Below are 57,671 nucleotides of genomic sequence, written 5' to 3' on the forward strand. Positions count from 1 at the left end.
TCTTCTTTTAATCGTTTGAATCGACCAGAAGCGCCACCGTGGCCTGCTTCCATATCGGTTTTGAACAGCAAGACATTATCATCAGTCTTCATTTCACGAAGTTTGGCTACCCACTTCATTGGCTCAAAGTATTGAACTTGTGAGTCATGCAAACCCGTAGTCACTAGCATGTTCGGATAATTCTGAGCTTTCACGTTGTCGTACGGTGAGTAACTCAGCATGTAGTCATAGTAGGTTTTGTCGTTTGGATTGCCCCACTCATCGTATTCGTTGGTGGTTAGAGGAATTGATTCATCCAACATGGTCGTTACGACATCAACAAACGGAACGTGCGCGCCAATACCACGGTAGAGCTCTGGTGCTTGGTTGATAATTGCGCCCATCAGTAGGCCGCCTGCAGAGCCACCAACAGCAAACACTTTATCTTTGGCACCGTAGCCTTCTTCAACAAGTCCTTTGGTTACGTCGATGAAGTCATTGAAGGTGTTTTGTTTAGTCAGCTTTTTGCCATCTTCATACCAAGGACGCCCAAGCATTTCTGAACCACGAATATGCGCGATTGCGTACACGAATCCGCGATCAAGTAAGCTCAAACGAGTTGAACGGAATGTTGGCTCGATAGTGGAGCCGTATGAGCCGTAACCGTACTGGTAGATTGGATTGGTGCCGTCTTTCTTGAAGAGGTCTTTACGGTAAACCAATGAAACTGGCACTTGTTTACCATCACGAGCAGTCACCATGATTCGCTCTGACTGGTAGTTATCGGCATCAAAATCACCCAGCACTGGTGTTTGTTTCATGATTTCAGATTCACCTGTATTTAGGTCGAAATCATAGTAAGTCCCCGGTGTCGTCAGGCTGCTGTAGTAGATGCGAACTTTTGAATTGTCTAGCTCAAGGTTGCCCGTTAGGTAAGCAGCAAAAGCCGTATCATTAAACTCGAGTGGAAACTCTTTTCCTGTTGATAATTGACGAACCTTCACGGTCGACAAGCCATTCGTACGCTGCTCATAAACAAGGTGATCGTCAAACAAGTCGAAATCAACTAGCTGAGAATTGTCGTTAGCAGGAATGACATCGACCCATTTAGAGCGATCATGCATCTCTTCAGCTTTCACTTTCATCAAACGGAAGTTTACGGCTTGATAGTTGGTGTAGATGTAGTACCAATCACCCAATTTAGCGATGCTGTACTCAATACCAGTCTCTCTAGGGTAGAAAGCTTCGGCTTTGGCGTTCGGGTTGTTAGCATCAATCACAGACACGCCACTTGTTTCTGTACTTGAGTGCCAAATGTAAACTTGCTCACCGTCTTTACTCTTACTCAAGAAGGTGTAGTAAGCGCTGTCGGTTTCTTCGTATATTAGCTCATCGCTTGTTTGAGGCGTGCCCAATACATGGCGGTAAACCTGATAACCTAAAAGTGTTTGCGGGTCTTTCTTGATGTAGTAGAAAGCTTGGTTGTCGTTTTGCCACGCAATCGCACTTGATGCACCTTTAATTTCATCTTTTAGATATTTGCCCGTCGTGAGGTCTTTGATCTTGATGGTGTAAATGCGGCGACTCAGCGTATCTTCGCCATAAGCCAACAAGTTTTCATTTGGGCTGATCGTTAAGCCGCCAATACTGAAAAACTCATGTTCTTTTGCTAGCTCGTTAACATCTAAGATGACTTGCTTATCTTTACCTGCAAAGTCTTTTGCACGCAGGTGAACTTCGTACTCGTTGTCGCCTGTCACTTCATTTGAGTAGTAGTAACTGCCTTTTCGAACCGGAACTGAATTGTCATCTTTTGCAATACGCCCTTTGATCTCTTCAAAAAGCTGTTCTTGTAGTGCTTCGGTGTGTTTTAAAACGGTTTCTGCGTACTGATTCTCTTGCTCAAGGTGTTGCAAGATTTCTGGATCTTGGCGTTCATCATCACGCATCCAGTAGTAATTATCGATTCGTGTATCACCATGAATATTCATTGCATGAGGGACTTTTTTAGCAACGGGTGCTTGGGTTTGTTGAGCAACGAGTTGCGATTGGGAGTAATGGTTCATGGTTGGTAATCCTTGATTGCTGCATCCGGCGACTAGCGCGACCGATACGGCCAACGTGGTTAAAGTGAAACGCATCTGTGTATCCTTATTGTGTACTCTTCTCGTGTTTTTTCGCCATTCATTTATCTTGCGAGTAAAAGTACGTTTGTGTTCTTCCAGTGAATATCTTTATATCGAATGGCAAACGAATAATTTCTGTATAAGCAACTGTTCTTTTTAGCAAAGATTGGATGGGATGTTAAATGCAATTGCTGGTGGATGAGAGCTAAAGGGTAAGATGTGTGCAACAAAAAAGGGACACACTTTTCAGCATGTCCCTTTTGGGTGATGAGAGTCAGATTTTAGATCGCCAATGGCATTTCGTTTGAGTGATCGTGCTTGCGATTAACCCAACGCAAACCAAACATAGCAATGATCGACATTGCCATCATCAAACAACCTAGCGGCATTTGGTCTTGTGCCGGGAAGAACGAAGCCAACAGCGTCGCGATACCCGCACCTAGGTTTTGCATGCCACCCAAAATAGCACCGCCAGTGCCCGCGTGGTATGGGAACGGTGACAGTGCACCTGTTGTTGCCGCTGGGAACAAAATACCTGCACCCAAGAAGTAAATGGTTGCACCGCCAATCAGAGTCAACGCCGTTGTTAGACCAAACAGACCCGGAATCAATACGACTGCTGAGCCAACTAAGATAGCGACTAGACCAACATTCAAAGCACGGCGCTCAGAGCGACGTTGCGCGATGTAGCTAGATAAGCCTGCGCCGACTAAGTAACCTGGAATCGGTAAAACAAACAGTAAGCTTACTGTGGTTGCTGGTAAGCCAAGCACGCCGCCTAGTAGTACGCCAGCTGCAGCTTCAAATACTGCAACGCCTGCGAACGTAGCAACCAATACCAGTAAGAAACCTTGGAAGCGTTTGTCTGAAAGCACGAACTTGTAGCTCTTTGCCACAGACTCATGTTTGCGACGCTCTTTCGGCAAGGTTTCCATCATGCTTGTCATCATGGTGATGACCACCGCGATACCAAATAGTGCTAGGAACAAATAGCTAGAACGCCAACCGAAAGCTTCTGTTAGGTAGCCGCCCAATACTGGCGCAATCAATGGTGAGAAAATTACACACATGCTGATCAAGCTGTTTGCGCGGTGCAGCTCTGCACCCTCAAAGCAGTCACGAGTCAGTGTACGAGACATCGCACCGCCACAACCGATACCCAAACCTTGGATAAAGCTACCTGCAAGGAACCATTCGTACTCATGAGCAAATAGAGCCACCAAAGTACCAAGAATGTAGATGATCAAACCCGCAATGATAATCGGCTTACGACCAAGACGATCAGAAAGCGTACCGTACACAAACTGCGATAGACCATAAGGGATCAGGTAACACGCCATCACAGCTTGAAGTGAAGACGCTGATACCAAGAACTCACCCGCCATATGACCGATAGAAGGCACGTACATCGTTTGAGTCATTTGACCTACGGCAGTCAGAATTGCGATTAAAAAGGTAAGTTTCGCTAATGGAAACGAGGCGGACATTTGCGTATCTCTCCAGAAATTTAAGACGTAAAAAGCCTTAGCGCTCCATATAGGAGAGCCAAATAAACAAAGTGATTAGGGAATCTAGGCGCGAGATATTAGAGCTTGAGTGCTGACTTAGCAATCAAAAAGTGTGAAGTTGAGCAAGATAAAAATCTATGATTTGGATTAGAAAATCTAATCTATTTTTGTTGCGTGTTGAAAATGCAAAAGGGAGCCGAAGCTCCCCTTAAAATACTGTGCTCATTGAGAACAACTTTCGTTATTCACGACCTGAAGCGTAGGCGTAAAGCAACTCAAGTGCGATAGTCGCGCCAGCCAAGGCCGTTACATCGCTGTGGTCGTAAGGAGGAGAGACTTCCACCACGTCCATACCGACGATGTTCATGCCAGCGAAACCACGAATGATCTTCAGAATTTTATCTGAGTTCAGACCGCCACAAACCGGCGTACCTGTACCCGGAGCAAATGCTGGATCCAGACAGTCGATGTCAAAAGTGACATACACAGGCTTATCCGCAACCGTGCGACGAATCTCTGCCAGAATCTCTTCTACCGACATGTCGTTCGCTTGCATCGCGTTGATCACATTGAAGCCGTGATCTTGTTGGTCATATTCAGTACGAATACCAATTTGAACTGAGTTCTTCGCAGAAATCAGACCTTCTTTTGGCGCATGGTAGAACATAGTACCGTGGTCGTAAGAACTGCCGTTTGCGTATGTGTCAGTGTGCGCATCGAAGTGAATCAGTGCCATTTGACCATGGTGTTTTGCATAAGCACGTAGGATTGGTAGCGTGATGAAGTGATCACCACCCAAGCCTAGCATTGTCTTTCCGCTCTTTAGAATTTCACTTGTTGCTGCTTCTAGGCGGTAAGTGAAATCTTCAGCATCACCACAATCGAACACAAGGTCACCTGCGTCGATCACTTTCAATTTATCAAATACGTTGAAGTCCCAAGGGAACTTCTTGCCTTCCCAAGCAAGGTTTACTGACGCACGACGGATCGCATCTGGACCCATACGCGCACCAGGACGACCAGAAGTCGCCATGTCCAGAGGAACCCCTAGCACTACAACGTCTGCGTCTGCCGATACTGGATTTTTGATGTACGGTCGACGTAGAAACGACATAGAATTGGAGTAAAGCGAATAATCGGTTTTAGTAAACAAATCATTCATATCAGAAGTCCTCTAAATAGGTGTAGCCTGCCAAACCTTGTTCTAGTTCAGCTAGGATTTGTTCTTGTTCACTGGCTTCAACACGTGCTGAAACCAATTGCTTGTAATTGTCACGAATCGCATCTACGTCGATGTGAACGTAGCGCATCATGTCTTCTACGCTATCACCTTCGTTGATGTAGCTGATCTCAAATTGACCTTCTTCATCAACATTGACTACTGCACTGTGGGTGTCACCAAATAGGTTGTGCATGTCACCAAGGATCTCTTGGTATGCGCCTACTAGGAAGAAGCCCATTAGGTACGGTTTGTCGTTGCTCCATGCTGGTACTGGTAGTGTGCTCTCAATGCCTTGGCCATCAACGTAATGGTCAATTGCGCCATCGGAGTCACAAGTGATGTCCAACATCACCGCACGACGCTCTTCCACATCACCAAGACCAGAAAGCGGCAGAACAGGGAATACCTGATCAATACCCCATGCATCTGGCAGGGACTGGAAAAGAGAGAAGTTCACAAAGAACTTGTCTGCAAGACGTTCGCTCAACTCATCCAAAATAGGACGGTGGAAACGGTTCTTGGTACTCATTTGACGACTTAGCTCGAAGTAAATACGCAGCGACAGTTGCTCTGCCCACGCACGTTGTTCAAGGTTCAGTACGCCTGTAGCGAATTGTGAGTGCACCTCAGCCAAATCGCTTTGGGTATCGTTGTAAATTTCAATTAATGCACGCGCATCCGTACCATCTTGCAGGTTCTCCCAGTTTCGCCACATGTTTTGTAGCAAGAATGGAGCGTCTGCAGCCGGCTCGAACACTTCTTCAGGTTGGTATGTTTCAGTACCAATAACGTTAGAAATCAACACCGCGTGGTGTGCAGTCAATGAGCGACCCGATTCAGAGATGATCACTGGCATCGGTTGCTCGTACTGCTGACACACATCACCGACGGTATTTACGATGTTGCGCGCGTATTCTGCAAGGCCGTAGTTCATCGAGTTCGAAGATTGGCTACGTGTGCCGTCGTAGTCTACTGCTAAACCGCCGCCAACATCGAAGTAATCAATGTTTGCACCCATGGCACGTAATTCACAGTAGAAACGTGCTGATTCGTTTACACCATTACGCACGTCACGGATGTTTGCCATCTGTGAGCCAAGGTGGAAGTGAACCAACTGCATGGTGTCCAGTTTGTCTTCGCGTTTTAGACGATCAATCACGCTCAATACTTGAGACGCAGATAGACCAAACTTCGATTTTTCACCGCCGCTCGCTTGCCATTTACCCGCACCTTGAGATGCAAGGCGGATACGCAAGCCAAGACGTGGTGTTACGCCCAAGCTTTTTGCTTCTTCAAGTACTAGATCAAGCTCAGATAGCTTCTCTAGTACGATAAATACTTTGTGACCTAGCTTTTCACCGATCAGTGCTAGACGCACGTATTCACGGTCTTTGTAGCCATTACACACGATCACGGAGCTGCCTTGTTGAGCTAGTGCAAGTACTGCCAATAGCTCTGGCTTACTGCCTGCTTCAAGACCCAGCTGTTTATTTTCTAGCTGTGCTTGGCTTGCTAAGATCTCATCAACCACTTCACGCTGTTGGTTTACTTTAATTGGGTACACCAGCAGGTATTTGTTTGGATATTGGTATTCTTCAATTGCTTGGTTGAAAGCTTGGCAAATGCCATGCACGCGTTGGTGTACGATTTGTGGGAAGCGCACTAACACAGGCAGATTCAACTGCTTAGCTTCTAGTTCATTTACAATCGCACTGAAAGGGATTTGGTGTGCACGGTCACTACGAGGAGATACGTATACCTCGCCTTGGTCATCAATTCCGTAGAAGCCTTGGCTCCAGTAGTGAACGTTGTAGTCCGCGCGGATGCGGTCTAATTTAGTTGCTTTTTCCAACTCGATTCTCACAAAAATGTATTTAAGCCCTCATTGGAAATAGAGGAGAAAATACAAAAAAGCAAATCATGAGGCGCTAACCTCATACCCTGACACGAACTCCGTGTGCGCGCATTAACGGATAAAACCCAATCAGAGTCTAATGATTAAAATTTGTTCTTTCGATTAACAACTGTTGTTGATGGTTGGTGTAAACATTTATTTAACAGACTGTCCATTCTGCTGTTATAGTTGGTCTGACCAGTAAGGAGTTGGTCGACAAAAAATAAGAACAAAGACTCAACAAAACAAGGACATGTTTTGCAGCTGCACAGAATTCAGGGGTACATCCAAACCATGTATCTCGCCGAGTATACAGACAAATTGATGCTGCTTGATGGCGCAAGTCGAGCGGATATTCCTCACCTCAAAGATTTTATCGAGCACCAGCTCAATCGCCCATTCACAGACCTAAAACTGGTTGTCGTTACTCACATGCACCCAGACCATGCTGGTGCGGCGCACAAACTAAGAGGTTTGACGGGCTGCAAGCTATTGGCAGCCAAACGAGATACACATTGGTATGGCGGTTTTGATGGTTGGCTAATGCATCTTACGGATTTGATTTTGGCACGTTGGATGGCGAACCGAATGCGCAAACCCAAGCGCAACTTATGGTATTCGCGAAAACTAAAGCCAGATATTGAGCTGGTGGATGGAGAGGTGATTCCCGGTTTTGCTGATTGGCAGATATTGGAAACACCGGGGCATACCGACAGGGATTTATCGGTTTATCACGCCGAACAGAGTGTGTTATACGTAGCGGATTTAATGGTGCAGGTAAAAAGCCATTTGATCGCGCCATTTCCTATCTTTCATCCCAACCAATATCGCAGTTCGTTAAAGCGCGTTTTTGAGATGAAACCAAGCTGTTTATTGGCGGCACATGGGGGAGAGGTTGAGTTTGATGAAGACGCGTATCAACACATCATCAATACCGCACCGGTTAGACCCATTACGCATTGGCGAGTAACGAAGATAAAACTTAAAGGATTAATGCGTTCTGTTCTGAAAAGGAAGAACGATAGATAGGAGAAGGGCAGCTAGAAAATCAGAGAAGAGCCAGATGAGCGACCACGGAGTTCGCTCATCTGAAGCTACGGGGATTATGGAGCCAATAAGTGAGATTGGCTCGGGTCTACCAGAACTTTGTCTGCCATACCCTGACGACCTAACAACATCATGTAAGTCATCTTTTCACGGTTAGTTAGCGTGATGTCGATTGGCCACTCTTGGTCGCCCATGCGTAGCATCGTTGTGATCACGCAGCGGTGTTCGAAAGTACCGTTTGATGATTTCACTTTGCGGTTCGCCTTCAGTGGAGCTTTACAGCGAACGACTTGCTCTAAGTGGTAAACATCTGGGTGTAGATCGAACTCTACGTATGACTGACCGTCTTGTTCAGTGCACTCTAGGTTATCTACGTGCAGAGAAGAAGTCTGTGCGCCTGTATCAATACGCGCTTCAAGGTGAGTAATCCCTAACTCAGGTAAGCAAATTGCTTCGGCGTTCCCAATGATCATTTTCTGATTCATAGTGTCATCCTAGCGATGAGTTAAAAGAGAGCCATTTATCAGACTCTCACTCAAACAATTATCAGCCTTTACCGCGAGTACGGTTAGCGTTTGGTTTTGCGTTCTTCTCGATGAAGTCGAAGATCATGCCTGCAACGTCTTTTTCAGTTGCTGATTCGATCCCTTCAAGGCCTGGAGAAGAGTTCACTTCCATTACCACAGGACCGTTCTTCGATTGAAGAATATCAACACCACATAGGTTTAGACCCATCACTTTCGCTGCGTTGATTGCTGTTGCACGCTCTTCTTTGCTTAGTTTCACTAGCTGAGCAGAACCACCACGGTGAAGGTTAGAGCGGAACTCGCCTTCTTTTGCTTGGCGTTTCATAGCTGCGATAACTTTGTTACCCACTACGAAACAACGGATGTCTGCGCCGTTTGCTTCTTCAATGAACTCTTGCACCATGATGTTTGCTTTTAGGCCCATGAATGCTTCGATCACGCTTTCTGCTGCTTTCGTTGTCTCAGCAAGAACAACACCGATACCTTGAGTACCTTCAAGTAGCTTGATAACCAATGGTGCGCCGCCAACGTTTTTGATCACGTCCTGAATGTTGTCAGGGTGGTGAGCAAAACCTGTGCGAGGTAGACCAATGCCTTTACGTGATAGCAACTGCATAGAGCGTAGCTTGTCACGAGAACGGCTGATTGCTACTGACTCGTTCACACAGAATGTACCCATCATTTCAAACTGACGTACAACCGCTGTACCGTAGAAAGTGATAGATGCACCGATGCGTGGAATAACCGCGTCGTACTTTGGCAATTCTTCACCCATGTAACGGATCTTAGGGTTGTTACTCGTAATATCCATATAACAGTGCAGAGTATCGATAACATCAACTTGATGTCCGCGCTCTTCACCCGCCTGCTTTAGGCGCATGGTTGAATATAGATTCTCATTACGAGAAAGAATAGCAATACGCATGGCAATTCCTTAGTAAGTCAGTACCAAATTAAAAATGTAAGTATAGAGTATAGTGAGTGGGTGTAATTGATGTGACAGAATCCACTCTCTTCAGCGACTTAGAATTGTGGTTGGACAACCACGTCGTCAGAGGTGCGAACCTTAGGGCGTTTTCTCAGTAGATGAAAACGAAAAAATATCGTCGATACGACAAAAATAATTTATCGAACTCTCACGCCTTGCTGCATGCGACTGTCAAGGGAATGAAAAAGAAAAATGAGTCAAAATTTCATCAATTTACTATGGCACAAATCACAAAAAAGCGGCCATTCAGCCGCTTTTTGTTATTGAACTAAGTAATGACTTAGGAAGAGTTCAGCCGTTTGGGTGGCTAAAACCCTAGATTCTTCCAAGGTTAGCGAAGCTCGCATCCCCATCAATTGTGGCCAGAATGCGCTGCCTTTAATTAAGTTGTGCAATTGAATGCTTGCCACGTCCACATCATCAACCTTTAATGTGTTTTTTTCTGATTGCTGAGTGAGCCAACGGTACAAGGCCGTTTCTTGCTTCGACATGTGTTCCGCTTGTTCTTTGAGATCTTCCGGCTTAAACAAGAAATGTCCGAAAGCCACTTTCGCCAGTTCAATATAGTCAGGTGCGGTTACCACGATAATTTCGCTGTACAACAATTCGACCAGTTGATCTTTTAGTGGGAGTGTTGGTAAACGTTCAATGTCGCTATCCATCATTGAAGAACGCCATAGTTCCGTTAGTAACTCTGTCACGATCGCTTCTTTAGAAGGGAAGTGGTTGTAGACCGTGCGCTTGGAGACTTGCGCAATAGCAGAGAGCTTATCCATGCTGGTGTTTTGCACGCCAAACTCTTGGAATGCTTGCTTTGCTGCGCACAGGATGGCTTCTCTTTTGGTCTCACTGCGACCTTTTCTTTTTACATTCATAAACTTGCCGAGTTAAGAAGATCATTTCTGGATCTATTTTACACTAAGTAGTTTACTTTTGATAATTAGAATGTAAACTGCACCGTGTAGTTTACTTTTGTTCGGGTTAACTTTTTATGAAAAAAACTTTGCTAGCCACAGTAGGAGCGTTCGCGATGGGTACATCAATGATTTCTTGTTCTAATGTTGATACTGAAAAAGCGCCAACATACCCGGACAAATTTGCAAACACAGAGTTGGAATACAAAAGCAGCTTGGGTGACATGTTCGGCATCATGAAAGCCTACTTTACGACTGAGCGCCTCAATCCAACGCCAACGATTGAAATTCCGGTTCATGCAATGACTGCGAATCAACTGTTAGAAGAGAAGGATGACGTTATCTACCGTTTAGGTCATTCAAGCGTATTAATGAAGCTCGATGGCAAACTGGTGATGACTGATCCTGTATTCAGTGATCGCGCGTCTCCTGTGCAATGGGCAGGGCCAAAACGTTTTCATCAAACACCAATCACGCTAGAAGATTTACCAAGTATCGATGTGGTGGTGATCAGCCATGACCATTACGATCACCTAGATAAAGCTTCTATTAAAGTACTAGGCGACAAAGTGGGCACTTTCTTGGTGCCGTTAAAAGTGGGGCAATTGCTAGTCAACTGGGGTGTGCCTAAGGAGAAAGTGATCGAGCTAGATTGGTGGGAGTCACATTCTGTCGACGGCATTGAATATACACTGACTCCGACTCAGCATTTCTCTGGTCGAGGTTTGACAGACCGCGATACGACACTGTGGGGCAGTTGGGTTATTAATGCACAACAACACAAAGTGTTCTTCAGTGGGGACTCTGGTTACTTCAATGGCTTTAAAGAGATTGGTGAAAAGTACGGTCCGTTTGATTTCACTATGATCGAAACCGGCGCATACAACGAACTTTGGTCAGACATTCACATGTTCCCAGAGCAAAGTGTTCAGGCACACATTGATGTGCAGGGCAAAGTGATGATGCCGATTCACAACAGTACGTTTGATTTATCGATGCATGATTGGAATGAACCGATGCAACGTGCGTTAGACATTAGTGAAGAGCGCGGTGTTACGTTAGTGAGCCCTGAGATTGGTCAACGTTTGGCAATTGCGGAGCCTCAGCCTGCTAAGGCATGGTGGCAATAATGGCTGAGCTAAACAGCCAAACGCCAGAATAGTTAAGTCACTTAAGTTAAGTCACTTAAGTTAAGTCACTTATTAGTAGTTACTTGATAGTAGTTACGTGGTCAGGGATAAGGATAAAGATGCGATGAAAGCAAAGTGGACGCTGTTACTTACATTAAGCATTCTGCCTACCTTTGCACTAGCAGGAGTAGAGCAAGACATCTCGACGTTGATAAAGCGAGTTGAGCAATCCTCTTGCACCTTTATCCGCAACGGCAAGGCGTACACTAATCAAGAAGCGGCAGAACACATGCGCAATAAATGGGATTACGCCAAAGATGACGTTGATTCTGTGGATGTGTTTATAAAAGAGGTTGCGTCAAAGAGCTGGTTATCTGGCAAACCCTATTGGGTGGATTGCCAAGACAAACGCATTACCAGCGAAGAGTGGCTAACTTCATTGATGAGCCCCACCAATCACATCCAATAATACTTCTTTAATGGTCTGGTATCGCAGCGGCAGTGTGCGGCTGCGTTTTCTCACCAAAAACAAATCTTCGTATACCGGTTGTTTTAACTCAGCCACATACAACTCTTCTCTTAGTGGAAAGCTTTCCAGCGCACTGTAGGGCAAAACGGTAAACCCCAGCCCTTTGCTGACGGGCAAAAGAATCTGACTGAGTTGGTTAACGTAGCCCGATAATGGCATGTCACTGACCTTGATCTCTTTGAGTAAAGGTTCTGCACATTGGTCGAAAAACAACGTCATATAATGTTCAGCATCCGGGTGACCAATCACGCCGCAACTTCGAAGCAGTTCAGGCGTTAACGTTTTTCCATGGTAGGACTTTGGTAAGATCAGACACAGTGCCTCTCTGCCAATTTGTTCACTTTGAAAAACACTCTTGTTGGGAGAGTAAGTCACGATGCCCATATCAATACGGCCGTCAGCAACCCCATTTAGAATCGACTGATTCGGTGCCGCTTCCAAGTGAATCGACAATCCGCGATGCTGGGTTTGCTTTTCAAGCAGTGGATCAAACAGCATCAAGGCAAGCGCTCCGGAACAAGCTAGTTTGCAATGACCTGCGAAGGGATCATCGAAGCTCAGATCTTCCAGTAAGTTTTTCTCTTTCTCTTCCAACTCTAACGCGTAGGCATACACCATTCGGCCTTGCTCTGTCAGTTCAAAGCTTTTGTTCTCGCGCTTAATCAATGGGTGCTGACAAGCTTGCTCTAGCTTTTTAATGTGCTGACTGACACCGGGCTGGGTCATATAGAGCTTTTCTGCTGTCTGAGTAAAGTGGCCGACTTCGACAAGAGTTTTGAATGTGTGTAACCAAACTGGATTAAGCATAGGACGTTGTTTGCTCAGCGTTTATTAAAGAAAGCGTTTCGAGAGAAAGTGTAGAAATAATAGCATGATGCGTGGAATAACGCAGAGGAGGATGGTAAATGACAGGCAAAATAAAACCCCGCCTGGTTTCCCAGACGGGGCTTATTCTTTTTCGCAGCAATCCGGCTACTAATAGGTGCTCCCTGCATCTATCCTTGATTGTGGCTAAGTCCTTTAACCGAGTTCCTTGTTCATCGCCTTCCTAGCGGTGTCCATTCTTGCCTATCATCCTGACGGGCGAACTCTATCCTAGAGCTTAACTACATCCTTGCTGACAACTCATCCTAAGCTATCAAATCTTCATCCTGAAGATACCCAATCCTTTAGGCTTTTTCCTGTTCCCGCCAACATCCTGTCGACACACTTAGTATTGTTGTTTTGCTGGCTACTCTCAATCAGCTGGGTAAAAAAACTTTGGCAGCGAATATTGCTTAAAAAAGGATAATTATTAATTTTCAGTTAGTTAGGTTTGTTGTTCGATTTGTTCTTAGTCAAAAATGGTCGTTTTGCTTACATCGTTTGTGAGAGATCTCGCACAAGGTTCCGAGCGAATGTACGAATCGGCGTCTTTTGCGTCTTGTTTAAGAGTTTGCTCAAGATCACAACTCGACTTATAGCCATAAGATTTGGCTATGGTATCGGATGAAATCCCCATTTCCTTTATCGCAAACGCAGCCCACTCATCACGAGTTTTTTTCATGATCTGGCGCAGCTTGGTTTTAAAGTTACTCATAAAAGCTCCTTAGTTAGCTTGTCTTTACAAGAGAAGAATAAGGAGTGTGATGAGGCTCAGTTGATAGTATGCCGCTCAATATCAATACTATTGAGGCGTGATGAAGAATATGTCGGTAATACTGATATTATTTGCGCGTGAAACAATACTATCTTGTGGGGTATCAAATGGCGCACATCGAAAAAGTACCGCAAAGGCCTGGTTTTTCTTGGCGCTACCGTCGTATTGATGAACCAGCGAAAGAATACGATTTCCATTTTCACGATGACGTTTTTGAGTTGGTCATCCACCGTCACTTTACGGGGACTTTGCACATTGGGCATCACGAGCTCGAGGTGACCCACAATCAGATGCTGTTAATTGCGCCAGGTGTGCCTCACTCTATTCACTCCACGTCGGTAGAAAGCAACTGCGAGACTCATGTGATTTGGTTTAAGCGTGAGTGGATCGCGAACCTAATGTTCTATTGTACTGAGTTACGCAAACTGGACCCGTTATTGAAAGCCGCAAATAAAGGAGTGGTGTTCTCTGAACGAACGGCACAGCAAGTCGTGGATCTTCTGCAAGAGTTGATGAAAGTGCCCGCGATGGAACAATTGTCGAGATTCATTCATATCCTATCTTTGGTTGCCCATGACGAAGCGGCAAAAACCTTGATGACGCATTCTTATCTTTCGATGAGTGAACACGAGCAACAAGAAAGAGAGCGCGTCGCAAGTGTGAACGCGTATCTTGAGCAGCATTTTGCCAGCAAGGTGACATTGGCCGATTTAGCCAATTACTTGTCGTTGAGTGAAAGTGCAGTCACACGGTTGTTTCAAAAGCACTTTAAAGAGCCGTTTAGCCAACGTTTGATGAAGCTAAGAATCAACCATGCCGCGGATTTGTTGCAATCGACAGAGTTACCAATAGGAATTGTGTTTGAACGAGTAGGTTATCGCAATCAAGCTTTGTTTAATCGTCATTTCAAGACCTACAAGGGACTGACTCCGAGAGATTACCGACAGCATTACCAGCAGCGAATCCAACCTTAGTTTGAGCATGTGCGTACTTTTGTTGTGCACTAAACTGGAATTTATGTGCAACTGGTATATTATTTGCTAGGTTATCTAAGAATCGTTATTAAGATTCGATGACAGGTTAAATAGGGAACTTGATTGCCATATTTCTGTCATAAGTGATGAGTAAGTTGACCGTATCAACAAGATAAAAGCAGGTTTACTGGTCAAAAAATGACTGCAACGCTTCTACTTTTATCATTATGTTGTGAAATTAGTCACGGTTAATTGATTCGTTCCTCGATAGATTGAAGAGGAATACAACCTTAGACAATAAGCTCAAGATGAGCGTTACCTATATAGATGAGGGAGATTGCTATGAAAAAGATGAGAAGAGCTCAGCTACATCGTGTTCGTATCCAATACTGGAAAGACACAAAGACTGAGACTGCTAAAAAAGCATAGTAAACCATACTCAATGGCACTGAGCTGGCAATGGACGGATAACCTTCCATAAAATGCCAGCTCTAAAATTATCTAGCACATCCATACTTTCCAAGACTCCTGCTTTCCTAAACTAAGCTTCCAAAACAACCAAACACTCCACTCTTTCTAGATTCAACATTTCAGCACATAACCATAAATGCAAAAAAGCCAGTCCGAAGACCAGCTTTCTCATTACTTGCTCAACTCTGTTTATTACAGAGTGATTGTGTAATTACAGGTAGTTTGCGTCAACCAATTCGCCAGCTTTTGCGCTGCTTACTTCTGGGCGAGCTTGTAGCCACGCTAGAACCTGTGCTTTTTGTTCTTCAGTTGCGCTTTCGTAACGCTCTGTTGAACATAGGAAGCCTTCAAACAGCTCTAGACCGCCGCCGCCAAAGCATAGGTTTAGGCCATCAATGTAGTCGATAAACTCATCAACGAATGCATCGTAACGGTCGAAGTCGTTGATGTCTGTTTCACAGCTGATTTCAAAGCCTAGGATCGCGAATTCACCTAGGAATAGCTTCTTACGCAGACGACGATTTTTGTTATCGATTTTATCTAGTTTCATGATTATCTCTCGTGGATGATTTGAGTACACCTTATACCCCCAAATCTGGCTTAGCCCAAGTAAAATCGGGAGTACATAGAATAGATGGGTGCTTTATAACATTTTCTAAACACAAAGTTCATAAAGATAGACTAGTTCTGTCACTTTTCTCTTCCAAACTTCCCCTCGCTCAATGATTTACAAACCTATAATTCAACCTAACACTGGGAAAGCAACACCATGAGTAAGGAAACCTTCGACGCGACGCGTTACAACCAGAGTAATAATAAGCCTTTTGAAGAAGTACTGGAAGCGAGCCTATCTCGACGCAGTATCCTGAAAGGTGGCCTAGGTATCAGTGCGATGACCGCTTTTGGCGCATTTGGTCTATCTGGGTGCAACTCTTCTAGTTCAGGCACTTCTGCTGGTGGGGGCTCTGGCGTTTCAAGTGCAGTCCTCAATTTTGATTCGATTCCAGGCTCACTGACGGATGCAGTATCGATTCCGCAAGGTTACGTCGCACAAGTATTGGTGCCATGGGGTACACCTCTAAACGCACAAGGTAACGCTTGGAAAGACGACGGCAGCAACACGAGTACCGACCAGCTTAATGCATTGGGTATGCACCACGACGGCATGCACTTTTTCTCGCTAAACGACAGCGACACTGACGGCTTGTTGTGTATCAACCACGAGTACATTGATACCGCAGCTCTGCATCCAAGCGGTCCGACGGCCGTGGGCGGTGTGCGTACTATCGTCGATGAAGTTCGTAAAGAAATTAACGCACATGGTGTGTCTGTGGTGCGCGTTCAACTTGAAAACAACATGTGGAAGTTGGTAGATACCGATCCACTAAACCGCCGTTACACTGGCGCGACAGTCATGGATCTTTCTGGCCCTGTCGCGAATACAGAATTGACCGTAACTCGCTTCTCACAAGATGGCAGCCAAGCGCGCGGTACACTGAACAACTGTGGTAATGGTTTCACGCCTTGGGGGACTTACCTAACGTGTGAAGAGAACTGGCCGGGTTACTTCGTTAACGCTGGCGTTCGTACTGAAGAACAAGATCGTATTGGTGTTGATGACACAAGCACTCGTTACCTATGGGAAACATTAGCGGGGAATGCCGAAGAGCGTTTGGACGAATTCACGCGATTCAATGTAGAACCAACAGGCGCAAGCGCATTGGACGATTACCGTAACGAGGCGAACGGCCATGGTTACATTGTTGAAATCGACCCTTACACGCAAAACTCGCGTGCGAAGAAGCGTACTGCACTAGGCCGCTTCCGCCATGAAGGCTGTACATTCGGCAAGCTTGAAGAAGGCAAACCAGTAGTATTTTACTCTGGTCACGACTCTCGCTTTGAGTACCTATACAAATTTGAATCTGCGGCACCGTGGGATCCTGCGGATGCTAACCCTGATAACCGCTTGGCGATGGGTGACAAGTACATGGATGAAGGCACACTGTATGTGGCGCGCTTCAACGAAGATAGCTCTGGTACTTGGCTACCATTGACACTAGATAGCACGACAGTTTCTGGTGGCACACTCGCAGACAGCTTCAATTCTCTAGCAGAAATCATCCTGAATACGGCGGGTGCAGCCGACCTTGTTGGTGCGACGCCAATGGATCGCCCAGAGTGGTGTACCGTTGACCCATTCACAGGCTCGGTTTACCTGACGCTAACGAATAACACTAAGCGTACAGAGGAAACTAACCCTGCAAATCCACGTTTGAACAACAAGTTTGGTCACGTAATCCGTTGGGATGAAGGCGAAGCAGCAACAGACTTCACGTGGGATATCTTTGTGTTTGGTTCTCCAGCAAACGGTGATGCGGACACTAACCGTTCGAGCTTGACCGAGCTTAACCAGTTTGCGAGCCCAGACGGCTTAGCGTTTGACCCTCGCGGCATTCTGTGGATTCAAACGGACAACGGTGCAGATGAAGTGACGTCTTACACCAATGACCAAATGCTTGCGGTTGTACCTTCTAAGCTGACGGATGAAAACGGTACACAAGAAGTGATCGGTGCAGAAAACCAAGCTGAGTTGAAACGTTTCTTCGTTGGCCCTAACGGCTGTGAAGTGACGGGCTTTACCATTAGCCCAGATTACAAGTCTCTGTTTGTGAACATTCAGCACCCAGGCAACTGGCCTTACAGCGACAATGCAGCAGAAGAAACACCTGCGGGGATGACACTGCGTCCACGTGCTGCAACGGTGGTTATTCGCCGTGAAGACGGTGGTGAAATCGGTGTTTAACCAATAGGTCATACAACTGAAAATCGGGAATAAGAAAAGCCCTGCGTTTGCAGGGCTTTGTTTTTTCTATCTAAATACTCATGCACTTTGTATCTAGGCTTGTATCTAGATAATAAGCTTAGTTTTTCAGCGAGCCGCCCGCAGTGCGAATCACATCTTGATACCAGAAGAAGCTCTTCTTACGTTTACGCTCTAACGTACCTTGGCCATCGTTGTGGCGATCAACGTAGATGTAACCGTAACGTTTGCTCATTTCAGCAGTTGAGTTCGCGACCAAATCGATTGGTCCCCAGCTGGTGAAGCCCATCAGCTCAACGCCATCCAGAATCGCTTCGTGAGCTTGTACAAGATGGTCGTTCAAGTAAGCGATGCGGTAATCATCTTGAATCTCACCGTTTTCATCGATTTCATCACGCGCGCCTAAGCCATTTTCTACGACGAATAGTGGCTTTTGGTAGCGATCGTGAAGGAAGTTCAGCAGAACACGCAGGCCTTTTGGATCGATCAGCCAGCCCCATTGGCTCTTCTCAAGATATGGGTTTGGTACGCTATCGACGATGTTACCCACTTCTTTCTGTTTCGGGTCTGCACTTGCACAGCCACTTGCGTAGTAGCTGAATGAGATGAAATCGACACTTGCCGATGCAATTTCTTCTAAGTCGCCTGTTTCCATCTGAATTTCAATGCCATTTTCACGGAAGTAACGCTTCATGTAGCCAGGGTACTGACCACGTGTTTGTACATCACCGAAGAACAACCACTTGTTGTTTTCATGCATTGCAGCAAGCACGTCATCAGGATTACAGGTGTATGGGTAGTTGATTGCGCCAAGCAACATGTTACCAATCTTGCCGTTTGGTACGATTTGCTGACACAGTTTTACCGCTTTTGCGTTTGCGACTAGTTGGTGGTGAATCGCTTGGTAAATCTCTTGTTCACTGGCGTCTTCTTGCAAACCAACACCAGTAAATGGTGCGTGCAGTGACATATTGATTTCGTTGAACGTTAACCACAGCTTCACTTTGTCTTTGTAGCGTTCCAGCACGGTGCGAGCATAACGTTCGAAGAATTCGATGACGCGACGATCGCCCCAACCGCCATAGTTCTCGACCAGTGCGTAAGGCATTTCGTAGTGAGATAAGGTCACGAAAGGTTGGATGTCGTGCTCGGCAAGTTCGTCAAAAATTTTATCGTAGAACGCCAAACCTTCTTCGTTAGGTTCTAGCTCGTCACCGTTCGGGAAGATGCGGCTCCATGCCAAAGACAGGCGCAGACAGTTAAAGCCCATCTCTTTGAATAGCGCAATGTCTTCTGGGTAGCGATTGTAGAAGTCGATCGCCACATCTTTGATACCCGGCGTGCGTTCTTCACGGGTTTGATGCGGACTCAAAATACCGTTCGGCAGCATGTCCGATGTCGATAACCCTTTACCCCCAAGGTTGTACGACCCTTCTACTTGGTTTGCAGCAATGGCACCGCCCCAAAGAAAATGTTCAGGAAACTTAATCATGTTTCTCACTCTTTATCGTTCGGAAGTTATTCGTTTTATTTGCTTGAGAATAGTGTAGGTCAAGGAGGGATTCTTGTATCGAGATCGTGTTTTTCTCAAACAGCGGGGATGCCTAGTTCTAATGATGATTTTGTAATCAATATCAACCTAGGTTGATTTGAACAATAAAGTGAAAGTCAGCCCATTTTGTTCATTCTTATGCGCGGTAATTTGTCCGTTCATATCACGCATATTGTTAGCGGTGATCGCCAAACCGAGCCCTAAGCCTTCACCAATTTTCTTTGAGGTTTGGAAGGGCTCGAACATGGATTCAAGCATCTCATCCGATACGCCGCAGCCATTATCACTGACGATCAGTTCGACCTGATTGCCGGTTGGATTGACGATTAAGTTGAGCTGCGGGTTGGTGGTCTTGTTCATTGCGTCTAGCGCATTCGAGACTAGATTACCGAGCACCTGAAGCAGTCGTTGTTCTTCACCCATGATATTAGGTAAATCATGAGGAACGCGCACACGCACATCCACCTTGTCTAATTGGGATTGATAAACGCGTAAGGTATCTTCGAGTGCGGAGGTAAGAGAAATTGCTTGTAGGCTTTCTGGTTTGTTATAGGCGAACGTCTTTAACTGGTTAGTCATGCTTGCCATGCGATCAATCAACTTCTGGACCAATACGTTGTTGGCTTTCATCATCTCGGTTTCGCCACGTTCTGCTAGCAGTTCGTTTGTTGTGAGCAGGGTACGCAAGCCCGTCAGTGGCTGATTGAGCTCATGAGTAATCGCGCTCGACATGCGACCCAAGGCGGCCATTTTGCTCGATTCAATCAACTGGCTTTGCGCTTCTTTTAGCGCTTGAGTACGCTCTTCTACTCGTTGCGCCAGTTCTTGGTTGACCTGTTGCAGCGATTGCTCGGCTTTTTTCCGCTTACTGATGTCGATGATTGTTGCAAGGAAATACTGCTCGCCATGCCAAGGGAAACTGGTCAGCGAGAACAAGACAGGGAAGACGCTTCCGTCACTGCGTCTGGCAATGGTTTCGACCGTGCTGATCTCTGCGAGCTCTTTATGTTTAGGTAAATCCTTAAGCAACTTGAGTGTGGTGGAGTTGGGATTGCCTGCGTCGAATAACTCCCAAGCAAAAGCATGTCGATTGACGCTTTCTGGTAAACAGAACAAACGCTTCGCCATTGGGTTGAGATCGAACAGTTGCCCTTGTTCATCAATCAATAGCAAACCAACGTGGGTCTTATTGATCATCTGTTTCAAGCGGCGTTGGGACTCTTCCAACAGAGCTTGAATTCGTTGTTGATTGATGTGCTTTTGGCGACGTTGTAGACCAATGATGACGAGTAATACAACTAACAAGAGCAGCGCCGCTACGCTCCAACCAATCACGTTGATGGTTTGTTGAATCGGCTTAGAAGGGGTGAGGTAGCTGACGTACCAATTCAAATCATCCAATTTAACGGTGTGCGCAAAATAGCGTTGCTGATTGAGCGTCCACACACTGATATTGGTGTTGTCGTATAAGCGCTGCGTTTCTAACTGAACGGTATTGCTCGGTTCGTTAAACCAGTCTGCGTTATAGAGCGAGCTGCTTGATAGGAAAAAGCGTTGCTGGCGATTTTGCAACGTAATGATGTCTTGGCTAGTAATGGTCTGTTCGGTTAATAGGCTAAGGTTGATTTGCACCACCACAATGCCTGCAATATCTAAACCGTCGTAGATAGGGGCTGCAAGATAATACAACGGGCTCGAACCTTTGGTTTTGTTTACTAAGGAAACACCGCCGCCTTGATTGTGAATTTGTTCCACAATCGCTTTTCGGTCAGACAGGCTAAAGCGCTCTTCGATTAAACTCGAGACCAATACTTCGCCAGAGTTAGACAGGATTAGCCAGCCTTCCGTATTGGCGGCTTTATCGAGTTGAGTCAGTTGGGTTTGCAACGGTTCGTAATAAGTCAGATTCCCTTTCACAAAAGCGATGGTTTCTGGGTTATTGGTGACGAGGTAAGGCAGATGGTAGAAGCGTTTAAGTGCACGGCGAACTTCACCAATATAGTCGAGCAGTTTTTGTTGAGCTTCGGTTTGAGTTTGTACACTCAACCACTGACGGGCAACTTCTCTACTGGCGCTATAACAAGACAACATCAGCACTGCCGCAATTGCGACCACAAGCCATGTTTTGCCATTCCTTTTGCGCTGCATACCGACTCCATTCAGCTAGTGTGTTCTCACCAACAGTCATTAAAGAGTGCGCCTAACTGGTTGGATGTTAAAGACTTGTAAGCAAGAAGTGAGATCTAGCTCCTTTTCTCCTCAGTGGTTTTTGCTACCGTTAATAAAGAGCGATTTCTTTCCCACCCCATAAAGCAGGCAGTAACTCATGGCTTTTGATGACACCCCTAAAATTGCACTTATCGAAGACGATGACATTGTTCGTCAGGCTACCAGCCAATGGCTGCAACTGGCGGGGTTTGATGTGACCGCATTCAGTTTAGGCGAAGAGGGCAAAGCGGCCATTCTTAGCCAAGAATTTGATGCGATTGTCAGTGATGTTCGCCTGCCAGACACCGATGGTTTGTCGATACTAGAAAGCCTGATTGCCAATCACATTCCAACGCCGGTTATCTTGATCACCGGACATGGTGACGTTGATATGGCGGTAGGCGCATTACAAAACGGTGCGTTCGATTTTATCGAGAAACCTTTCCAACCGGAGCGCTTATCCCAACGAGTGACCGAAGCGGTAGAAAGCTATCGCGCGCAAACGTCTACTCAAGATCGCCAAGAGTACCTATCTAGCGTTAGCGGCTTAGAAGAAGTGTTGATTGGGCGAAGCCGAGTGATGCAACAGCTTAGAGAACAAGTTGCCAAGTTAGCGCGCATTGATACCAATGTGATCATTTACGGTGAAACAGGTTGTGGTAAAGAGCTAGTAGCGACCAGTTTGCACAATGAAAGCCAACGTAGAACCCATCATTTTGTGCCAATCAACTGTGGCGCAATTCCTGAGAACCTGTTTGAAAGTGAGCTGTTTGGACACGAAGCTGGAGCATTTACTGGAGCGGGTAAAAAGCGCATTGGTAAATTGGAATACGCGGATAAAGGCACCTTATTCTTTGATGAAATCGAGAGTATGCCGCTGTCCATGCAGGTGAAAGTGTTGCGTTCATTACAGGAACATACAGTTGAGCGCGTTGGAGGCAATCAACAGATCTCAGTTGATTTGAGAGTGATCGCCGCCGCGAAAGAAGATCTCAATGATCATGATGAGTTTCGTCAGGATTTGTACTATCGCCTCAATGTCGCGCAGATCTATTTGCCACCACTACGTGAGCGAGAAGAAGACGCGTTGATCTTGTTCGAACACTTTGCCCTGAAAAGTAACCCTGAGAGTCGTCCGCTTAGTGAAGCCGATAGAAAAGCCATTCTTGCTTACGCTTGGCCCGGTAACGTGCGCGAGCTAAGGAATGTCGCGATGCGTTTTGCATTGGATGAAACCGTCTCCGTAATGGAAATTCTCTCCAGTCGACCATCTTCTACAACCGAAGAGACACAAGCAGGCGTTCCGTTGGCGATACAGTTACACAACTTTGAGCGTAAAGTGCTGCATGATTCCTTAGTTCGACACCAAGGACGAATTACGGATGTGATGGTCGAGCTAGATTTACCGCGCCGAACCCTCAACCAAAAGATGCAGAAGTTTGGTTTGAATCGCTCTGATTACACCTAACTGAATCAACTACGGGCTCTGCTTTATGCGCTCTCTTTGAAGGAAGAAAACGTCAGCTCTTTGCCTTGCTCGGAGAGAACAGTCACGCGGTCGCGACCATTCTCTTTAGAGCGATACAACGCGTGGTCGGAGCGAGAAATTACATCGTGAAGTGTTTCGTCCGGCTTCATCTGAGTGACACCAAAACTCATGGTCACTGGCGTGTTACTTGCTGCGCAGCATGGCTCTGTTCTTACCCAACTGCGAACTTTCTCAGCATACTCTGCCGCTTGTTGGGCTGTGTGTTTTGGAAGTACAACCATAAACTCGTCGCCTCCAAAGCGAATTGCTTGGGCTTGTTGAGGAAGGTAACGAGTCATAATGTTTGCCACTCTCACAATCGTCTCATCCCCAGCTAAGTGTCCACATGCGTCGTTAATGTGTTTAAAGTTATCGATGTCCGTCATGATGATGCTTAAGCTTTCGTGTTTGTCGATTACTCGCTGAACCATCTTCGGTATAACCTTTTCCATGGCTCTGCGATTAAGTAATCCAGTCAGCGCATCCTGAATCGAAAGGTTTTCAATCGAAATTAATAAACGAGCGTTGATTAGCCAAAGCATGCAAAAGCTCATCGAAACGACAAGGCAGATGCTAAATAGGAAGGTGAGCTGATGGATCAGTCCTGCAGACATAAAGCTCGATAGTTCTGAACCAAAATAAGACCAAATGACTCGCACGGCCATAAAAGCGCCATATCCAATTAGTGAAGCAGCCATGCCAATCATTGGCCATTTATCGTCTTGATTGTCGCCTTTCATCATCGCCCAACCACTTGCTAACGTTACTGCTGATAAGTAAACACTGATCACCAGAATACGGATACGGATAGAGGGCACATGGAAAGTGAAGTAGTAAGTGAGAGCGACAACAATGGGCAGCACAGCAGTGAAGCTGTAAGCGATCCTAAGTGTAAAAGTGCGGAAGATACAAACACCATAAAGTGTCAGCAGAAAGCCAATGAGCAACGTAGTATTAGAAGCGACAACGGTGAGCCAGTCGGAAGCGCTGTCCCGAAAGCTCAGGAGTAAAGGTCCACCCCCAATGAATAACAATGAGATAGCAAAGCAGGTTAACCCAGGAATTTTTCGCTGTTGGTATTGGGTAAAAAGCAGCCCGACTGAGTAGATACAAGAGAAAAGAATAATGATGAAGTTGAGAGTTCTTATATCTAAAGAGAAGTTGTCCATGTCGCCATCCTAGCCGCTCATCTTATATTTTATAAATCATACGCTTATTAAATATAAACACGACTTATACTAGAACAATTGATGCGAGATGTCTTGGATAGCTGATACTTTTGGTGATTAATGGAACAAGCCCACACTTGGTGGGCTTCGGTCTGAAATATGTCTTAATTTGTAGATTCTGCAACCGTCAATTGCGCTTTCGGTTTGGTTGCCACTACACCCACAATCACCATAGCAATGGTCGGGACAATCCAGCTTGCAAAGTAGTGGTACAGCGGCATGTTGCTGTCTAACCATTGGTTTGCCGCTTCTGGCATGTAACCTAGGATGTGCAGCGCATCAATACAACCAAACGTTAGAGCAGTGAACGCCGTCGCGACGACCATGATTTGCGACATCTTGTTGCGCACTGGTGCCATGATCATCAATGCAATCGCTACTGGGTGAAGCGCCACAACGGCTGGCAATGTGATAGCCAATAGTTGCTCTAGACCTACGTTAGCGATCAAACCTGCCAATACCATGGTCGTGATCACGCAGCCTTTGTAGTTCACTTTGCTGAAAGTGTTGTCGTAAAACTCACTGCCTGCTGTGGTTACACCGATAGCAGTAGTCAAACACGCTAATACCATCACGGCACCCAGTAATAGTGAGCCAAATGCACCGAAGTGGCTGAAGGTGAATGCCGTTAAAATGTCGCCACCATTGCTGAACTCAGAACCTAAGTATGAGCTTGTCGAGCCAATGTAAGCCAATGAGATGTAAACAAATGCCATGGCAACCGCGTACATCAAAGCTGCGATCAGCGTGTATTTTGCAGTGGCTTTCGGACAATCCACACCCATGCTGCGAATCGCGCGGAAGATTATCCAACCAAAACCGATAGAACCTAATGCATCCATGGTCATGTAGCCTTGGGTCAAGCCTTCAGCAAATGCGCCAGATACGTATGGTCCTGTTGCGGCAGTTAGCTCACCTGCAGGAGAAATCAAAGCAGTCACAGACATGATGATCAAGATACCCATTAATGCAGGCGTTAAGATCTTGCCTAGGTTGTCGACCAATTTGCCCGGGTATAGCGCAAACAAGATGGTGATAGCACAGAAGGCAATAGTGAAAGGCACCAAAGCGGCATCACCAAACATTGGCGCAAAGCTGAATTGGTAAGCCACGGTAATCGCACGTGGGATCACGAACGCAGGGCCAATCACGATAAATACCATCACCCAAAAACTGGTCGCCAAAGGTTTAGGTAGGGCAGCGGTTAATTTGTCTGAACCGTTTACGATAGCCACCATCACCAGTGCCATCGCAGGCAGACCTACGCCCGTTAAGAGGAAGCCAGACATCCCGCTCAGAAAGTTTTCACCTGCTTGGTAACCCAAAAATGGAGGGAAGATCAGGTTACCTGCGCCTAAGTACATGGCGAAAGTCATGAAGCCCAAAGCGGCGATATTGCGTGCGCTTAACATTGTTATTCCTCTTATGTTTCGCTTGGAAGAAACTGAAAGGAATGGGAGGAGTATGTGGTGTTCCCGTCAGCTTCTTCTCAAGCTGACAGAAAGTTTAGATATAGCCTGTCAGCTCTGAATCAGTTTCAGAGAGAGCAGGAGGATCGCAGCAGCAACGCCAGATGGGCGTTTTAAAGCGAATTGTAATTGCGCAGTTGCTGACATGGGTGATCCTTAATGACGAAAAAATACCAAGGAATACGTTTGCCTTGGTGTGTTGTTACCCTAACGAACATAGGGCTATTGGCACAACCCCGAAGTAGAAAATAAGTTGATACGGTCAATGTTTGTTTCTGAACTGGTGGATCGAACTGCTTTTTAAATTCAAAATTAGAATAAATGACTTTTCATTTCTGTAACATGGCTTGTTTTGCTGTATTTTTGTGCTATTTGTAGTCGTTTAGGCTATAAATCTCCGCTGATAAAGTGAGCAGTTTAGAATGATGCGCTTTTTCTTCTTATTGTTAAGACGCTCATTAGTTGCAGTTCAATCCAAAATTGCATCGGCAAAATATTGCTTATTAGTGAATCGTGCATTTATTTTGTCTTGATCACATTTTATTAACCTTTTGCGATCTAGGCGTGCAGCCTTCTTCTCTTGAATAAGCAAGATCTTGCTCATTACTTTGCTATCAAATCAGCATGATTTTGCTCATTTTTGATGTCCTTCAGCACTTAGTTCAATAAATACAAAGAGTTAAAAGTTGGCATTTCAATTGCTCTAGGGAATTTGTTGTTAATAAAGATTTAACATGATGTAAATCCCCAATCGTGAAACGACTACACGGAGAGTAATAATGAAAATGAACAAGCTGGTAAAAGCTTTGGCTGTCGCTGTGACTTCTTTTGGTATTGCTGCTAACGCTGCGGCAGAAGATCGTAGCTACATTCTTGCAACGGCATCGACAGGTGGTACCTACTACCCTGTGGGCGTAGCGCTGGCGACGTTAAGCAAAGTGAAATTGGCACCAAAGCACCACTTCTCCCTTTCTGCAATCAGCTCTGCGGGCTCTGGTGAAAACGTCAAACTGCTGAACGAAAACGAAGCACAGTTCGCGATTCTACAAGGTCTTTACGGTGCATGGGCTTGGTCTGGAGAAGGTCCTTATGAGAAGAGCGGTCGTCAAGAACAGCTGCGTTCGGTCTCTATGCTGTGGCAAAACGTTGAGCACTTTATTGTTCGCTCTGATCTAGCAAAAACTGGCACTGTGACTGACCTGAACAACCTAGATGGCAAGAAGTTCTCTATCGGTAAGAAGAATTCTGGTACTGAGAACTCTGGTCGCCAAATCATGAAAGGTCTGAAGGTCGACCCTGATAAATTCAATCTTGCTTACATGGGTTACGGCGGCAGTGCGAGCGCACTTCAAAACGGCACCATTGACGGCATGAACACGCCTGCAGGTGTACCTGTTGGTGCGGTCACTCAAGCTTTTGCTGCGTTGGGTAAAGACATTTCGATTCTTTCGTTTACTGACGAGCAAATCAAAGAGGCGAACGGTAACTACAACCTATGGACGAAGTACGAGATCCCAGCGAACACGTACCCGGGTCTAGATAAGCCGATCACTACCATTGCACAGCCAAACTTCTTGGCAGTTCGTGAAGATATCTCGGAAGAAGACGTTTACCAGCTAACCAAAGCCATCTACGAGAACCTGCCTTTCCTACAAGGCATCCACAAAGCAACAAAAGCAATGGCGATTGAGAAAGCGATTGCTGGTTTGCCAGTGCCTCTTCACCCAGGTGCGGCGCGTTACTACAAAGAAATGGGCATCGAAATCCCATCAGATCTAATGGCGAAATAACGCCAACTTCGCCCCGAGTTTTGGCTCGGGGCATTTTATCCTTACCGATTTCTAAGATGGAAAAAGCCGCCAGAGCTTGGAGTATGAGATGAGCGACTCAATAGAAAAGGAATTGCAGAAGTTTGAGCTGCCCACGCGCACTGATTTTCCGTGGGTAACCGCCACAATTACAGTGTTTGGCGTGGTGTTGTCTGCTTTGCACATTTGGTTTAATACCTTATCGACGTTACCAGAGTTATGGATTTCCGCGACCCACTTTGCTGGCTTTGCGGTGATTTGTGCGCTTTGGTATCCGGCTCATATCTCTCTCAAGCAGAGTAAGATGGCACTCGGCATCGATGTGTTAATTGCTATGGGCGCGGTCGCGTGTTTGCTCTACATTCCCTATGCAGAAGATGCGCTGTATGAACGCGGTGTGAAGTTCGTGACCAGCGATTGGGTCTTCGCCATCATGGCAATCCTGATCGTGATTGAGCTGATCCGACGCACCATGGGCTGGTTTATTCCAGTGCTGATTGTGGTGTGTCTGAGTTACGTTGTGCTTTGGGGTAAGTGGGCGACAGGTATTTTCCACTTCCCGGGTTTGAGCATGGAAACCTTGCTCTACCGCAGCTTCTATTCTTCTGAGGGCATGTTTGGTTCTATCTCGCGCATCAGCTGGACTTTCGTATTCATGTTCATTCTGTTTGGTGCGTTTCTCGTTCGCTCCGGTGTTGGTGATTACATCATCAATGTGGCACGTGCTGCGGCAGGCAAAATCATCGGCGGTCCGGGTTTTATTGCGGTGATTGGCTCCGGTTTGATGGGCTCAGTATCGGGCTCTAGTGTGGCAAATACGGTTTCAACCGGTGTTATCAGTATTCCTTTGATGCAAAAAGCAGGTTTCCCTTCGCGCTTTGCGGCGGGGGTTGAAGCTGCGGCGTCAACAGGTGGTCAGTTGATGCCACCAGTGATGGGGGCGGGTGCTTTCATCATGGCGTCTTACACGCAAATTCCTTATGTTGATATCATTGCGGTTTCTTTCATTCCTGCTCTTATCTATTTCTTGTCTGTTGCGTTCTTCGTACGTATCGAAGCCAAACGCAGCGGCGTTCAAAAAATCACGACCAGTGATGAGTCTCTACTGAAAGTGCTGATCAGTGGTTGGCACAACCTTATCCCTCTGGCGGTTTTAGTTACTTTGTTGGTTCAAGGTTTTACACCGACTTACGCTGCGGGCTTGTCGATCATTTCTGTGGTGGTGGCTTCTTGGTTCTCGAAAGATCATAAGATGGGACCAAAAGCGATCATCGAAGCACTTTCGCAAGGCGCGAAAAACATGGCGACAACTGCCGTATTGCTGGTGGGTATTGGTCTGGTGATCAATGTGATCAGCACAACGGGTATCGGCAACACCTTCTCACTGATGATCGACGGTTGGGCGAATGGCGACTTGTTCATCATGATCGTTCTGATTGCGCTCGCTTCTCTTGTTTTGGGTATGGGTTTACCTGTTACAGCGGCGTATATTGTATTGGGAACACTGTCTGCCCCTGCGCTTTACAAGTTGATTGCGGAAAACCAATTGCTTGAATTGATGGTATCGGGTCAATTGCCTGAACAAGCAAAAGCCATCTTCATGTTGGCGGCGCCAGAAAAGTTGGAACTGCTTAACGCACCAATGGCGTTGGAAACCGCAAAAGAAATGGTGGCGCTAGTGCCTGCGGACTTTATGGAAACCCTACTAGAGCAAAGTTTGGGTATGGAAGCGGTAGGCTTGGCGTTGCTGGCTGCTCACCTCATCATCTTCTGGTTATCGCAAGACAGCAACGTTACTCCTCCAGTGTGTTTGACCGCCTTTGCTGCGGCAACCATCGCGAAAACACCGCCAATGCGCACTGGTTTGATGGCGTGGAAAATTGCCAAAGGTTTGTATCTTGTACCGCTGTTGATTGCTTACACAGGCTTAGTCAGTTGGGATGTGACGTCAGTGATTACCGTGGGCTTCTTTGCCATCATCGGTACCTATGCATTGATTGGTGCGATTGAAGGCTACTTGGAAGGTCCTCTAAACATTCTGACGCGTCTCTTGTTGGTAGTGGTGGGTACATTGCTGGTTTGGCACGACATCCCAATGTTGGTTCGTGTGGCAAGCTGCGCGGTATTTGTCGCGGTGTTCATTTACAGTGGTCGCAAGTTCAAATTGCAACAATCTCAACTATCGGTTTTATAAGAGGTCGTATGAAATCAGTCTATGACTACATCATTGTTGGTGGCGGTATCGTTGGTGTGTCGACGGCATGGCAGCTGCAGCAACGTCACCCAAACAAATCCATTTTATTGGTTGAGAAAGAGTCCGGTTTTGCCAAGCATCAAACCGGACACAACAGCGGTGTGATTCATGCCGGGGTGTACTACGCACCGGGCAGCTTAAAAGCCGATTTTTGTAAGCGTGGGGTAGAGCGAACCATTTCGTTCTGTGCCGAGCACGATATTCCGGTGGAGAACTGTGGCAAGTTACTGGTTGCGACCAATGAGCAAGAAGTCGAACGCATGAATGCCCTCTATGAGCGCTGCCATGTCAACGGCATCGACGTAAAGCTACTCGATGAAGTTCAACTCAAGCTGGCTGAGCCAAACATCACGGGCTTGGGCGCGATTTATGTCAAAACCACCAGTATTGTCGATTATCGTTTGGTCACGGAGCAGATGGCGGAAGAGTTCAAAAAGCTCGGCGGTCAAATCAGTCTGAGAACCAAAGTGGTGGCTGCCGAAGAGAAAGACGAAGAAGTTCAATTGACCTGCATTTCAGACGGGCAAACCATGCAGCTCAATGCCAAATTCTTGGTCACTTGCAGCGGCTTGATGGCGGATCGCATGACGAAGATGATGTCTATTCCAACCGATTTCCAAATCATCCCTTATCGTGGTGAATACTACCGTTTAGATAGCAAACACGACCAAGTGGTGAACCATCTTATTTATCCAATTCCAGACCCTGATTTGCCATTCTTGGGTGTCCACCTAACTCGCATGATTGATGGCAGTGTGACCGTTGGTCCAAATGCGGTGCAAGGCTGGAAGCGAGAAGGGTACGACAAGGTTAATTTCAGCTTGCAAGATACCATGCAAATGCTCAGTTTCTCCGGCTTTTGGAAGGTGACACAAAAGCATCTAAAAACCGGATTGGATGAGTTTAAGAACTCGTGGTGGAAGCCGGGCTATCTCAAGTTGGTCAACAAATATTGCCCAAGCATCAAGGTCGACGATCTCAAACCATATCCCGCGGGTATTCGTGCGCAAGCAGTGTTATCCGATGGCACTTTAGTTCATGACTTCTTGTTTGCCGAGAGCGCAAGAAGCCTACACGTTTGCAACGCACCCTCACCCGCAGCGACATCTGCAATGCCGATTGGGGAATACATTTGCGATAAAGTGAATGAGAAGATAGAAGCGAAAACGGTATAAAACAAAGGCGACGTAACTGTCGCCTTTGTTGTATTTGAATCTGGGAATTAGGAGTTGCCATCTTTAGGGCAGAGTTCGCCCTTCTTGGCGTGCCTTTCTATCATGTAATCGCCGCGAGCACTGTGCAGGACAATCGCGTTCCAGACTTCTCCATCTTTGAGCTCAAACTCCATCGCATAGTGTGTACCGCCGACGATTTGAGTTCTGACATCATTGATTTGCTTTAGCTTATCCGTCGCATTCATTTGATGCAGAATCATGCTGAGTGAGCGCTCTGCATCCGGTGTCACTTTCGCCACTTGCCAACCTCCAGGGACACCGCCTTTCGAGCTACAGATGGCTTGCATTTTCTTCTTCAAACCAGGAGACATTTGCTTGTCTACGGCCAATGCGTTACCTGCAAATGAAAAAGCGGCCAACGACATCATCGCGGTCCACATCATCCTTAACTTCATAATCCACTCCATTGTTTTGTTATTGATTGAGTATAAGCACGCCTTTCACGGTTTACATAATAGCAAGGTCTTCTGCGCCAACAGATAAATACGTAATGGGGGAGTTAAACAGGCTAAAAACGATCGCTTTTGATAGCGGCTCGTAACATTCTTTAGAGGAGGAGACGTTATGAGTCTGAAGCATTTTTTTGAAAAGGTCTCACCAAAGTTTGAACCGGGAGGCCAATACCACAAGTTCTATCCACTCTTCGAAGCTGTTGAAACCCTTTTTTACACGCCGGGTAAAGTGAACCACGGCGTTACCCATGTTCGAGACAGCATCGATTTGAAGCGCATCATGATCATGGTGTGGTTGGCCGTATTCCCTGCGATGTTTTGGGGCATGTATAACATCGGTCAGCAATCCAGTGATGCTTTGCTGTACGGCCTTGACCAAGCTGCCGCTCAACAAGCCATTGATGCCTCCTGGGGACTGAGTTGGGTTTGGGGTTCAGTAGAAGCTGCCAGCCAAGCGGGTTGGGCGAGTAAAATGCTGGTCGGTGCAACCTACTTTTTGCCTGTCTACGCGACTGTGTTTGTGGTTGGTGGCTTCTGGGAAGTGCTGTTTGCTATTGTCCGCAAGCACGAGGTGAATGAAGGCTTCTTTGTTAGCTCCATTCTGTTTGCGTTAATTCTCCCGCCCACCATTCCGTTGTGGCAAGCCGCGTTAGGTATCACTTTTGGCATCGTGGTAGCGAAAGAGATCTTCGGCGGTACGGGACGTAACTTCTTAAATCCCGCATTGGCAGGGCGTGCGTTCTTGTACTTCGCCTATCCTGCGAATATGTCTGGCGGTGCTGTTTGGATCGCGGCAGATGGTTATTCTGGCGCTACACCGCTGAGCCAATGGTATGAAGGTGGTCAAAGTGCTTTGACGAATAACATGACAGGCCAGCCTATCTCTTGGGTGGACGCTTTCGTCGGTAATTTGCCGGGATCTATGGGAGAAGTCTCGACCCTGCTGATCGCGCTTACAGGTTTGGTGCTTATCTTTATGAAGATCGCGTCGTGGCGGATTGTTGCGGGTGTCTTTGTCGGCTTAGCCGTGACGTCGTTACTGCTTAATGCTATTGGTTCGAATACGAATCCTATGTTCTCTATGCCTTTCTATTGGCACTTTGTGATTGGTGGTGTCGCGTTCGGTACTTTCTTTATGGCCACCGACCCCGTATCGGCTGCCTTCACCAATGGTGGTAAATGGGCTTACGGGATCTTGATTGGTGTGATGACGATATTTATCCGAGTGCTCAACCCTGCTTACCCAGAGGGCATCATGCTTGCCATTTTGTTCGCTAACTTGTTTGCGCCGTTGTTTGATTACATGGTGAAAGAGCAGAATATAAAACGTAGAGTCAAGCGCCGTGCCACAGGGTGATTTGCAATAAGTAGCCCTAGTTATATTGAGGTTTCCACCTGCAACTGGTTGCCAATAAGTCCTTAAAAACTTGGAATTTTATAGTTTATTGGTATGAAAAATGAGGGCGGGTTCACTGAAAATTGTTTAAATCTTGCTCTATAGTAAAAAGGTCAGCGGCGCAGTGTCACTGACCTTTACTTTATTTAGATCAGGAGGACGAGAATGACGAGAATTAAGGATATTCTTGATAGCCGTTTAGTGCTGTCGTTCTGGTATAACCTCGATTACGGTTTGTCCCTTCTCAGTAAAATCTCTCTTCGTTAATTTCCTCAATGCGCCCGCATTGAACCTTTCTATTTTTATAATAAAAATCAATAAATTGAAGCAGATTGCGCTTGTTCGCGCAAAGCAATGCGTATAAGGAAATTAATAATGAAACGTATCCCAGAACCGTTCCGCATTAAAATGGTTGAGCCAATTAAAATGACGACATTGGCTGACAGAGAGATTGCCCTTAAACAAGCAGGTTTTAACCCATTTCTTCTTCGCAGTGATGATGTTTACATCGACCTGCTGACCGACTCTGGCACTGGTGCTATGAGTGACAATCAGTGGGCAGGCATCATGATGGGTGATGAGTCCTACGCGGGGAGTCGCAACTACTACAACTTGTGTGATGCAGTAGAGCATTTTTTTGGTTACAAGCTTACTGTGCCAGCACACCAAGGCCGTGGTGCCGAGCAAATCTTATTCCCAGCTCTGATTGAGCGTATGCGTCAGGTTCGTGGAGGTGAGACTCCAGTGTTCATCTCTAACTACCATTTCGATACTACAGCGGGCCACATTGAACTCAATGGCGGTAAAGCAATAAACGTAGTGACGGAAGAAGCGTTCGATACGACAACGCCATACGACTGGAAGGGTAACTTTGACCTCAATAAGCTGGTGGCAACGATTGAAGAACATGGTTCTCATAACATCTGTGCGATCATCACCACGGTTACGTGTAATAGCTCAGGCGGTCAGCCTGTGTCGATGGAAAATATGCGCAGCGTGTACGAAATCGCAACCAAGTACGACATCCCTGTGGTGATTGATTCAGCTCGCTACTGCGAGAACGCTTACTTTATCAAGCAGCGTGAAGCGGGTTACGAGAACAAGTCTATTCTGGAAATCATCCGTGAGATGTACCAATACGGCGATATGCTCACCATGTCAGCGAAGAAAGACCCAATGGTGAACATTGGTGGTATGTGTTGTATTCGCGATCACCAAGAGCTATTCCAAGCGGTACAAACACGATGCGTTCCGATGGAAGGCTTTGTGACTTACGGTGGTATGGCGGGCCGTGATATGGAAGCTTTGGCTCGTGGTCTGTATGAAGGCGCTGATGAAGATTACCTTCACTACCGCATCAGCCAAGTTCAGTACTTGGGTGAGCGTCTGCGCGAAGGTGGCATTCCAATCCAATACCCAACAGGTGGTCATGCCGTCTTTGTTGATGCGGCTAAGATTTTGCCTCATATCCCACCAGAGCAATTCCCTGCACAAGTGTTGTGTAATGCTTTGTACTTAGAGGCGGGGATTCGAGCGGTAGAGATTGGTTCGCTGTTGCTTGGTCGAGATCCGGAAACAGGTGAACAGAAAGCTTCTGAGCTGGAGTTGATGCGTTTGACCATTCCGCGTCGTGTGTATACCAACGACCATATGGACTACATCGCCGATGCAATCATTGAGTTGAAGGACCGAGCGCATGAGTTGAAGGGGTTAACCTTTGATTACGAGCCGCCAGTGCTTCGTCACTTCACTGCACGTTTTCATAATATTGAATAAAATGGGTTTCTAGAAAAGCAAAAGGCTGCGGTGTTCGCAGCCTTTTTCATCTTTGCCGTTTGCGATTACGCTAGCTCTAGCGTGATTCGCACAAATTGCTCGTCTTGATACAACACTTCGTAATTGAAGGTGTTATTCGCATAAATACTACCTAGGAACAACGAACGTTGGCTCATTGGCCCGCGGAAAAGCATCGAAATTGGTGCGATCAAGGCATTATTGTCGTCGAAATGTTGGTTTAAATTCTCTGACAACACACACAGCAAGCAGCCATGTTGGTCGTGGGAGAGATCCACATCTTCCGGACGAGAAAGTAGTACAGTTGTACCCAGCTTTTTCTCAACTTCATTGATCAACAGTAGGTAACTGTCGAGGTGAGGCTGTGGGTTTCCTGGTTTATCGGCACCTACACAACGTTCGAGTAAGGCTTCTAAATTGCCATTTTCCCCTTTTGCCTGTTGAGTCAGAGACTTTAATGGCTTTTTAATCAGTTTGTAGCGATTGCTTTTTAGTTTCGGTTTTAACCACTTCTGGAGCAGGTCGTTACGTTCTTTTAAGGGGATAATTCGCGATGACGCGTGGATTTTGAAGTGCAGGTGTAATAAAGCGTGCACCGCAAGTTCGCTAAGTAATTGATTAGCGTCCGCGGATTGTTTTGCCTGCTTAGAACTTTGCATTACACTCTAAATTTCTTTGTAAAGAAAGGAATGGTGCCGAGAGAGGGACTCGAACCCTCACACCAAAGGCACTAGCACCTCATGCTAGCGTGTCTACCAATTTCACCATCTCGGCATCATGATGCTCTGAATACACAGAGGCTTCGGAATGAAGCGTTCCAAATTGTATATCCAAAATCCATAGATTGGCGAGAGCAAAATTGCTCATTTTTGGTCTTTGGTGTTCAACTGAACATTTATTGTTCATTTTTAGCCATTTCATCCTATCTTTCCCTCCTAATACCCCTATTTTCACTACAAGTATGACCATAAAAAGGCATCTTTGCTCAAATTATGAACGCTTGAACGTTTGCGTAAATAAATGTGATGAAACTCTCGTTTTGATGGCTATACTTGCGACCCGTTTAAGCGGGAATTAGGGTTCGTTGTTCAGGACCCTTACCCATACAAGCCGTCACATGGAGCGAGATGAGTTACTAACTCTCTAGCAGTGAATGACCCCACGGACCGGACCAGCTACGTTCAATTGCTTGTATAAGGTAAAAATAAGATGTCGAACTATCCGTTCTTCCTCCAATCTGGATCTGCGAGTGCATTGTCACTCGATACGTTGTCTCTTTCTTCTGCCAATGCTTTTGGCGCTCCTTTCTTTTTCAACGTTCAGTAGGTCCGATTCATGAGTGTTCTATTTAGTCTATTTGGTATTGTTGCACTACTAGGTTGTGCGTTCCTGCTGTCAGAGAGCCGTTCTTCAATCAATTGGAAAACCGTGTCTCGAGCATTGTTGCTTCAAATGGGTTTTGCAGCTTTAGTGCTTTATTTCCCTTGGGGGCAAGCGGCACTGGCGAGTTTGAGTAGTGGTGTTGCAGGGTTATTAAGTTTTGCCGATGAAGGCATCAAATTCCTCTTTGGTGACCTTGCTTCTACTGGCTTCATCTTCGCGGTTCGCGTTCTTCCTATCATTATCTTCTTCAGCGCTCTTATCTCTGCCCTTTACTACTTGGGTATCATGCAAAAAGTGATTCAATTTATCGGTGGTGCAATCCAAAAATTCTTGGGTACCAGCAAAGCAGAATCTCTTGTTGCAACAGGTAACATCTTCCTATCTCAAGGTGAATCGCCACTTCTTATCCGTCCTTTCTTGCAAAACATGACTCGTTCAGAACTGTTCGCGGTAATGGCGGGTGGTATGGCATCAGTGGCAGGTAGTGTTCTAGGTGGTTACGCAGGCCTAGGTGTAGAGCTGAAATACCTAATTGCAGCAAGCTTCATGGCAGCTCCAGGTAGCTTGTTGATGGCAAAAATCATTGTGCCAGAGCGTCAAACACCAAGCGATTACAACAACATCGAGCTAGACAAATCAGAAGAAAGCAACGTGATCGACGCGCTAGCAAGCGGTGCGATGGGCGGTATGAAAGTCGCGGTTGCGGTAGGTACAATGCTAATCGCGTTTGTGAGTGTGATTGCGATGGTGAACACCGGTCTAGAAAACCTAGGTGAAATGTTCGGCTTTGCGGGTATCACGCTACAGGCAATCTTTGGCTACCTATTTGCTCCTCTTGCTTGGTTGATTGGTGTGCCTAGTCACGAAGTTCTAGCGGCAGGTTCTTACATCGGTCAGAAAATCGTAATGAATGAATTCGTGGCATTCATCGACTTCGTACAACACAAAGCAACACTGACTGAACACACACAAGTGATCATCACGTTTGCACTGTGTGGCTTCGCAAACATCGGTTCTATTGCCATTCAACTTGGTTCTATCGGTGTGATGGCTCCTGAGCGTCGTAAAGACGTAGCGAACATGGGTCTGAAAGCGGTAGCAGCAGGCACGCTAGCTAACCTAATGAGTGCATGTTTGGCGGGTATCTTTATCTCGCTATAAAGGAATACCAGCTCATAAAATACTTTAATGAAACCCGCCAATTTGGTGGGTTTTATTTTATTAGGCTACCGAATGAGAGGTTGGTTAAATATTTAAGAGTACATCGCTCTGTATTATTCATTTCTGAGTCATTTGCTCCTTATATCGAATAGTATTGCCGTACGGTTTGGGCTTACTTTCTAATTTGTTAATATGACAAGGAGGAAGAGCGTGACGTCAAAAGTCGTATCGGTGGTGCTTGCCGATAGAGAGCGGACAGGGCTAGGGCCTCTCACAGAAACATGTTGTAAATCGGTCACGCAGTTTGCGGGATCTCATCGTTTGATTGATTTTGCCTTGAGCAATCTGATTCAGGCAGGCGTTAAACGAAATCTGGTTTTGACCCGCTTTCATTGTGCTGCGTTGAACACTCACATTGAGCAGGCGTGGCAAAACTATCAAGCACGCATTGAACTGCTTGAGCCGACTTATCCTCAAACTACTTATCCTCAGACTCGGCTTTTGCCTGCATTGGAACAAAATTGGACCGATGTACTGTTGCAGAATCTTGATTCGATTAATCATCCGACCGATGAGCATGTATTGTTGGTTGGTGGTGAGCAAATTCATCGCAACTACATTGCCTCGTTACTTCAATACCACCAAATCCAAAAAGCAGAACTGACTTTGGTTGTCGTACAGGTGCCAATCGAGCAAGCCTCGAAATATCATGTCGTAGAACTGGATGCTCAACGTCAAGTTGTGAGTATTCAACATCAACCAGAACATCCTGCAGAAATACCAAACAAGCCGGGCTTTGCCATGGTGCTGACAGAGAACTATCTCTTCCAACGTCCAGTGTTAGTAAAGGGATTGTTTACCAACGCGAAAAAGCTCGATGGTCAGCATGATCTGACTAAGGATATTGTTGGTCTAATGGCTCGTCGTGTGAAGGTTGAGTTGTTTGATCTCGGAGTTCTTTATTCAGAGCAAACGCCTATGTATTGGCATGGATTGAATAACGTTGACGACTATTGGCGTGCACAAATGATGTTGTTGACGGAAAACCACCGTTTGAAAAAATCTCAATCAGAGCCGCTATTAAGTGAAAAAGCGCAGTCAGATAGACCTTGTCAACGCAATGAAATTGACGGCATTAAAGTGCGCATTAAAGACAGTTACATCGCGTCAGGGTGCAACATTGAAGGGGCTTGTTCTATCCGCTCAGTGATTGGTGTTGACTGTGACTTGGGCAGAAACAGTATCCTGCATGAAGCGGTGCTTATGGGGCGCTGCCAAGTTGGGGCGAATAGCCGAATTACCCGTGCAATCATCGAAGAAGATGTTCATATTGCTCCGGGCACGGTCATTGGAGAAAAGCCGGAAAAAGACAGTGAGCAATTCTTCATTACCGAGGGTGGACTTGTGGTGATCCCAAGGGGCAGTCGCGTCGGGTTTGAAAGTGAACTTGCGCCTCTGCACGAGAATTACCCCGAAGGCGTTACAGCCAACACTTTCTAATAAAGGTATGGTGGTTTCTAAAGAAGGTTCTACCAAAAGACAATTTGTTGTCTATTCTAATTTATAAAGATAAATAAAATTCTAAATTACAATAAGTTGGCTAGGAGAGAGCATGCAGTTTGAACGCGCTCATTTTGCAGATGCACTAAAACATTTCAGGAAAAAATCTAAATATTCGCAAGATGCCTTGGCCGAGTTACTTTCTTCCGCTCATCGTGTGTTTTCAAGTTTGAATCAAGCCACACTCAGTCAGTGGGAAAGGGGGCGAATAGAACCGACATTGTTACGCCGCCTAGGTATCGCTCACTTCTTTCAGCAGCCTTATCATTACGATGAGCAAGAGCTAAAAAGCGTCAAGAAGGCATTGCAACACCCGGTTAACTTTCAGAACTTAAGCACTGTGTACGATTATGAGATTACTCATCGTAGCCATGTCGCTTTTGAAAAGCTGGACGAAGATGACAAACAGTTGATTTGTGAGTCACATCATCGACAAAACGGCAGTGCGGTGACGGATACATTAGACGCTCTGCATCTCACGCAACCAAAGGTATTTTGCTTCTACTACAAAAAAATGCTGGTGGGGCACATTCTTTATGAACAAAAGCAGAACGCGATTTATCTGGTGAGTGTGGTGTTTCTCACGAAAACCATCCGAACGGCATTGCTTTCCCATATTGCTGAAATCAGTAAAGGTTTGACGGTTTACTTCCCGATCCGAGACCACAGTTTGAATCAGTTTATGGAAGACTGCTTTTTAGAGAAGTGTTGTTATAGCCACAGCGTCACGTTTTATGCAGGAACCAGTGAGCAGTTTTTTGAGAATCCGATGATCTTAAGCGTCATGCAAGGGTTTCAGGACTTTCGTTTAGTACGCTACGAGCAAGTAACAAAAAAGCAGAGTTAACCACTCTGCTTTTTAGTGATTGCTGTTGCTGTTCGTTTATCGCGACTGTTCAGTCTTCTTTGGCATGAGACCATAAGGCAGGGATTCAAAGGCGTAAGGCTGGTTTTTCACTGTCGGTGCTTGATGCACACCTTGCCAATCAAGCAGCATAATCGCCAGTACGTTGCGGTGTTCTCCGTATTTTAGATCGTAATCGCCTTCTACAGAGGGAATCATGCCTTGTTCGGTATTGATGGCGCCTTGAATCGCCTGACGTGTTTTATCAACCACCGGATCGTCATCTAAGCCAGCCAACAAGAAAGTAATCCCAACCTCCGCTATCACGTCTTCTTTTGAACGTAGGATGATGGTGTCGATGTTGTCGCGAAAGTAGTCATAAATCCATTGGTGATCCGCTTCATTCACCTGCTTTTGGTAGTATTGTGAATCGCCAAAGATGATGTGTGTCATACCATAAATTTTGTTGCTGTATTGCTGAGGTGACAGCTTCTTGTCTTGGCTATCAGGATACGTGCTACGAAAGGCTTTGGTAAACTGAGCCACCACATCTTGCTCTCCAAGTTGCCGTAACCAATACACCTGATTCGCTAACTGCGCAGCCCATGCTTCAATCATCTCTGGATCAGTGGCGTATCGAGAGAAATCATAGCGTCGCAAGACACTTCTCAAGGTCTTATCTTGCTTGTGTTTTAAGCCATATTCATCTGCTCTCGCCATTGCCCCTAGCAAATCCACGCCTAAATAAAAATATTCTGGCTGGTGCTTGGTCACGGTATAGCGGCGCTGACCTCTTTCATCTTCTTGGTCGTGGTAATTCGCGAGGCGCTCTTCTGAATAGAGGAAGATCTGTTCTTGAGTGGTGACATCGCTGGCAAAATGGTTCAGGCGACTGGCGACTTGTGCCATGTCTGTCCAAACGGCTGGAAGGTATTTGTCATCTAAGGTTTGGCGATACATTCGAAGGCCAAAGTGCCCTTCACGAAACGCAGGCAGTGTGTAGAGCCGCGATTCATAGGTATCTTTAATTAACTGAGCGGATTGTGAATAGGTCAAAACAGGAGACTCTTGCGCGGCTTGCACTTGGAAAGCCAGTGAGCATGAAAGCAACACGGCTAAGCTGAGAGGTTTGATACGCATAAACACATTCCGTTAGAAAGCTAGAATTCAAACCTACCATCAATGCTTATTTGCTATGTAATAACTCAGTCAATAGTTGGTCACGATATGGCGGAAAGTCAGATTAATACGTTCGCCTTTTGGTTTGGCTGTTTTTGGCACTGCATGCTTCCAGTGGTGCTGAAGCTCACCCGCCATAATAAGTAATGAACCGTGGCTAAGTTCATATTCTATTTGGGTTTTACAATGTAAATTTCGCAGTAAAAATCGACGGGTTTCACCGAGGTTAATCGATGCGATAACAGGATTTTTCCCTAGTTCTGGCTCGTTGTCTTGGTGCCATCCCATGGAGTCTTGTCCATTGCGATATAAGTTGGCTAATACTGAGTTGAACTGCACTTCAGCGATGGCCTCACTGCGCGACTTAAGTTCTGTGAGTTCAGGTGTCCAAGGATGTGGTGCCATGGTTAATCCTGAATAGGTGTAATCCACATCGCCGTGCCAAGCTTGTAAGCGAGGTTGCAAGACGGAACGACCAAACATTATGATGCTTTCTTGTTGCCAAGGTAAGGTAGAGCGGAGTTGCGAAAAGTAGCGATCAGCGTCTAATTGACTCAGAAAGTTAGGATCATAGTAGATCTTTCCCTGTGCTACTTCTTGCCAAAATGAGCTTTTAAATAAATCACCTTGTACTTGCATCTCACTTTACCTGTCTCATTTATAAAAAGGTTCGATATTTATTACCTTTCCGATAAGTATTGGTTATTCTTAAATTAAATAAGTATTTTAACAATAAATATAAAGCTTCGTGGCGAATCGCTACGAGCTAGTGGGGAACAAATGCGTTATTCACCCAGAAAACAGTGTTATTTTGCATTGTTCTTCCTCACTTTTTTTGCCTTGTCTGTCGGGGTTATCGAGCTGTTGCACCGAAACCAGCAAAACCTCCATCAAGAGCGAGTTCAAGTTGAGGCCAAAGAACAACTTTCCATTCTCCGTTCCAATTTGGAAGCGGAACTCATGGCTGACATCTACAACGCGAGCACACTTGCCACTCTCATCACTTTGCTACCCAACGAAGAAGAGCGCAAGCTGAATATCGCGGTTAACCGTATCCTGAACAAGAGTAAGCGCATTTCCGTTATTGGCATTGCGGAAAACGACATCGTTCGTTATCTCTTCCCTCTTCAAGGCAATGAGAGCGTTTTAGGTCTCGATTATCGCACCGTTCCTGAGCAATGGGTCCAAGTACAAAAGGCCAAAGACATTGGAGAGATATTCATAGCGGGGCCAGTTAAGTTGGTGCAAGGCGGGTTAGGGCTGATTGTGCGTGTGCCCGTTTTTCGAGATCCGCCTTTTAATGATGATTATTGGGGGGTGATCAGCGCTGTGATTGATTTTGACAGCTTGCTCCGAGAAACCGGTGTGATTGATTTCTCTTACCGCTATCACATGACTATCAGCGGGTACGATAGCGGAGGTGAATTCGGTGATGTATTTTTCGGCCAGCCAAGCAAAAGCGGGCAAATATACGCAAAAGAGCAGGTTCACTTCCCATACGGAGGATGGAGCCTCGCCGTTTACTCGGATGACCGGTTAGAGCAGCAAGTGCCTTGGTATATTTTACAATTGGCTCGCTTAGTCGGTTATCCCATCGTGTTAGCGATGAGTATTGCGTTGATTGTGATTTACCGCTTATACATCGTCGCCGACAGCCGAGCGTTGCACGATGAGCTAACGCAATTGCCAAATCGACGCTATTTTATGCAGTCATACAAGCAACAGTTCGAAATCGCGAAGCGCTACAAAAAGCGTTACAGCTTCGCTTTGATCAACATCGATCTCGACCATTTCAAACACATCAATGATACCTATGGTCATGATGCGGGCGATAAAGTGCTGGTGGCGTGTGCAGAGAGGATCAAAAGCAGTCTGCGTCGCTCTGATATTGTGGCGCGGATGGGCGGTGATGAGTTCTTGGTGGTTGTACACAATCCAAAGACGGAAGAGAACATTCAAGCCTTGTTGAAGAAACTGAGATTTGCATTGTGCTCAACGCCAGTTATTTATGACGAAGAGCTGATCTATTTACGAACCAGTATGGGCTACGCCATGTTTGATCCAGAAATGACCTCACCGCAGCAGATGATGAAAATCGCAGACGAGCGTATGTATCAACAAAAACACTATGGCGGGTAGCGTTTAAAACAAAGTAGGCTTGTAAAGCAACGTCTATAAGTGAAATGCAACGTTAGAATACAGACAGTTAGAGCCTCGTATACCTACGGGGCTTTTTCATTTTGACAGTCTTTCTTATTTAAACGCTGATTTGCTGATAAAGGGATTAGTAGCAATGTGTGCAGTAGCATATTTTGCATTGATTTGCATTTTGCAACTGCGATTTGCAAAATGTGTGCTCAATAAAGCACCAATATGCATCAAGATCGAAGAAAAAACGGAGTTTTAAAAGTTGGCACGCATCGTGCTTTATACAGAGTGACCCTTATTAAGCCGAGGGTCACCTAGCCAACTGACGTTGTTAGTGAATACACATTGTTCACAGATATATACCGCCAATCACCTTTATTGTGATTGGCGTTTTTTCTTTCTAGAGGTCAAGAATTTGCACCTCATCGCCCGCTTCCCCTGAATCGCCACATTTGTTGTAACAGCTTGGCTGTCTTGGACACACCGCACCTCTCGAACAAATCAATCGAGCTTGAGTTTGAATCCCACGTTCAATCCAGTTGATGTTGAGTATCTTAGCTATCGTGGTGAGATCTTTCTTAATGTGCTGAGGAATCACAGTACTACCGCCTGACGATACACATAGAGACTTCAACTCTTCTGCAATCGCAATAGCATCGCCACCTTGGGCTGAAATCGCAGGGTTGAGGTCTATACCTGCACACAGAACACGATTGTTACCGGCTGGGTCGAAGACGTTGACCGATTCACAGCAGTAGATACGCGGCTCATTACCGACATTTAGAATCGAAATTTGTGCAGAGCTGGTATCCAGTGGTTGGGACAAGCGACGGAATACTGCCCAATGCTGACAAGGGTCGTTTACCTTGCGCATGTTACCCCAAGGAAGCGGGATACCATTACCGCGATACACGGCTTTGAGTTTGCCCGGACCATAAGCATCGAAGTAATGCCAGTGCGGGTAGGGCGATACCACCGTCATGCGACGCATTGCGACCGAAGGGGAGACGCCAGCTTTTTTATGAACATCGATTTCATAGCCAGAGCGGTCAAGCAACTGACGAAATGGCACTTTTGGACACAGTAAGGCACCGGCAAAGAAGCTTGACTCAAAATCGCGCCATGCTTGCAGAATGTCTTGTGAGTTGAGCTCAGAGTTCGATACTTGTGAGCCACTTTGCTCCCAGTTGTTTTGATGCCCAATAGACAGCACGTTACTCATACCATCACTGCTGTGCAGCACCCGATGGCCGATGTACACGGCTAAGTCGTACTTCAAACGTGTTGGGTAATCACGCATGCGTTTGTTGAGGTAAATCGTCCCTGGCGCTTCCATAAACGACGTAATCAACTGCTTGGCACTCACGCCAAGCTCATCAATCACATCTTGTGGTGCGCGGTCTACCCAACGAATATCCAACCCCATGCTTTTTGCAATGTCGATCAGATCTTCCACTGACAGATTCAGTCGCTTTAAGCCCACTTCTTCCGCTGCCCGTTCTAAGTCTGGGAAGTGGTTTTGGTGGTTTTCTTGGTGTGCTCGAATCAAGAGATGAGCAAACTGCCGCCCTGTGATACCAGTTTGGGAGAGCATTTCTGGTATCGCGATTTGCAAGATATCGTTAGAGAACAGGAAGCTAGGTTCGAGCGCCATCCCGTTAATGCCGCCACGATTACCTTTGTTGGGCGTGATGGCCTCTAGCTCTGGCTCATCATCTAAGAACCAAGCGGGTTCTTTTTGGAAAACTTCGGCGATAACTTCCAACATATCGATGCTCGGTACGCGTTTTCCACGTTCGATCATCGACAGATAAGAAACCGACGGCGCGTATTCAGGATTGATCCTAACGCAGCGCGCAGACAAATCTTCCATCGTTAAATGGTTATTCTTCCTTAGGTTACGAATTTTCGTCCCTAAGAAGTGTGATTGGCGGATAAGACTTTTTGACACAGACATTTTGTAAAATTCACATTGTAAAATTTTTGTTGTGAAATTGTAGTCAAAATTTCGCTAGTCTACATAATGAGCAGGCAAGGAAATTAACCATCCACTTCACAGATTTGCCTGAAACTTAAACGGAAGTTTTAAGTTTTTACTCTAGGAAGAGTGTTTAAGTGCGAGGAAACGACGATGAATATGCTGAATTTCGATAAAAAAGACATCCAACAACAAGAACGCCCATTTATCGCTGAAGCCGTATTTGCCGTCGAGGCGGTAAGTGCTGAGCAGCAGAGCGAGAAACAAGTTAAGGCGAAGCAACTACTAGACCGTATGTTCCCACTGGAGAACGGTTCTCACCAAGATGTATCAAGCTACGTGATCGACTACCGCCATGTTATGGCTTACTTCAAAGACGGTACCCACAGCGGTCTGAAAAGCCCAAAGCATTTTGTAGCGTACACAGGTGAGAAAGAAGACCCTAAATCGATTCTGTTTAAAGACGAATCAGGTAGCCACGCAGAAGTGATGTTTGGTTGTCACAAAGGCACAGGTTGTGTGGAGTTGATGGACATCGACGATATCCAATTGGAGACACGCACCACCTTTAGTCCTGAACTAACCGGCAATGCACCAACTGCGATGCGCCACTGGATCAGCCTAATCAAAGGCGATAAGAAAGGTAAACCAATGGCATGCAGTGAAGACAAAGAATACACCGCGAAGAACGGCGATGATTACTTCTTAAGCTACTGCTACAGCATTGATTAATGATTTAAGAAACAAATAACAAGCCAGCCCAAGAAAGACAAAACCCCAAACAAGCGCTTGGGGTTTTGTTTATATTTGTAGCCTGTGTGAATTGCTTTCGCTAGTTTGCTTTACTTGCGTTACAGCGGCATCACACGGTTGCGACCCAGTTGTTTTGCTTCGTAGAGCTGTTTATCCGCTTTGTTCACTAAGCTTTCTGGCGTATCACCCACTTCGAACTCCGCCACACCAAACGATGCGGTAATGCTTTGCACTTGAGTGCCAGAGCGTTTGTCACGGACACGAAGCTTCTCAATCATTCGACGCAAAGTGTCTGCGTATTGGCGAGCAATACGTAGCGACTTATTCGGGATAATAACGGCGAACTCTTCACCACCAAAACGATAAGCGCTGATACCATCACGGCAGCTTTGTTGCAGACGGCGTGCAATGGCTTTAATCACCGTATCGCCAAACAAATGGCCGTAGTTGTCGTTAAACGCTTTGAAGTGATCAATGTCTAACATCACCAAGGTCATTGCTTGGTTACTGTCGATCAGCATTTGCAGGTCGTTATCGAAAGCACGGCGGTTGTACAGGTTTGACAGGCCATCAAACAGCGCGTCTTTTTGTACTTCAGCAAGCTGGTTTTTAAGACGAGAAATCTCTTCACTGGCCGTGGTGAGTTGGCTATTTAGGAATTTGGTGGAATGGCGGATCTCGCGGGATTCAACGACAAGCTGACGAACAACATTCATCACTTCTTCGATGCTTAGGCTGTTATCTTCAACTTTTTCTAGTTTGTTGAAGCTCTTGTCCACCATGTCTGAGAAGGATGAAGTATCCGTAATGGTGTCACTCATTGAACTAGAGACTTCACCCAACAGCACTTCGACGTTCGTTTTGAGCTCTTCTAAGCTGGTTTCAGCTTTGCTCGCCACGTAGTTGTTGTAGAGCTGTTTATGCATAGCGGGTGGACAGACGTCATAATTCTCCAGAACCATATCTAACTCTTGGTTTAGTTCTGGGATCGTCTTGTCTACGTAGGTGTACCACAGCGCGTAGTTGGCAGGTGTCGCCGCTACGTGGTTCTTTATCATTAGTGGCACCGCTTTTTTTAGATTCGCGGTTGATTTCTTAAATTCGTCGGTCATTTCTGCGGTGTTACAAGCAAAATGGAATTAGGCTAAGGGTAACGGATATAAAACAATATCGCTTTAATTTTTGTCATTTTTGCTTGGTTTTCTTAAAAAAAATGAGCAAATAATCAAACAGTTTCATGAATGTAAGGTTTGATTATTAAATTTGATAAAATTATCCATAACATTCTGTTTACTAAAGAGGTTTGTTTGATGGAGTTTTGAGCAATGTCGATGGCACGCTGATCGTGACCAACGAAGATGCGTAAAAACTGGCATGTGCGTAATAGAAAAGAGCCAAAAGGAACTTCTTTTGAACAAAACAATCGGACTGTACTGGTTTACCAACGATTTAAGATTGCACGACAATCCGCTCCTACTAAGAGCTTCTGCAGAAGTTGATTTGCTTATCTGCATATACTGCTATCCAAAGGTGTCCTCCTATCTAAAGCAATACGCACAAGAGCCGGAGTTCGGGTTTGCCAAACAACAATTTTTGGATGAATCGCTGCATTGCCTGAATTTGTCTTTGAATGCGCTTAATCAGCGTTTGCAGGTTGTTGATCTACATCCGTATCAAGCCGTCAAGCACGCTGCTGACAAACTTGGCGTGACGCACCTCTATGTGGATACTGTTGCTGGATCAGATGAGCAAGATGTGGTCGATAAGATTCAAGCAGAAGCGCCCCATTTAGTAGTTATTCAGAGTGAAGTACGCAGCTTGTTCTGTGTTGAAGATTTACCGTTTGAGCTTGAAGCGCTTCCTGACACCTTCACCAAGTTTCGAAAAAAGGTTGAGAAACTTGCTCTAACTGAATCTGTAGAAGCAGTAACAACGTTGCCTCCGCTGCCAGACGGACTCACACTGCCGACGTTGAGTTTGACCCGTGACGTCCAGCCAAGCCTGTTTACTGGTGGTGAGCGAGCAGGGCTTGAACATTGTCGTCAGTATTTTGCTTCAACACTAGCAAGCGAATATAAACAAACGCGTAACGGTTTAGATGGCATGGATTACTCCACCAAGTTCTCTCCTTGGTTAGCTCATGGGTGTCTTTCTCCGAAAACCATTTATGCCATGTTGAAACGTTATGAAGCCGCGAATGGCGCAAATGATTCAACCTATTGGATTTACTTCGAACTGCTTTGGCGTGAATACTTTTATTGGTATGCCCGTCGATACAAGCGGCAGCTCTTCCGATTCGGTGGCATCCAAAATCAAGCACCACTCACCAGCTTTTACGCGCACCGTTTTCAACAATGGAAGAAAGGTGAAACGCCATTTCCTATCGTGAACGCGTGTATGCATCAGCTTAATGAAACCGGTTATATGTCGAATCGTGGCAGACAGTTAGTCGCCAGTTGTTTAGTGCATGAGCTTGGCCTCGATTGGCGTTATGGCGCGGCGTACTTTGAGTCACAACTGGTTGATTACGATGTGGCATCGAACTGGGGAAACTGGCAATACTTAGCAGGCGTTGGTGCTGATCCGCGTGGTTCACGACAATTCAACCTCGACAAGCAAACCGAAATGTACGATCCGCACATGGAGTTCATCGATAGGTGGCAAGGTCGTTGTGCTGGTGCACATTTGGATAGTGTAGATATGGTCGATTGGCCTATCGTAATGGGCAGCAGTGATAAAGCTTCGTCACCGGAGAAACCGTAATGAGATTTGAAACCGTACGATTGATCTTGGGCGATCAACTTAACAGTGAGCACTCTTGGTTTCAGCAACCGGATGAGCAAGTGCTTTACCTGATTGCAGAACTCAAGCAAGAGAATACTTACGTCACGCACCATATTCAGAAAGTGTGTGCGTTCTTTTCTGCAATGGAACAGTTTGCGAAAGAGCGTCAGAGCGAGGGTCACCAAGTTCTGCACCTCACATTGGATGACACACAATCCTTCGACGATCTTGAGCAAGTCTTGCAACACTACGTAAGCGAAGTTGGTGCAAGTAAGTTTGAATATCAACGCCCAGACGAATACCGTTTACTAGAGCAGTTAGCCAAACTAAAGCTTGATGGGGTCGTGGCACGTTGTGTCGATTCGGAACACTTTTTGTTGCCGTTTGAAGAAATAGAATCGCAGTTTCCTCAAGGCAAACACATCATGATGGAGCACTTTTATCGCCGCATGCGCAAGCGCTTCGACATCTTGATGCAAGACGGAAAGCCTGTAGGCGGGAAATGGAATTACGATGCCAACAACCGTAACAAGCTCAAAGCCAAAGACATTGAACAACTGCCACAACCTTTGATGTTCAGTACCGACGTGCGTGGCATTGTTGAGCGGTTGGCAAAACATGGCATCAAAACCATCGGAAATCTCGAAGGGGATTTGTTGTGGCCAATTAATCGCGCGCAAAGCTTGTCTTTACTCGCGCATTTCTGCCAAGTCTGTCTACCGTTGTTCGGACGTTTTCAAGACGCCATGACAGGCCAGCACGATGCTAAGTGGAGCTTGTATCACAGCCGAATTTCATTCTCGCTGAACAGCAAATTGCTGCACCCGAGAGAAGTCATTGATGCATCACTCAAGGCATTTCACTCCAACGCAGATATCGACATTTCTCAAGTCGAAGGGTTTATTCGCCAAATCTTGGGATGGCGAGAGTACATCCGAGGCGTCTACTGGGCGAATATGCCTCATTACCCGAGAAAGAACGAGTTGGGCGCAGACAGAAAGCTGCCAGATTTCTTTTGGAACGGCGAAACCAAAATGGCCTGTATGCGCAATGCGATTGGGCAGTCTCTCGATTACGCCTACGCACACCACATCCAACGTTTGATGGTCACTGGTAACTTTTGTTTGCTAACTGAGATCGACCCAGATCAAGTGGATGAGTGGTATCTCGGTATCTATGTGGATGCAATTGAGTGGGTAGAAATGCCAAACACTCGTGGCATGGCGTTGTTTGCGGATGGCGGCATTGTTGGCACCAAACCTTACGCAGCGAGTGGCTCTTACATCAACAAGATGAGCGACTACTGCAAGGGCTGCCATTACGATAATAAATCGCGCAGTGGAGAAGGCTCGTGTCCGTTTAACAGCTTGTATTGGCGTTTTATGAACAAGCACGACAAGCGTCTTGCAACCAATCCGCGTATTGGGATGATTTTCCGCTCTTGGGACAACATGGAAGAACAACAACGCCAAGCGATACTTGATACCGCAGAGCACTACATAGAAAACGTGGAGAACTTGTGATGGATATACTCATCGTCGGTGGTAACGGTGGAGTTGGTTTGGCGATGGTGCAAGAGGCCGCAGCTCGGTTCCCTCAAGCGTGCGTGCATGCCACTTATCGTAAGCAGAAACCAGATTGGCAACACCCAAATGTCGTTTGGCATCAAGTGGATGTATCGCAAGACGAGCACGTAAAAGCGTTTAGTGAGCAGATTGAACATGTCGATTGGTTAGTGAACTGCGTTGGTATGTTGCACACCCAAGAGAAAGGCCCTGAGAAGAATCTTAGCTCGCTCGACGCAGACTTTTTTCAACAAACCATCATGGTTAATACTCTGCCAAGTTTACTGTTGGCGAAATACTTCACACCCAAGCTAAAGCGCAGTACTGCACCTAAGTTTGCGACCATTTCGGCCAAAGTTGGCAGCATTAGCGATAATCAGTTAGGTGGTTGGTACAGCTATCGTGCATCGAAAGCTGCATTAAACATGTTCCTTAAAACCATGTCGATCGAATGGCAAAGAATGGTCAAACATGGCACGGTGCTGTCTCTTCACCCAGGTACTACGGACACCGCTTTGTCGGCACCTTTTCAAACCAATGTGCCAGAGGGAAAGCTGTTTACACCAGAGCGAGTCGCCAAGGATTTATTAGGCTTGATAGAAAAAGCAACCCCGCAAGAGAGCGGGGCGTTTTGGGCTTATGATGGGACGTTATTGCCTTGGTAAAAGAACGCGTACAAACGTTAATACAAAGGAAATAACGATCTCCAGAGAGGTTCGGAGTGACCTACGTTTTCGTTGATTTATTTCTTCGGCAACGCTCAGAACAATAAACGATTTCCTCCCAATTTCGCGCCCACTTCTTTCTCCAAGAAAATGGGCGCTGACAGACCGGACAGACTTTCATGGGAAGGTTGGATTTAAAACCTTTCATCGCGCTGAATGTTCACTCCTAATTTGGTTAAAACAGTGGTCTAGCTACTTATCAAATAGGTACAGGTAATCGCCGTAGCCTAAACTCGCCATCTTGTTCACTGGTACAAACTCCATTGCGGCTGAGTTCATGCAGTAGCGTAGTCCCGTTGGCTTAGGACCATCTTTAAATACATGGCCAATATGCGAATCACCAAACTTACTGCGGATCTCAGTGCGCGGATAAACCAGTTTAAAGTCGGTTTTCTCTACGATGTAGCCTGGGTTAATTGGTCTGGTAAAGCTTGGCCAACCTGTGCCAGATTTGTACTTATCCGTTGATGAGAACAAAGGCTCACCAGTGACGATATCAACGTAAATGCCTGCTTCTTTGTTATCCCAATACTTGTTGTTAAAAGGACGCTCTGTACCTTCTTCTTGTGTCACGTAGTATTGAAGCTCAGTCAATTTAGCTTTGATTTCTTTGTCTGAAGGCTTTTCGTACACCTTCACTTTCGTCACCAACTCTTTTTCGTTGATAAGTTCACGCAGCGTTTTTGGGTTGTCTTTACGATCTTCACCAAACACTTCGTCGAGGTACTTATCGCGACCTGATGCGTAGCGGTAGTATTTGTACTTCAGGCTACTCTTCTTGTAGTAATCCTGATGGTACGACTCCGCAGGGTAGAACTTTTCAAACTCGATCAGTTCTGTTTTCAACGGTTTTGGATAGATCATCGCCTTGTCGATTTCCATCATAAACTGCTCAGCAACCTGCTTTTGCTCCGCATTATGATAGAAGATCGCCGGGCGGTATTGGGGACCACGGTCGACGAATGAGCCTTTGTCGTCAGTCGGGTCGATATGGCGGAAGAAGTAGTCCAGTACTTGTTCGTAGTTCACGACAGCAGGATCGTACTTCACCTCAATCACTTCAATATGGCCTGATTTACCTGAAGAGACTTGTCGATAAGTCGGGTTTTCTAAATCACCGCCTGAGTAACCAGAGACAACATCTAACACGCCAGGCAATTGCTCTAAATCGGACTCGGTACACCAGAAGCAGCCACCTGCAAGTGTTGCGATGTCGGTTTTACCAGATGCGTTCATCTTATCCATGGTATCGGCGGTACCTGTTTTACTTAGCAAGATGAACAGTACAGGGAGTGTGAATGAGAATCCCACCAATAGCTTAGATACTTTCTTCATAACTTCCTCAAACGTCATTTTTCTCAATGAATGTTACGTAAGAAGACAGAAGTAAGAGCGAAAAAATTGCAGTGATTACGAAAAATTCTTTGCCCTTTCTCACAACAGGGCTACAGTAACGGCACGAAACAAGCGCTCATTGGTAGAAGGTTTCCGATGAGGCAAAAGCAATAATGAGGGAAACCATGCAAGCAGAAGTAAAATGGGTCGAAGACTTTAAATTCCTCGGTCAGTCTCAATCTGGTCACTCAGTCGTGATGGATGGCAATGGCGGTGCAACGGCACCAAGCCCAATGGAAATGGTGTTGATGGCTGCTGGTGGTTGTAGCTCTGTGGACGTTGTTGATGGTCTAAAATCAGCGGGCCAGAAAGTGGCTTCTGTCAACGCGAAACTCACCACTGAACGTCGTGAAACAGCTCCACGTATCTTTACTCAGGTGAACATTCACTTTGAAGTCTCTGGTGAAGCACTAGACCCAGAAATCGTAGCTAAAGTGGCGGCGGACTCATTAGAAAAATACTGCTCAGTATGTCTAATGTTGGGCGAAGGCGTTGAGATGACTCACAGCTGGGAAATCGTATAACCCCGACGTGACACAACGACAAAATAGGAAAGAGAAAAGCCCGTGCTTTTCTCTTTTTTTATTCCTCTTTTACGCTAATCTATCTTGGTCAAAAGTTGTAGGAATGATCCAGTGACCGAATTAGAAAAAATGATGTCTGGCCAAGTGTTTAACGGCACAGACGAAGAGATCGAAGCGATCCGAACTCACGCAACTCATGCGTTGAAGGCCTTCAATAACAATACCGACGAATCTCAACGTGATGCTTTGCAAAAGGATCTGTTTGGTAAAGTTGGGATGAGTATGGTCCGAGCGCCGTTCCATTGTGAGTTTGGTAAAACGATTGAAATCGGTGAAGAGACCTTCATCAATATGAATGTCGTCATGCTTGATGGGGCTAAAATCACCATTGGTAGCCACGTACTTATCGGCCCTAGTGTGCAACTTTACACGGCATCACATTCGTTGGATTACCGCAGCCGACTTAAGTGGGAAACGTTTTGTAAGCCAATCACCATTGAAGATAGTGTTTGGATTGGTGGCAACTCGGTGATCAACCAAGGGGTCACCATTGGTGCTCGCTCAGTCATTGCTGCTAACTCAGTGGTAAACAGTGATGTTCCACCAGATTGTCTATATGGCGGTACGCCTGCCAAATTGATTCGTCGCTTAAACGAGGACGAGTAATCACACATACTCACGGCGCTTATTCTCATAATCAATAAGCGCTTATTTACATATTGGTTTCATTAATTTATAAATTTCATGTGCTTATGTTTGTTGCCTACGAAATTTGTAAGAAGAATGTATGAAGCTGAACGTTGTAAGTATTTGCTTAATTTTTGTTGCGGTGTTCGCGAGTGCTCGCCTCTATTTTGATGCCCAAAAGCTCGCGCTTCCGCAATGTCCCCAAGAAGAAAAAGTCGAGACTTGGGTTCAATTCGTCTTTGACTACTCCATTCTCAGCGATTTCGATATAGAAGCATTGGAAGCACGAATCGAGGAAGACTTAACCTTTTCAAATCTTATTCTCTCAAACTCATGTATCCCCATGGTTCGTAAGAGTGCTGGTTATGAATTCTTCGATGCTCGCAACGCGAAGCCAGCGGACATGTTGTCCTCCCATTATGAACTTGATTTGCAACACCCAAATTTGTTGGAACGTGCGTACCAAGAACCAAACTTCTATGTTGTGCTAGTGCTAAGTGAAGACAACAGTTACTTTGATTTTGAGTACAAAATCGCCGAAACATGGGTCGATCTGTTTCCTAACTTTGTGGTTTCTGATGTACGAGCTGCTCCATTCGCCTTGGAGCATGAGCTCGGGCATTTAGCGTGGGCACAACATGATTTAAAAACACTGTCATCTCAGCTTCAGAGTAGAACACTCAACTCCATGACGACAGAGGATAACCAATCACAGATCAAGCGTTATGCTCATGCTGCTTTGTGTGGTGATTCTGGAACCATCATGAGCTACTCAGACAACCTCCTACCTGTGTATTCTAGCCCAAATATTACCTATCAAGATCAAGTCTGTGGGGACGTCGAAACCGCCGACAATGCTCGGCTGTTAACTGAATATGCGCGAGCGCTGAGGGAGAAGGTCAGTGCGAAGCTTTAGCGAGATAATTTTTAGAAAACAGAATCGATTTCAAGGAGCTTATTATGTCGAAAAAGACGGAAGTTGTTATGTGTCCTTCGTGTGGTGTGGAAACGCATCATGTTGTGGTGTTGGTCAGAAAGAAAAGTGCTTTTGAGGGAGATAAGAATCGCAGTAAGAAGGAATTCATTTCTGGTTTTCTAAAAAGCACAGTGTTTGGGGCTTTCCTTGCGTCTATGGATGAGTTCTCTCGTCATCTAATCTGCGAAAACTGCGGCAACAAGATCATTCAAGATTGATCGTGATAGTCCTCCTACCTATCAAACAAAAATGAGCTCCAATTTGAGCTCATTTTTTATCGATATCTGTTACTTAAGAATGGAAGATCACTTGCTCGTCTTCCGTCATTACCAGCGTCGCTTTGTTTTGCTCAATAAGCTGTGCGGCATAAGAAGGCGTCACAGCTTGCATCTCGCCTTTTGCTTTTAGCGTCAGTGATTCCCACGCTTGGTCACGATATTTACCCGCTTGGGTGTATTGAATCAGTACTTTCATAGCTTCACACTCCGGTGTGGTTGACGTGCTACTTAAGTTAGCGCTCCTATCATGGTTGCGCACCTGTTAAAAATGAAACATTAGATTAACTAAATGCTAAGAAGTGCAGATTTAGGTTATCTCGCACCATTCTTATTGGTCAGATTCCAAAGATGTTTTGCGGTTCGCCATTGCTTTGCACTAACTTGGTGATCTTTGCACTAAGTTAGTGGGCTTTTATGGGGTGGACTGTTACAAATTCCAAGTAAGGTTATGATATTTAAAGGCTTAAGTTTTTGGCATGAGATTTGGATTACTGATAACTGTGTCGCAAGAGCATAAGGTTAGAAGCACAGTTATGTGTATCTAACGGACAATTTGGCAATAGACATCTAGGGTTCCGGCTGTTGATACAGTGTCTGGGTCAAGAGTTGTCAACCTCGCAAGAGGTCACACGGAGGGATAGAAGCCCGGGAGATTAAACCAAGCCATTTGGTTGTGTCTCTTGTGTTGATATCTAAGTGTGACTCATGGAGGAGATTCCAATGAAAGCTCGATTCAAGAAAAGCGTACTCACCGCAATGCTTGGCACCACTCTGTTGGCCGCTGCAATTTCCTCAACAGCATTAGCAGAAGAGAAACAGAAGTTTACGCTCGCGTGGTCTATTTATGTAGGTTGGATGCCTTGGGATTATGCAGACCATTCTGGCATTTTAGACAAGTGGGCTGAGAAGTATGGAATTGAGATTGATGTCGTACAGGTCAACGACTATATCGAATCGATTAACCAGTTCACCACCGGTCAGTTTGATGCCACTGTGATGACCAATATGGATGCCTTAACCATTCCTGCTGCAAGTGGCGTAGATTCAACCGCGCTGGTTGTCGGTGACTTTTCTAATGGTAACGACGGTATTGTTCTCAAAGGTGACAAAAGCCTCTCCGATTTAAAAGGCCAATCTATCAACCTCGTTGAACTGAGTGTTTCGCACTACCTAATGGCTCGTGCGCTAGAGAGTGTTGGGCTGAGTGAGCGAGATGTTAAGGTCGTCAATACGTCGGATGCGGATCTGGTCGCCGCGTTTAGCACTAATGATGTCTCTTCCGTCGTGACATGGAACCCACTGCTCAGCGAAATTACTTCTCAACCAGATACCTCTTTTGTTTTCGACTCTTCTGATATTCCTGGCGAAATAATTGACCTTCTTGTGGTGAACACAGACACCCTGAAAAACAATCCTGCTCTGGGCAAAGCACTGACTGGCGCATGGTATGAAATCATGTCGGTCATGCAATCCGACTCCAAAGGCGATGAAGCGAAGTCATACATGGCACAAGCTTCAGGCACAGACCTTGAAGGTTACAAGTCCCAGCTGCAAGCGACCAATATGTTTTACTCCGCTGATGATGCTGTGACTTTTACTCAAAGCCCGAAACTGGCCACGACAATGCAAAAAGTCAGCGAGTTCTCCTTCGAACATGGGTTACTGGGTGATGGCGCTCCGGATGCCAAGTTCATTGGCGTAGAGACGCCTGCAGGTGTGTACGGAAACCCAAATAACATCAAACTCCGATTTACTTCTGAATACATGCAAATGGCGGCAGAGAACAAACTGTAATTGCTGTATTTGGTTATTGGAAATGGAGTTGTTATGACCAAAGTTATCAATCGTTACCCATCGAAGTTTGGGCGTGTCATGTTGGGTGTGATGCCTTTCCTAATCATGCTGGCGGTCTATGTCACGGCATCCGATGCCCGGTTAGCTGAAAATTCAGCAGACAAGTTACTGCCAGCATTTAGCAGCTTCGCTGACGCCATTGACCGCATGGCTTTTACGCCAAGTAAGAGAACGGGCGAATACCTCATGTGGGTAGACACCAGCGCTAGTTTGGTTCGTCTTGGTTGGGGTATAGGGATCAGTGCACTGCTTGGACTTTCGTTAGGGATTGCTACTGGCATCATTCCCTTGGTGCGCTCGTCTTTGTCACCGGTGATTACCGCGGTTTCACTGATTCCACCTATGGCGATTCTACCTATTCTGTTTATCTCGTTTGGTGTCGGTGAAGTATCAAAGGTGGTGCTGATCGTGGTCGGAGTGTGCCCGATCATTATTCGAGACATTCAGCTACGTGTGCAAAGTTTACCTGATGAGCAACTCATCAAAGCTCAGACTCTTGGGGCTAATAGTTGGCAGATCATTGTCCGAGTCATCTTGCCCCAAATCATGCCCAAATTGATTGAAGCTGTGCGACTCACATTGGGCAGTGCATGGCTGTTCTTAATTGCGGCAGAAGCGATTGTCGCAACAGAAGGCTTGGGTTATCGAATCTTCCTTGTTCGTCGTTACTTATCAATGGATGTGATCTTGCCATACGTTTTGTGGATCACGATTTTAGCCTACTGCATGGATTGGTTATTGCGTTTGGCATCGCAAAAACTGAGCCCTTGGTATCACCAAGCTCAAGGAGAGAATCATGGCTGACCAACAACCGATTATTGAAATCAAGCAAGTGTGGAAAGAGTACGGTGACAACATTGTGCTAGAGCGTTTGAACCTCACGGTGAATCAGGGCGATTTTGTCAGCATTGTAGGAGCTTCTGGGTGTGGAAAAACCACCTTTCTGAATATGTTGCTAGGAACCGAAACACCATCTAGAGGACGCATACTTTTGGATGGTCAACCTTTGGCTAAAGAACCGAGTGTTGAGCGCGGTATTGTTTTTCAAAAGTATTCAGTGTTTCCCCATTTGACCGTACTTGAAAACGTTATGTTGGGCTATGAGTTTGAAGGCAAAGGCGTAACCAGCACTTTGTTTGGGCGTTTGCTAGGTGCCAATAGACAACAAGCAAAGCAACAA

The 57,671-nt window shown here is 45.9% G+C and carries 49 protein-coding genes, 1 tRNA gene and 1 riboswitch (2 of these 51 cut by a window edge); of the genes, 26 read left to right on the forward strand and 24 right to left on the reverse strand.

Annotated elements, in window-relative coordinates:
- From A9237_RS16875 to speA, 4 genes are all read right to left on the reverse strand, one after another.
- Positions 1-2,120: the 5' portion of a S9 family peptidase gene (locus A9237_RS16875; RefSeq protein WP_078608778.1), read on the reverse strand. The gene continues 46 nt to the left of window position 1, outside the view; 2,120 of the gene's 2,166 nt are visible here — the first part of the coding sequence; the start codon lies at positions 2,118-2,120; its stop codon lies off the left edge, out of view.
- Between the two features lie 266 nt (positions 2,121-2,386).
- Positions 2,387-3,592, reverse strand: a complete 1,206-nt coding sequence (gene emrD, locus A9237_RS16880) for a multidrug efflux MFS transporter EmrD (protein ID WP_005438266.1) — start codon at positions 3,590-3,592, stop codon at positions 2,387-2,389.
- Positions 3,593-3,854: 262 nt separating this feature from the next.
- Positions 3,855-4,775, reverse strand: a complete 921-nt coding sequence (gene speB / locus A9237_RS16885) for an agmatinase (RefSeq protein WP_005432598.1) — start codon at positions 4,773-4,775, stop codon at positions 3,855-3,857.
- 1 nt (position 4,776) lies between these two features.
- Entirely contained in the window at positions 4,777-6,687 is a 1,911-nt protein-coding gene (speA, locus tag A9237_RS16890) for an arginine decarboxylase (protein WP_009705121.1), read from the reverse strand.
- A gap of 336 nt (positions 6,688-7,023) precedes the next feature.
- Here speA and A9237_RS16895 point away from each other — a divergent pair, with 336 nt between their 5' ends.
- The gene (locus A9237_RS16895; protein ID WP_078610214.1) at positions 7,024-7,758 is read left to right on the forward strand and encodes an MBL fold metallo-hydrolase; all 735 of its coding nucleotides are present in this window, start codon (positions 7,024-7,026) and stop codon (positions 7,756-7,758) included.
- Positions 7,759-7,832: 74 nt separating this feature from the next.
- Here A9237_RS16895 and A9237_RS16900 read toward each other — a convergent pair whose 3' ends face one another.
- The 3 genes from A9237_RS16900 to A9237_RS16915 form a co-directional block, all read right to left on the reverse strand.
- Complete coding sequence (locus tag A9237_RS16900) at positions 7,833-8,261, reverse strand: ATP-dependent zinc protease family protein (protein ID WP_005432588.1); 429 nt, start codon at positions 8,259-8,261, stop codon at positions 7,833-7,835.
- 61 nt (positions 8,262-8,322) lie between these two features.
- Positions 8,323-9,228, reverse strand: coding sequence for a 30S ribosomal protein S6--L-glutamate ligase (gene rimK / locus A9237_RS16905; protein WP_005438260.1), 906 nt, complete (start codon positions 9,226-9,228; stop codon positions 8,323-8,325).
- A gap of 323 nt (positions 9,229-9,551) precedes the next feature.
- Positions 9,552-10,166, reverse strand: a complete 615-nt coding sequence (locus A9237_RS16915) for a TetR/AcrR family transcriptional regulator (protein ID WP_005438259.1) — start codon at positions 10,164-10,166, stop codon at positions 9,552-9,554.
- 155 nt (positions 10,167-10,321) lie between these two features.
- Between A9237_RS16915 and A9237_RS16920 the strand changes: the two genes are divergently transcribed.
- Complete coding sequence (locus A9237_RS16920) at positions 10,322-11,335, forward strand: MBL fold metallo-hydrolase (RefSeq protein ID WP_078608779.1); 1,014 nt, start codon at positions 10,322-10,324, stop codon at positions 11,333-11,335.
- Between the two features lie 124 nt (positions 11,336-11,459).
- Positions 11,460-11,804 (forward strand): DUF5329 family protein, encoded by a 345-nt coding sequence (locus A9237_RS16925; protein ID WP_045398874.1) that lies wholly within the window; start codon positions 11,460-11,462, stop codon positions 11,802-11,804.
- Here A9237_RS16925 and A9237_RS16930 read toward each other — a convergent pair.
- Complete coding sequence (locus A9237_RS16930; protein ID WP_078608780.1) at positions 11,772-12,671, reverse strand: LysR family transcriptional regulator; 900 nt, start codon at positions 12,669-12,671, stop codon at positions 11,772-11,774. The genes A9237_RS16925 and A9237_RS16930 overlap by 33 nt on opposite strands.
- 526 nt (positions 12,672-13,197) lie before the next feature.
- Complete coding sequence (locus A9237_RS16935; protein ID WP_078608781.1) at positions 13,198-13,443, reverse strand: hypothetical protein; 246 nt, start codon at positions 13,441-13,443, stop codon at positions 13,198-13,200.
- A gap of 167 nt (positions 13,444-13,610) precedes the next feature.
- On the opposite strand from A9237_RS16935, the gene A9237_RS16940 reads away from it, so the two are divergent.
- Complete coding sequence (locus A9237_RS16940) at positions 13,611-14,477, forward strand: helix-turn-helix domain-containing protein (protein ID WP_005438244.1); 867 nt, start codon at positions 13,611-13,613, stop codon at positions 14,475-14,477.
- Positions 14,478-15,159: 682 nt separating this feature from the next.
- Here A9237_RS16940 and A9237_RS16945 read toward each other — a convergent pair.
- Entirely contained in the window at positions 15,160-15,498 is a 339-nt protein-coding gene (locus A9237_RS16945) for a YggL 50S ribosome-binding family protein (RefSeq protein ID WP_005438242.1), read from the reverse strand.
- A 219-nt stretch (positions 15,499-15,717) separates the two neighbouring features.
- Between A9237_RS16945 and A9237_RS16950 the strand changes: the two genes are divergently transcribed.
- On the forward strand, positions 15,718-17,754 hold the full coding sequence (locus tag A9237_RS16950; protein ID WP_078608782.1) for a PhoX family protein: 2,037 nt from the start codon (positions 15,718-15,720) through the stop codon (positions 17,752-17,754).
- 118 nt (positions 17,755-17,872) lie between these two features.
- On the opposite strand, the gene A9237_RS16955 is transcribed toward A9237_RS16950, so the two are convergent.
- Both A9237_RS16955 and A9237_RS16960 read right to left on the reverse strand, forming a co-directional pair.
- Entirely contained in the window at positions 17,873-19,264 is a 1,392-nt protein-coding gene (locus A9237_RS16955; RefSeq protein WP_078608783.1) for a glycoside hydrolase family 1 protein, read from the reverse strand.
- A 147-nt stretch (positions 19,265-19,411) separates the two neighbouring features.
- On the reverse strand, positions 19,412-21,472 hold the full coding sequence (locus tag A9237_RS16960) for a sensor histidine kinase (protein ID WP_078608784.1): 2,061 nt from the start codon (positions 21,470-21,472) through the stop codon (positions 19,412-19,414).
- 178 nt (positions 21,473-21,650) lie between these two features.
- Between A9237_RS16960 and A9237_RS16965 the strand changes: the two genes are divergently transcribed.
- The gene (locus A9237_RS16965; RefSeq protein ID WP_005438233.1) at positions 21,651-23,000 is read left to right on the forward strand and encodes a sigma-54-dependent transcriptional regulator; all 1,350 of its coding nucleotides are present in this window, start codon (positions 21,651-21,653) and stop codon (positions 22,998-23,000) included.
- Between the two features lie 23 nt (positions 23,001-23,023).
- Here A9237_RS16965 and A9237_RS16970 read toward each other — a convergent pair whose 3' ends face one another.
- Complete coding sequence (locus A9237_RS16970; RefSeq protein WP_078608785.1) at positions 23,024-24,229, reverse strand: GGDEF domain-containing protein; 1,206 nt, start codon at positions 24,227-24,229, stop codon at positions 23,024-23,026.
- Between the two features lie 164 nt (positions 24,230-24,393).
- On the reverse strand, positions 24,394-25,701 hold the full coding sequence (brnQ, locus tag A9237_RS16975) for a branched-chain amino acid transport system II carrier protein (RefSeq protein WP_078608786.1): 1,308 nt from the start codon (positions 25,699-25,701) through the stop codon (positions 24,394-24,396).
- Positions 25,702-26,537: 836 nt separating this feature from the next.
- On the opposite strand from brnQ, the gene A9237_RS16980 reads away from it, so the two are divergent.
- The 3 genes from A9237_RS16980 (at position 26,538) to lhgO (ending at position 30,995) form a co-directional block, all read left to right on the forward strand.
- A complete protein-coding gene (locus tag A9237_RS16980) occupies positions 26,538-27,548 on the forward strand; it encodes a TAXI family TRAP transporter solute-binding subunit (protein WP_005374185.1) in 1,011 nt (336 codons plus the stop codon).
- 88 nt (positions 27,549-27,636) lie between these two features.
- Complete coding sequence (locus A9237_RS16985) at positions 27,637-29,760, forward strand: TRAP transporter permease (protein ID WP_078608787.1); 2,124 nt, start codon at positions 27,637-27,639, stop codon at positions 29,758-29,760.
- A gap of 8 nt (positions 29,761-29,768) precedes the next feature.
- On the forward strand, positions 29,769-30,995 hold the full coding sequence (gene lhgO, locus A9237_RS16990; RefSeq protein WP_078608788.1) for an L-2-hydroxyglutarate oxidase: 1,227 nt from the start codon (positions 29,769-29,771) through the stop codon (positions 30,993-30,995).
- 47 nt (positions 30,996-31,042) lie between these two features.
- Here the strand turns inward: lhgO and A9237_RS16995 are convergent, their stop codons facing one another.
- Positions 31,043-31,450: a cystatin gene (locus tag A9237_RS16995; RefSeq protein ID WP_078608789.1), complete on the reverse strand. Its 408-nt coding sequence runs from the start codon at positions 31,448-31,450 to the stop codon at positions 31,043-31,045.
- A 169-nt stretch (positions 31,451-31,619) separates the two neighbouring features.
- On the opposite strand from A9237_RS16995, the gene A9237_RS17000 reads away from it, so the two are divergent.
- Positions 31,620-32,864, forward strand: coding sequence for an NADH:ubiquinone reductase (Na(+)-transporting) subunit B (locus tag A9237_RS17000; protein ID WP_078608790.1), 1,245 nt, complete (start codon positions 31,620-31,622; stop codon positions 32,862-32,864).
- A 414-nt stretch (positions 32,865-33,278) separates the two neighbouring features.
- Positions 33,279-34,679, forward strand: coding sequence for a tryptophanase (locus tag A9237_RS17005; protein ID WP_009705100.1), 1,401 nt, complete (start codon positions 33,279-33,281; stop codon positions 34,677-34,679).
- Between the two features lie 65 nt (positions 34,680-34,744).
- On the opposite strand, the gene A9237_RS17010 is transcribed toward A9237_RS17005, so the two are convergent.
- Together A9237_RS17010 and A9237_RS17015 are read right to left on the reverse strand one after the other, a co-directional pair.
- Positions 34,745-35,356 (reverse strand): DUF2913 family protein, encoded by a 612-nt coding sequence (locus A9237_RS17010; protein WP_005438213.1) that lies wholly within the window; start codon positions 35,354-35,356, stop codon positions 34,745-34,747.
- A gap of 31 nt (positions 35,357-35,387) precedes the next feature.
- A tRNA-Leu gene (locus A9237_RS17015) sits at positions 35,388-35,471 on the reverse strand.
- 561 nt (positions 35,472-36,032) lie between these two features.
- Here A9237_RS17015 and A9237_RS17025 point away from each other — a divergent pair.
- The 3 genes from A9237_RS17025 (at position 36,033) to A9237_RS17035 (ending at position 39,648) form a co-directional block, all read left to right on the forward strand.
- Positions 36,033-37,241, forward strand: coding sequence for a NupC/NupG family nucleoside CNT transporter (locus A9237_RS17025; protein ID WP_005438212.1), 1,209 nt, complete (start codon positions 36,033-36,035; stop codon positions 37,239-37,241).
- Positions 37,242-37,451: 210 nt separating this feature from the next.
- On the forward strand, positions 37,452-38,741 hold the full coding sequence (locus tag A9237_RS17030; RefSeq protein ID WP_078608792.1) for a sugar phosphate nucleotidyltransferase: 1,290 nt from the start codon (positions 37,452-37,454) through the stop codon (positions 38,739-38,741).
- Positions 38,742-38,853: 112 nt separating this feature from the next.
- Positions 38,854-39,648 (forward strand): helix-turn-helix domain-containing protein, encoded by a 795-nt coding sequence (locus tag A9237_RS17035; RefSeq protein ID WP_009705097.1) that lies wholly within the window; start codon positions 38,854-38,856, stop codon positions 39,646-39,648.
- Between the two features lie 36 nt (positions 39,649-39,684).
- On the opposite strand, the gene A9237_RS17040 is transcribed toward A9237_RS17035, so the two are convergent.
- Both A9237_RS17040 and A9237_RS17045 read right to left on the reverse strand, forming a co-directional pair.
- Positions 39,685-40,785 (reverse strand): DUF3541 domain-containing protein, encoded by a 1,101-nt coding sequence (locus tag A9237_RS17040; RefSeq protein WP_009705096.1) that lies wholly within the window; start codon positions 40,783-40,785, stop codon positions 39,685-39,687.
- Between the two features lie 69 nt (positions 40,786-40,854).
- Positions 40,855-41,463 (reverse strand): alpha-ketoglutarate-dependent dioxygenase AlkB family protein, encoded by a 609-nt coding sequence (locus A9237_RS17045; RefSeq protein ID WP_078608793.1) that lies wholly within the window; start codon positions 41,461-41,463, stop codon positions 40,855-40,857.
- 141 nt (positions 41,464-41,604) lie between these two features.
- Here A9237_RS17045 and A9237_RS17050 point away from each other — a divergent pair, with 141 nt between their 5' ends.
- Positions 41,605-42,963: a diguanylate cyclase gene (locus A9237_RS17050; protein ID WP_078608794.1), complete on the forward strand. Its 1,359-nt coding sequence runs from the start codon at positions 41,605-41,607 to the stop codon at positions 42,961-42,963.
- A 409-nt stretch (positions 42,964-43,372) separates the two neighbouring features.
- On the opposite strand, the gene A9237_RS17055 is transcribed toward A9237_RS17050, so the two are convergent.
- On the reverse strand, positions 43,373-44,929 hold the full coding sequence (locus A9237_RS17055) for a DUF3612 domain-containing protein (RefSeq protein WP_005438205.1): 1,557 nt from the start codon (positions 44,927-44,929) through the stop codon (positions 43,373-43,375).
- 174 nt (positions 44,930-45,103) lie between these two features.
- Between A9237_RS17055 and A9237_RS17060 the strand changes: the two genes are divergently transcribed.
- Positions 45,104-45,682 (forward strand): aldolase/citrate lyase/malate synthase family protein, encoded by a 579-nt coding sequence (locus A9237_RS17060; RefSeq protein WP_005438204.1) that lies wholly within the window; start codon positions 45,104-45,106, stop codon positions 45,680-45,682.
- A gap of 119 nt (positions 45,683-45,801) precedes the next feature.
- Here the strand turns inward: A9237_RS17060 and gefA are convergent, their stop codons facing one another.
- On the reverse strand, positions 45,802-46,815 hold the full coding sequence (gefA, locus tag A9237_RS17065) for a diguanylate cyclase GefA (protein WP_005438203.1): 1,014 nt from the start codon (positions 46,813-46,815) through the stop codon (positions 45,802-45,804).
- A 298-nt stretch (positions 46,816-47,113) separates the two neighbouring features.
- Between gefA and A9237_RS17070 the strand changes: the two genes are divergently transcribed.
- From A9237_RS17070 to A9237_RS17080, 3 genes are read left to right on the forward strand one after another with little or no spacing between them, the layout of a single operon-like run.
- Positions 47,114-48,466: a DASH family cryptochrome gene (locus tag A9237_RS17070; RefSeq protein WP_078608795.1), complete on the forward strand. Its 1,353-nt coding sequence runs from the start codon at positions 47,114-47,116 to the stop codon at positions 48,464-48,466.
- Complete coding sequence (locus tag A9237_RS17075; RefSeq protein ID WP_078608796.1) at positions 48,466-50,010, forward strand: cryptochrome/photolyase family protein; 1,545 nt, start codon at positions 48,466-48,468, stop codon at positions 50,008-50,010. Before A9237_RS17070 ends, A9237_RS17075 begins: the two co-directional genes overlap by 1 nt.
- A complete protein-coding gene (locus A9237_RS17080) occupies positions 50,010-50,717 on the forward strand; it encodes an SDR family oxidoreductase (protein WP_078608797.1) in 708 nt (235 codons plus the stop codon). Before A9237_RS17075 ends, A9237_RS17080 begins: the two co-directional genes overlap by 1 nt.
- A 61-nt stretch (positions 50,718-50,778) precedes the next feature.
- Here A9237_RS17080 and A9237_RS17085 read toward each other — a convergent pair whose 3' ends face one another.
- A complete protein-coding gene (locus A9237_RS17085) occupies positions 50,779-50,925 on the reverse strand; it encodes a DUF2256 domain-containing protein (protein WP_005374142.1) in 147 nt (48 codons plus the stop codon).
- A 44-nt stretch (positions 50,926-50,969) separates the two neighbouring features.
- Positions 50,970-52,112, reverse strand: coding sequence for a peptide-methionine (R)-S-oxide reductase MsrB (msrB, locus tag A9237_RS17090; protein WP_078610215.1), 1,143 nt, complete (start codon positions 52,110-52,112; stop codon positions 50,970-50,972).
- 185 nt (positions 52,113-52,297) lie between these two features.
- Here msrB and A9237_RS17095 point away from each other — a divergent pair, with 185 nt between their 5' ends.
- The 4 genes from A9237_RS17095 to A9237_RS17110 all read left to right on the forward strand — a co-directional run bounded on the left by A9237_RS17095 (position 52,298) and on the right by A9237_RS17110 (position 54,577).
- A complete protein-coding gene (locus A9237_RS17095; protein WP_005438193.1) occupies positions 52,298-52,696 on the forward strand; it encodes an OsmC family protein in 399 nt (132 codons plus the stop codon).
- A 111-nt stretch (positions 52,697-52,807) separates the two neighbouring features.
- Positions 52,808-53,362 carry a sugar O-acetyltransferase gene (locus tag A9237_RS17100; protein WP_009705087.1) on the forward strand — a complete coding sequence of 185 codons (555 nt, stop codon included), beginning with the start codon at positions 52,808-52,810 and terminating at the stop codon, positions 53,360-53,362.
- 121 nt (positions 53,363-53,483) lie between these two features.
- Entirely contained in the window at positions 53,484-54,299 is an 816-nt protein-coding gene (locus tag A9237_RS17105; RefSeq protein ID WP_078608798.1) for a hypothetical protein, read from the forward strand.
- Between the two features lie 44 nt (positions 54,300-54,343).
- The gene (locus A9237_RS17110) at positions 54,344-54,577 is read left to right on the forward strand and encodes a hypothetical protein (protein ID WP_009705085.1); all 234 of its coding nucleotides are present in this window, start codon (positions 54,344-54,346) and stop codon (positions 54,575-54,577) included.
- Positions 54,578-54,650: 73 nt separating this feature from the next.
- On the opposite strand, the gene A9237_RS17115 is transcribed toward A9237_RS17110, so the two are convergent.
- Positions 54,651-54,833, reverse strand: a complete 183-nt coding sequence (locus tag A9237_RS17115) for a hypothetical protein (RefSeq protein WP_009705084.1) — start codon at positions 54,831-54,833, stop codon at positions 54,651-54,653.
- A gap of 360 nt (positions 54,834-55,193) precedes the next feature.
- A riboswitch (guanidine-I (ykkC/yxkD leader) is annotated at positions 55,194-55,291 on the forward strand.
- 66 nt (positions 55,292-55,357) lie between these two features.
- On the opposite strand from A9237_RS17115, the gene A9237_RS17120 reads away from it, so the two are divergent.
- The 3 genes in view from A9237_RS17120 to A9237_RS17130 are tightly spaced (at most 33 nt apart) and all read left to right on the forward strand, a layout consistent with a single transcriptional unit that may run on beyond the window.
- The gene (locus A9237_RS17120; protein WP_237358451.1) at positions 55,358-56,431 is read left to right on the forward strand and encodes a putative urea ABC transporter substrate-binding protein; all 1,074 of its coding nucleotides are present in this window, start codon (positions 55,358-55,360) and stop codon (positions 56,429-56,431) included.
- Positions 56,432-56,464: 33 nt separating this feature from the next.
- Entirely contained in the window at positions 56,465-57,295 is an 831-nt protein-coding gene (locus A9237_RS17125; protein WP_005438184.1) for an ABC transporter permease, read from the forward strand.
- Positions 57,288-57,671 carry the start of an ABC transporter ATP-binding protein gene (locus A9237_RS17130; protein ID WP_078608800.1) on the forward strand. Its footprint extends 402 nt past the window's final position, so only the first 384 of its 786 coding nucleotides appear in the window; it begins with the start codon at positions 57,288-57,290; its stop codon lies beyond the right edge, outside the window. The genes A9237_RS17125 and A9237_RS17130 overlap by 8 nt, the downstream gene beginning before the upstream one ends.

Origin of the sequence: Vibrio owensii, from assembly GCF_002021755.1 — a bacterium.
Taxonomy (GTDB): domain Bacteria; phylum Pseudomonadota; class Gammaproteobacteria; order Enterobacterales; family Vibrionaceae; genus Vibrio; species Vibrio owensii.

Bases quoted from the DNA above. Each gene is read 5' to 3' on its own strand.
- A9237_RS16935 (WP_078608781.1), bottom strand. From the start codon at position 13,443: ATGAGTAACTTTAAAACCAAGCTGCGCCAGATCATGAAAAAAACTCGT.
- A9237_RS17075 (WP_078608796.1), top strand. From the start codon at position 48,466: ATGAGATTTGAAACCGTACGATTGATCTTGGGCGATCAACTTAACAGT.
- A9237_RS16985 (WP_078608787.1), top strand. From the start codon at position 27,637: ATGAGCGACTCAATAGAAAAGGAATTGCAGAAGTTTGAGCTGCCCACG.
- A9237_RS17010 (WP_005438213.1), bottom strand. From the start codon at position 35,356: ATGCAAAGTTCTAAGCAGGCAAAACAATCCGCGGACGCTAATCAATTA.
- A9237_RS17125 (WP_005438184.1), top strand. From the start codon at position 56,465: ATGACCAAAGTTATCAATCGTTACCCATCGAAGTTTGGGCGTGTCATG.
- A9237_RS16995 (WP_078608789.1), bottom strand. From the start codon at position 31,450: ATGAAGTTAAGGATGATGTGGACCGCGATGATGTCGTTGGCCGCTTTT.
- A9237_RS17105 (WP_078608798.1), top strand. From the start codon at position 53,484: ATGAAGCTGAACGTTGTAAGTATTTGCTTAATTTTTGTTGCGGTGTTC.
- lhgO (WP_078608788.1), top strand. From the start codon at position 29,769: ATGAAATCAGTCTATGACTACATCATTGTTGGTGGCGGTATCGTTGGT.
- A9237_RS17000 (WP_078608790.1), top strand. From the start codon at position 31,620: ATGAGTCTGAAGCATTTTTTTGAAAAGGTCTCACCAAAGTTTGAACCG.
- A9237_RS16940 (WP_005438244.1), top strand. From the start codon at position 13,611: ATGGCGCACATCGAAAAAGTACCGCAAAGGCCTGGTTTTTCTTGGCGC.
- A9237_RS16895 (WP_078610214.1), top strand. From the start codon at position 7,024: ATGTATCTCGCCGAGTATACAGACAAATTGATGCTGCTTGATGGCGCA.
- A9237_RS17005 (WP_009705100.1), top strand. From the start codon at position 33,279: ATGAAACGTATCCCAGAACCGTTCCGCATTAAAATGGTTGAGCCAATT.
- A9237_RS16950 (WP_078608782.1), top strand. From the start codon at position 15,718: ATGAGTAAGGAAACCTTCGACGCGACGCGTTACAACCAGAGTAATAAT.
- A9237_RS17085 (WP_005374142.1), bottom strand. From the start codon at position 50,925: ATGAAAGGTTTTAAATCCAACCTTCCCATGAAAGTCTGTCCGGTCTGT.
- rimK (WP_005438260.1), bottom strand. From the start codon at position 9,228: ATGCGTATTGCTATTCTTTCTCGTAATGAGAATCTATATTCAACCATG.
- A9237_RS17095 (WP_005438193.1), top strand. From the start codon at position 52,298: ATGCAAGCAGAAGTAAAATGGGTCGAAGACTTTAAATTCCTCGGTCAG.
- brnQ (WP_078608786.1), bottom strand. From the start codon at position 25,701: ATGTTAAGCGCACGCAATATCGCCGCTTTGGGCTTCATGACTTTCGCC.
- A9237_RS17115 (WP_009705084.1), bottom strand. From the start codon at position 54,833: ATGAAAGTACTGATTCAATACACCCAAGCGGGTAAATATCGTGACCAA.
- A9237_RS17110 (WP_009705085.1), top strand. From the start codon at position 54,344: ATGTCGAAAAAGACGGAAGTTGTTATGTGTCCTTCGTGTGGTGTGGAA.
- emrD (WP_005438266.1), bottom strand. From the start codon at position 3,592: ATGTCCGCCTCGTTTCCATTAGCGAAACTTACCTTTTTAATCGCAATT.
- speB (WP_005432598.1), bottom strand. From the start codon at position 4,775: ATGAATGATTTGTTTACTAAAACCGATTATTCGCTTTACTCCAATTCT.
- A9237_RS17060 (WP_005438204.1), top strand. From the start codon at position 45,104: ATGAATATGCTGAATTTCGATAAAAAAGACATCCAACAACAAGAACGC.
- A9237_RS17050 (WP_078608794.1), top strand. From the start codon at position 41,605: ATGCGTTATTCACCCAGAAAACAGTGTTATTTTGCATTGTTCTTCCTC.
- A9237_RS16970 (WP_078608785.1), bottom strand. From the start codon at position 24,229: ATGGACAACTTCTCTTTAGATATAAGAACTCTCAACTTCATCATTATT.
- A9237_RS16925 (WP_045398874.1), top strand. From the start codon at position 11,460: ATGAAAGCAAAGTGGACGCTGTTACTTACATTAAGCATTCTGCCTACC.
- A9237_RS17120 (WP_237358451.1), top strand. From the start codon at position 55,358: ATGAAAGCTCGATTCAAGAAAAGCGTACTCACCGCAATGCTTGGCACC.
- A9237_RS17045 (WP_078608793.1), bottom strand. From the start codon at position 41,463: ATGCAAGTACAAGGTGATTTATTTAAAAGCTCATTTTGGCAAGAAGTA.
- A9237_RS17055 (WP_005438205.1), bottom strand. From the start codon at position 44,929: ATGTCTGTGTCAAAAAGTCTTATCCGCCAATCACACTTCTTAGGGACG.
- A9237_RS17035 (WP_009705097.1), top strand. From the start codon at position 38,854: ATGCAGTTTGAACGCGCTCATTTTGCAGATGCACTAAAACATTTCAGG.
- A9237_RS17080 (WP_078608797.1), top strand. From the start codon at position 50,010: ATGGATATACTCATCGTCGGTGGTAACGGTGGAGTTGGTTTGGCGATG.
- A9237_RS16955 (WP_078608783.1), bottom strand. From the start codon at position 19,264: ATGATTAAGTTTCCTGAACATTTTCTTTGGGGCGGTGCCATTGCTGCA.
- A9237_RS16915 (WP_005438259.1), bottom strand. From the start codon at position 10,166: ATGAATGTAAAAAGAAAAGGTCGCAGTGAGACCAAAAGAGAAGCCATC.
- A9237_RS16930 (WP_078608780.1), bottom strand. From the start codon at position 12,671: ATGCTTAATCCAGTTTGGTTACACACATTCAAAACTCTTGTCGAAGTC.
- A9237_RS17025 (WP_005438212.1), top strand. From the start codon at position 36,033: ATGAGTGTTCTATTTAGTCTATTTGGTATTGTTGCACTACTAGGTTGT.
- A9237_RS16900 (WP_005432588.1), bottom strand. From the start codon at position 8,261: ATGAATCAGAAAATGATCATTGGGAACGCCGAAGCAATTTGCTTACCT.
- msrB (WP_078610215.1), bottom strand. From the start codon at position 52,112: ATGAAGAAAGTATCTAAGCTATTGGTGGGATTCTCATTCACACTCCCT.
- A9237_RS16965 (WP_005438233.1), top strand. From the start codon at position 21,651: ATGGCTTTTGATGACACCCCTAAAATTGCACTTATCGAAGACGATGAC.
- A9237_RS16980 (WP_005374185.1), top strand. From the start codon at position 26,538: ATGAAAATGAACAAGCTGGTAAAAGCTTTGGCTGTCGCTGTGACTTCT.
- A9237_RS17040 (WP_009705096.1), bottom strand. From the start codon at position 40,785: ATGCGTATCAAACCTCTCAGCTTAGCCGTGTTGCTTTCATGCTCACTG.
- A9237_RS16960 (WP_078608784.1), bottom strand. From the start codon at position 21,472: ATGCAGCGCAAAAGGAATGGCAAAACATGGCTTGTGGTCGCAATTGCG.
- A9237_RS16920 (WP_078608779.1), top strand. From the start codon at position 10,322: ATGGGTACATCAATGATTTCTTGTTCTAATGTTGATACTGAAAAAGCG.
- A9237_RS16945 (WP_005438242.1), bottom strand. From the start codon at position 15,498: ATGAAACTAGATAAAATCGATAACAAAAATCGTCGTCTGCGTAAGAAG.
- gefA (WP_005438203.1), bottom strand. From the start codon at position 46,815: ATGACCGACGAATTTAAGAAATCAACCGCGAATCTAAAAAAAGCGGTG.